We start from the raw sequence: 56,141 nt of genomic DNA, 5'->3' as shown, positions 1-56,141 counted from the left end.
GACTTCTTCATCGCTTGAATCCTCGTTGCTACGGGGGCCCATGCTGCCGAAGTCTCTACTTTACTGTGGCTCAGTTTTCAGGGGGTGGGTCAATTTAGCAAAAAATATCTCACCATAAATTTAGATGGCGGGGAAATTAAATATTATGTTAAATAATTATTTAATTTTATAAAGAAATAATTTCAATAAAATAATAATTTGTCGATGTTGACTTAGTGAATTTAGAGTGCGCAACTCTCATGGTAGAGAGGGAGTCATGCATCTTCGGCCTCCTTGTCCATGGCAGCGGCGCGCTTGCCCGAGCCCTTGCGCTTGGCATAAAAATCGGCCAACCACTGCTCCGGTGTCAGCTGGTCCACGCTGACGCCAAGCTTGTTGGCCTTCCCGGCCAGAACCTGATGCATGATCTCGATGTTGTCGGTCGAGGACGAGATCACCGATAGGGCGTCGTCCATGCCGCGCAGGTTGAGTTGGCACACCGCCGAGCCGTGACCCTGCTTGACCAAGAAGCAGCGCGAGCGCTCGTCCAGCGACACCACCACCTGGTACTCGGCGTCGGTTAGCTTGAGTCCTTCCATATAGTCGTCGCGACTGGCGCTAGGATTGGGCAGCAGAATCATCGTGGCGGTCTGCTCGATCAGTGCTGCGGCAATGTCGCTGGCCAGCGCGTCTTCCGGGCTTTGCGTTGCGAAAATACCCAGGCCGTTCTGCTTACGGATGGTCTTCTGCTTATTCTTGGCGAACTCCTTCAAACCGCCCTTGCCGTCCAGGATCTTCCAGAATTCGTCCATCACATAGATCAGCGGACGGCCGTCGATTAGCGCTTCCAGCCGATGCAACAGGTAGTTGATGACCGGCACGCGCACTTCGGCGTTGTCTATAATGTCTGTGTAGTCGAAGCCGATGATGGACGCGCGCGTCAGGTCGATCGTGTCCACCGGGTTGTCGAACACCCAGCCCAGCGAATTGCCCGCCGTCCAGCGACGCATGCGCGCATACAGTCCGTCGTCGCCCATGTTGGGCAGGCTCTTACGGAAGTTGCTCATGCTGCGTAGGTGCAGCGGTGTGTCCAGCATGCCTTCCACCGCGCGGTAGATGTCTTCTTCCTCGCGCGCGCTGTACTCGAGCTTGCCGGCCAGCACCTTAATCAACTCGGCCAGAAACTGTGTATTGGTTTCATTGCTCTCGCACTGGAATGGATTGAATCCAGTCGGCGCGCCATTTTCCAGCGCCAGATAATTGCCACCGCAAGCACGCACAAAAATTTCCGCGCCGCGATCCTTGTCGAAGAAGAAGATCGTCGGAATCGGATCGAACTTCTGTACTTGGCTTAACAGAAAGTTGATCAGCGCCGTCTTACCGGTACCGGACTTACCGATCACCATCGTGTTGGCGATCGCTTTCTCGCCGAGCGAATTCTCGGCCGGATGCGTGGCATGGAAGTTGAAGTAGTAAGGCTGACCGTTTGTGGTCTGCAGCGTGGTCACGCAATCGCCCCACGGGTTGTTGTGCTGCTTGCCCTGGGCGAAGTTGTGTAGAGGCGACAAGCCGAGGAAATTGAGCGAGCTCAGGTTTGCGATGCGCGTGCGAAAGCGCCAGTTGCCCGGCAGCTGAGCGTAGAACGACGAAGCGATCGCGAGATCTTCCTTGGAAGACACGAATCCGGCATTGGACAGCTCCGCACGGGTAGTCGCGATCTGCCGTGAGAGCTTTTCCTGACTGTCGGCATACACTGCAAGGGTGAAGTGATATTCGCCCAGCACGAAGTTACCCGATGCCACATCGTCCATCGCCAAGTCCAGATCGCGGATCTGGCTGGAAGATTTGTCGCCAGAGGAAATCATCATGCCTTTGGTGCGTTCGAGCACCTTCAGCGCGTCGTGACGACCGACCGGACTGAAGGAATGAGTAATCACATACTCAAAGTCCAGATACTTCAGACCATTCAGGATACCCGGATACGTACCATCGGCATATTCCTTTACGTTAAGAATCGCGCCAAAATGATTGATGCCATCGGGCGTGCGGATGACGAAGTCGCCGGTCTTGTTCGCAAACATATGCTTACTGACAGGCAGATACGCGGAAACCGGCGCCTGCAGCACAGGGACAGGCTCGTCAATCCGATTTAATAAATAACCCAGGAACTCCAACGTCTCGGAAAACACGACGCCATTCTTGGCTTCGTACATGCCCAGTCGATAAGGCGAGTAATCCTTTAGCACCGCCTCGACGTTGGTGGCCAGTTCGATCACCTTGGCGATCGCCTGCTCTTCTTCGACGCGGATCTTATCAGGATCACCCGACTTCTCCATCATTCGACGACCCGTGACCACAGGACGATAGATCATGCTGAAGTACAACTCGTTCTGCATGATCTTTTGTGACGACAACGCAGCGTAATATTCGTCGGACAGTTCCTGGTTGAACGACTGCTTGAAACGGCCGGCATTTCCAATCTTGCGGCGGCGACGGACATCGTGTACCCAAAACGCCACATTGGCGAAGTCTGGAGCACGCAGGGTCTGCACAAGACGATTGAACGTGTTGTGGCGCTGCTCGAGCTCGAACTCGTCACGCCCGACGAAAGGCAAACCAGCCAGATGCCAGATCAATAAGTAGTCACCACCGGTCGTCTTGAGAACGGATGGTGCGACATGGGTTGAAATGGAGACAAATTCGCTGATCGGACTATCGGGACTGAACATGGTCTTACCAGTTTAAGAAGGAGGCATCACACCATTAGGATGGTTTCAAACGCCAACCCCATGCAGCTCGCGCGCATGGGGTTGGTTAAGCAGTTCACGTGCTCACCGAGGTTTTCCTGGGGGACTCTTGCGGTATTCGTTTGGAGTGAAGACCCACATTCCCGAATAGCGCTGGACGTTTCGAGCACGCATTCGGAACAACCATCGCAACCCCAGCAACCTGAAGATCATGTCATCCCCCTTGGCCATCTGTTGCATGACAAAGATGATGACCGGGATCGTTAACAGGTACCAAAGATTGAGGTACATACCCAACAGCAGGCCACCGCCAGCGCCAATGAAGAATGGGATGTAAGGCACTCCCAGGAACATCGCCGGACGAGTACACCCACGGAAGAGGACGTCTTTATGCATAGTTAGCAAACTGCAGCAGCGTGATGACCGATGCGCAATCACCGGTGCCAGCGTCTTTGCCAATTACCATATTGGCAATCTGAGCGGCTGCACCGATCAGGACGCCTCCAATCAGAATCGGAGATACTTCAGAGATACGCTTGTGAGCAAATGCAATCTGATAACCGGCAATAACCACGGCAATTGTCACAACAAGCGCCGAGCCCATATCCAGGAGCCCGTTGACGTTGTTAAGGAAGCCGCACATCTTTTTACCCGTCTCGCCGAGACCACTAGTTTCCTGTGCCATGCTGCCGCCGGCAACTAGGATCAACGAGGTGAACACCAGGGCCTTCAGCGCCTGCTTACCGATCATCTTGGCTTCGGTAGCCATTTTGTTGTCGATTTCAAACTTCATTTTCAATCTCCTTGGGAACATGGGGATCCAGCGGCCATTCCTTGGCAGGTTTTCCATCCTGGTTAAAAAACAAATGCGGTATCTGTTTGCTGCGTTTCAGGCACCTGCCGCACTGGCGGGGCGGCAGGTGCCTGCTTGGTCACTATTGGGGCTTGCTGCGCTCCGGCAGGCACCGCAACCCCACGCCCTTGCCCTGTCGCCTTGACGACATAAAACTGATCGTCAGCCGAAGGGGCCGGAGAGACTGCGGGAGGCAACGGTAAGCTTGCAGGAGACGCAAGCATAGGGCCTTGCTGTGAAGCCTCTGTGCGTCCCAGGTTAGAAAAGTCCTGGATCCGACGCGCGACGATGGCATCGGCCAGCTCTGCTGCGACCTGCCGCATTGGATTTTCGACACGCACCTTGATTGGACGACTGGGAATTACTGCGATCGGCTCTGCGCCAGACGAAGCAACCGACTGTCGAATGGAGGCGTAAATCTTCTGGACATAGCCATGCTTGAAGCCGGTCTCAAAATTGCCCGAGTAGTAGCAGCTGAAAGACTTGCCCCAGTTGGCACCCGACCGCGAATGACATTCGGCCAGGATCCGCGACGCGGCCACCAGATTCGGGCACTTGGCAAACGCCATCTCGTAACTGGTCAGGCCGTACTTTTGCAAGTTGTAGCGATTAACCTGACCAAGCCCGAGCGAGAAATTGTAGCCTTTCTGTTCCAGCATCTTGGCCGTCGCAACCGCCTCTTCCAAACCGCGTGGCTCCCGTACCAGCCGACCGCCAACCACACCGATAGCATAGGGATTTCGCGAGGACTCCACGCGCACGACGTGTTGCATGACCTCACCGGGGACGGCAAGTCCAGTACAGCCCATCAATTCCATGCCAGGAAGCATCGCGGTCTCCTCGAATCTCGATCAACATCAAATCGCAGGCGGCGGGTCAGCCGCCTCGTAGGGTTCTAGCTGGATCAAAATCGATCCCGGTGATAAAGCGGCGCCCGGCGTGCGCCTTTATATGCACCACAATATCGATGGTCATGCGCAACAACCGCTTGATTACCTCGAACTCCAACCCCGAGCCTTCGTTGGACGCTTTTACCATCAAGGCAAGCTGGTCCCAGGTCTGTTCCACGCTACCGGCATGACAGCTCGTAATCGATCCAGGATGGCCAGACGCGCAATTGCGGATGAAGTAGAACGATTCATCGCCGCGCAGCTCAGCCAGGATGATGCGATCCGGCTTCATGCGCAAACACGCCTCCATGCAGCTCTTAGCGGTCACATTACTCGCACTCTGCCCGCCTTTCGAGTACAGCAGATGCACCGAATTGGGCTGACTGATGAATAGCTCGCGGGCGTCCTCGATTGTAACAAGACGCTCCTCGTTCGGAATATGGTTCACCAATGCCTTCATAAAGGTAGTTTTGCCGCTACCGGTCGCACCGGCCACGACCACATTCTTTTTGTAGAGAACCGATTTCTTGAAGAACTCCGAGTACTGCTTGTTGCGGCGCAATTCGAGCAGCTCGCGGTCGTGGTCGCTAACGTCGGAAACCTGCTCGAGTACCTGATCGAAGAACCCATCACTGGTGTACTGCTCCAGTGTCTTGGTGTGCTTGGAAGGCAGACGGATCGTGATCGACACCTTGCCGGCATCGCAAGCGGGCGGAATGACGAACTGCGCACGTTGGCCGGTGGGAAAGGTCAGCGACACCACCGGATCAGCATCGGTAATGCGCTGCCCGGTGTTGCTCTCGTTGACGACGGCCGTACAGAACTGCCTGGCACGATCAAAGGTCAGCGACGGCACCTCCATCCGCTGCCAGCCGTTGATCGTCTCCATATACAGCTCGCCAGGACGATTGATGCAGATTTCCGTCACCTCCGGCGAATTCAGGTAGTCCAGGATTCCCAGCACAGAGTACTGGTAATCGAGGAAATCATTCGAAATCCGCGCAGTTGGGGAATCGTCGATTGTCATGGCAGCGGTCTCGCTCACTTCGGCAGCACCGCCGAGAAGTCGACATCCTTCGCAACGTATACGTTTAGGACCGTTCCTTGACTTATCGTCAGAGTCGCAGGGCGACGGCCGGATTTTTCCACTGCCTGCTGAGCCAGCTGCTGGATACTCTGGGCGGTGTTGCTCTCGAAGGGCTGCTGCGTGACGATCCCGGAACCTAAGCCAACCGTGGTCGTTTCCGGGCCGTACTCGGCTGCCGCGTACTTGAACGCATCGCTCAACAGGCTGATGAACAAGGCCGAAGCGATCTTGTTACCCCAGTGAGCATCGTACTGACCCGGGTGACCGGCACTGCCGAGCGTATCGATACCTGGGCCAACCAACGTCACATCAAGCCCGGTGGGAGTGGTCACCCGATCCCAGACCACCTGCAAACGCCGCGAGGTGGGTTCGCCGGCGCCGTACTGCCCTAGCATTTTGGAGCCCTTCGGCAACAGCAGGTTATGACCGTTGATCGAATAGACCGGCTCGGTGACGATGCAGGACGTGTAGCCGCCGAAATCGGAGATAATCCGCGTCTCCAGGATGCAGCGGATGTAGGTTCCGCGCACGAGCAAGCCATCAGGATTGCTGATCGGTTTGGCTAACGTTACTTGGTCCTCTTCAGCCCCTGGCGGCGCACCGGGCTGCTGGCCTGGCATGCCAGCAGCCCCGCCTGCTGCCGACGACTGCTCGGCTAAAATGCGTCGCTCCAACAATGTGGGACCACGCGGGCGCTCCGGTTCAGGGGCACTCTCGCTGTCATCGTTCAACATAGGCGGCAACGTCGGAATCATCGGCTGTTGCGCCAGAGCAACCGGTGCTGTCTGCACGGGAGCGTTCATGTTTTGCGGCAGCTCTGGTGCCACAACGGTTTCGGCGCGCGGCTTCGGCTTATCCGAGTCGCCCGAGCCCTGCTTGACCAACCAGAAAATTGCCAGGAGCAACAAAATGGCAATCAGTGCGAGGAAGACTAGCGCCTTACGATTCAGCCGTTTCATGTCGCTGGATCGCAGTACGGGTTCGTTCGCATCCAGATCCGGCTCCGCACCTGCCTGCTGGCGTGCGAAGTACGGGTTGTTGCGCTCGTCATACTCGTTGTTTACGCGCCCTTCCCCACGGTCATCCTGGGAGCGCTCATCGGGGCTGTTTGGAATATTCGAATTCACTTTTGCTTGTTCCTTCGCAGACCGACGACATTATCGCCGTGACGAACCACCAGGAAAGGATAGGTTCCATGCACGATCAAGGTATTGCCCTCAACGGTCGTATTCACGAGAAAATCCTCGCTATGCTCTTTCTCACGAGCAAAAACCGCCGGAAAGTTACCCGTGGGAAAGCGCGTCAAATCCATATTAATGTAAGTGAACTTACCATCATCGTAGACACGGCTCGGAACCAGCCAGGATTTCTTGGTGCGAGTCGCATAATCATAATCGTAGTAGTAGCGTCGATCCTTGAGAATCTTCGCGTTCAGTAACGGACCATTCTTGGCCGCCGCCGCGTCTTCTACATTATTGAAACTGGTATCTTTTGGATAACTGAAAACGACCTTGTACTGCACACCAGCTTGCTTGGCCTGCTCCAGACGCTGCCAGTCGGTTGCGACAACCTTGAGCTCCAGAATGTAGGAGTGCGTTGCCGTACGAATCATCATGTTCGTATCGACATCGACATTCTTGGGCTTCAAATAAAAGACGTTCTCCCGACGAGTAAGCTCCCAACCTCCTGTAAAACCAGTGCTGTAATCGAGAATCTTCTCATTCGGACTAAGCTCCACCTGTGTGGTGATGCCTAGACCGGTGCGCACCTGATAAATACGGTCAGGTGCGTACTCATATTCCTGCACGACCTGAGCGGTCGCCGAGGATGCACAAAATGCGAATGGCAGCGCTACAGCCAATGCCGCCCTGTAGGGGTTAAAGGGTTTCATCGACCGCTTGCTCCATTGACATTATTCGGCATCCCTTGGGGTTGAATCGTGGGCTGAGCTTGAGGTTGGCTCGCAGGCTGCGCCTGACCAGGATATCCAGGCTGCATCTGCTGCACAGGCATACCACCTTGAGCTGCAGGCATGCCTTGCTGCATCGGCACAGCCATCTGTGTTGCCGCGCCAGCTGCATTCAGGTCAGGCATACCAGGTGCCGCCTGCTGCTGGTTTGCGCTCGGAAGGACAGTCTGCGGAAGCGCGCCGATTGAGGAAGGCGCAGCAGGCAATGCCGAAGAATCGTTATCGACACGATAGTCGGTTACGCGGAAGCCCAAGGGATTTTCCACCCTGAGGCTATCGCTCATCTGAAGGTTGTCCTGGTAGACGAATCCCATCGTCGCAATTTTGCTATCAAGAAGCGCGGTAGTGGCGGAGCTCTTGTCGTAGACATTCCGTTGAAAGCGCACCGTGGCACCGGTGTATGGGGTACCCCTGCCGCCGATAAGCGTGATACTGAGAATATTGATGCGAATCGAGCGCACGCGCCCATAGATATTGAACGGCCGCATCGGATTGTTGGCGGCATGCAGGGTGCGATACTCGGACAACACATTGGTGGCCGCCATCGCTGCAACGGTATTCCAGTCACGGTCACCGATCGTGGATACATCAAACGACTCACGCGCCAGGATGAACCGCGCGACATTACTGCGCGCCAATGCTTCGCTGGTACTGATGGTTCGCCCGCCGTAATTGGCCTCGAGCTTGGCGATGGTGCTGGTACCGGAGTAAGCATCGGCCATCACCAGGTACGGGACCTTCTCCTTCAGCGGCAGCATGTAGTAGTAGCCCCCGGCCGTCATCACGGTGATGATCATGGAAACGGTCGCCACAATCCACGCACGCTTTTCACTGCGGCGCGCAAGATCAGCGATGCTGACCTCGTAATTAACTGCCTTCTGGACGGCTGCCCCGACTTGGGCAGATCCATCTTTTTCACTGACCTTCTTACGCAACATGTCTAGATCCGTCACCGTGGGGCCTTGTCAGGCCTGAAACTGTTGCCGCGATGAGTTGCGGGCATTTGGGAGGCATAGACGTCCCTGCAAATGTGATGCCACAGGTGCATCGCATCAGTCGACGCTTCCTTAAAGCTTGGATCCGGTTGATACCGCTACGGGCTGTACAAGCAACTTGTTTGCAGAGACTGATACCGACACTCCTTGCGCGGCATACACCGTGCTGAGCTCAGTTGCGGCCTGCTGCACGCTGGTGGTGCTGATATTGGAAACCGGTGCAATCAGGGTGTAGTCCGACGGCAAGTTGTAGGACAACTGCATGTTGGAGTCCGCGGCCCAACGTTCCAGCATCGTCTTCAGCGTGCCATCCATCGGCGTGGCCTGATACGTGTAGGAGGTGTAAAGAGGAATTTCGGTCGGAGCTTCGTCAAAGTGATTGACGTGCTTCCAGCGCCCACCAAAGTCAGGAGCAGGCTTGGTCGCGCAGGCGCCAGCCAACATGGCAGCCGCTAACACCAATGACAGCTTGGACACATACATCGGATTCACTCTGACTTCTCCAACTCAGGAAATTTCGGGCTTAATGATGGACAGCACTGCGGCCCCGCGCACCTAAAGGTGGCGGAGCAGCGAGGGCTTTGAGAAACCGACTGGAAACGCGACGCGCACATGACCTGCCCAAAAGGGCGAAGCAGTGCAGCGCATATGCGCAGACGAAGAAGATGAGTACACCGAAGAACCATCCATAGCTTTACTCCTATACGACCCCGTCCGGCGCCGCCCCCTTAACAAAAAATCAACAATGCAGAAATTCCGGGTAACTTTGCCCTTAACGGACACATGAGTCAAGAATTACCCATCCATCTCTGCAGCCAATGCGTGATGGATATCACACTTTGATGGAAAGCGTTTTCACATCCGTTTTGGGCAGCAGCCGCGCTGTGAAGTACCTATCTTCGTAGTAGCGGATCTTGTCGCACTTCACAGGATGCGGAATACCTTCGTACAGGAAGACCTCCTTCTCGTTGCCCATCGCCTTGAGTTCCTGGGGAAGCATCAATGCCCGCCGCTCTTCCGACACGCTGCGGGTTGTCTCCCTGCCCCGGGTGATGTTTTTCTTCTTGATCGTCGTGTAGCCCAACATCTCCGAGTAGTCGTTCGCGTCCTGTTGCTCGCGCGGCGCGTACAGAATCTGGAGGGCGTGATTGGTGATGATGGTGCGCGACAGGTCCTTGCCATAGGTCGCATCCAGCTGCGCCATGCTCTGGATGATAGGCAACAGGCGGATGTTGTAGCCGGCCATGTAGGCTACTGCCGTTGCGATGATGTCGACTTTGCCGATCGAGGTGAATTCGTCCATGAGCAGCAAGCACTGGTACTTGAGCTCGGGGTTGGACTTGGGCAACTCGCGGGTGTTGAGGTTGATGATCTGACTGAAGAGCAAGTTGATGATCAGACGGCTCTCGGCGAGCTTGTTCGGCTGGATGCCGATGTAGATCGTCATCTTCTTCTTGCGCAGATCCGTCAGCAGGAAGTCGTCGGCGCTGGTGGCCGCATCCAGCACAGGGTTGATCCACGCGTTGAGTGGCTCTTTCAGGGTGCCCATGATGGACGCGAAGGTCTCATCCGCCTGTGACAGCATGTTGGCGAAGGCCGACTTGGCATTGCTGCTGAGGAACCGGCGCTCGGACAGCGACTTCAGGTACTTCTTGAGATCGCTACCGTCGCCCGACGACAGGCGGTAGATTCCGCCCAGCGTGGGAGCGCCTGCCCCGCCCGGAAAGCCGAGCGCAAGCTCTTCGTCCTGGTTCTCGAACAAGTAAAGCGCAAAGGCCAAGAACGCATTGCGCGCCTGGCTGACCCAGAATTTTTGGTCGTCCGATCCATCGGGATACAGCATCGCCGCGATGCTCATCAGGTCCGACACGCGGAAGGCGGGATCGTTCGACACGTAGGTCAGGGGATTCCAGCGATGGGTACGCCGATCTTCCGCAAACGGATTGAAGAGAAACACCTCGTGTCCCTGGCTGGCGCGCCAACCGCTGGTCAGATCGAAGTTTTCCTGCTTGATGTCGAGTACAACGATCGATTCCTGGTACTCAAGCAGGTTCGGGATGACCACACCCACACCTTTGCCTGAGCGCGTTGGCGCGGCGAGGATCACGAATTGCTGCCCGCTCAGACGCACCAGCTTGCCGTTGAACTTACCGACGACGATGCCGTTACCGCTTGGTTTGAAGAGCCCGTGCTTGGCGAGATCGGCAGCCCCGGCAAAGCGCGCATCGCCGTGCAGCGCGGGCGCCTTGGGCTTAAGCACCAGAGCAATACCGATGACCCAAACGAGCGCCGGAAAACCGAAGCCGATGGCACCTGCCATCTTGATCTTGGTCGCATAAGGGGCAACTTGCGGCAACCCCAGCGCGCTGTAGTAGCGGTAATAGGTGTCCCAGCTATACAGGCTCGTCTCGAGCCGCAGCAGTAGCAGGGTCACGTAGCCGGCCAGCAGATATCCGGCGAGCAGTGCCACTGCAGTGGCAATCGCGATTATTTTGGTTTTGGACATGCGCCCTTCTCCCTAGGCTTGCATCTGGACGGCGTTCTAGCGACGGACGACAGGCTTGTGGTCGATCAGGTCCGTCTTGCGACCCCCGCCCTCACTTTCGACGAGCGAGTCGATCCACACCTTGGCTTGATCCAAGGAAAGATCCGGCGTTATTCGCGTTCCCGCCTCGGTTACCACCGCATAGGCCACCACCGCATCGGGTGCATACACTTCGTCGCGCGTAATCGCCACGATGCGATACCCCCCCCTGGTCAGCACGGCGTGCTGATACTCGTCCATCGCCAGCCTTCCTTTCCGTCAGCGCGGAGGCGATGCTAAAGCAAGACGTGTGACGGAGAAAGCGGTTTCGGCTGCTTCCCGTGACTACGCAAGTCGGGCGGCCCTGCCTCAGGACATGAGGTGACGAACTTGGCTCTGCCCTTCCGTCGTGCGACGACAGACAAACACGCGCTGGCTGACAGTTCCACTGCTGCCAGCATTGGCTTCGCTCATCGCAGATGCCGGGCCATTGAGCGGCATCGCGAGCCAACGGCTGCGCAGCGGCATCAGGCGGGCCGCGTGGCAAAAGTCGGGCTGCACTGCCAATAGCCGGTCCGCGCCTGCGACTTTTCGCATGCCACCGCCACCTCGTCGAGCCATGCGGTGCATCTACATGGGGTTGCCGGGGTTCGCCAGATCATTGCGCAGTCGACAAGCCTGGCCGATGGACGGACTTTCGATCAGATGTGCCTGGTCGCGACGAATAAGAAACTGGAGTTGCTCGCCGAGGACTTGATCAGAGACGCGCCAAAGCTGAAGCGGCTTCTGAGCACATCACTCTAAGGTAAGTAGCAGATATACCTGCCGATCACATAACCACTCAAGTCGCCGTGCCATCTGGACTTGGAGTGGTGGGCGGTACAGGGTTCGAACCTGTGACCCCTACCATGTCAAGGTAGTGCTCTACCGCTGAGCTAACCGCCCGAATCCTGCGCCAGCATTGCGCTGTGCAGGGCGCGCATTCTAGCGCAGGGTTTTGCCGACCACAAGCCCTCCCTGTAAGAGGGGCTTCACTCTGACCTACCCCAGGCTTGCGGCCTTCAACTTCTGGATCTGGTCGCGCATCTGCGCCGCTGCCTCGAACTCCAGGTCCTTGGCGTGCTGGTACATCTTCTGCTCCAGACTCTTGAGCTTGCCGGCAATTTCCGCAGGCTTCATCGCACGATAATCGGGCGTCTCTTCGGCGACCTGACGCGACTTTGACCGCCCCTTGCCGGCACGTTTTTCGGCCGCATCCTCGCGCGCGCCCTCCATGATGTCGGAGATCGGGCGTGCTACCGACTTCGGCGTGATGCCGTGTTCGAGGTTGTACTCCACCTGCTTCTCGCGACGACGGTCGGTCTCGTCGATCGCAGCCTTCATCGAGCGCGTCATCTTGTCGGCATACAAAATTGCCTTGCCGCGCAGATTGCGTGCGGCACGACCGATGGTCTGGATCAACGAGCCGGTCGACCGCAGGAAGCCTTCCTTGTCCGCATCCAGAATCGCCACCAACGACACTTCCGGCATGTCCAGACCCTCGCGCAATAGATTGATGCCGACCAGCACATCGAACTTGCCTAAACGCAGGTCGCGAATGATCTCCACGCGCTCGACTGTGTCGATATCCGAGTGTAAGTAGCGCACGCGAATGCCGTGCTCACTCAGGTACTCGGTCAGGTTCTCGGCCATGCGCTTGGTCAGCGTTGTGACCAACACGCGATCGCCGAGCTTGATGCGCTCGTGCACTTCGGACATCAGATCGTCGACCTGCGTGCCAACCGGGCGTATCTCCACGATCGGATCGATCAACCCCGTGGGACGCACCACCAGCTCGGTGATTTCGACGGCAGACTCGCGCAACTCGTAAGGACCAGGCGTCGCGGACACATAGATGCTGCGCGGCGAACGCGCCTCCCACTCTTCGAAGCGTAACGGCCGGTTGTCGAGCGCCGACGGCAGGCGGAAGCCGAATTCCACCAACGTTTCCTTGCGCGAACGGTCACCCTTGTACATCGCACCGATCTGCGGAATGGTCACGTGCGACTCATCGATCACCAGTAGCGCATCCGGTGGAAGGTAGTCGAATAGCGTCGGCGGCGGCTCTCCTGGCGCCTTGCCGGTGAGATGCCGCGAGTAGTTCTCGATGCCGTTGCAGAAGCCCACTTCGGCCATCATTTCCAGATCGAACTGGGTGCGCTGCGCCAGACGCTGCGCTTCGACCAATTTGTTCTGCGAATACAACTGCTCCAGCCGCTCCTTCAGTTCGTCCTTGATCGTGTCGACCGCACTGAGCGTGCGCTCACGCGTGGTGGCGTAATGGGTCTTGGGATACACGGTGTAACGCTGCAGCTTGCGCAGGGTTTCGCCGGTCAAGGGATCGAACAAAGTGAGCTGCTCGATGTCGCCGTCGAACAATTCGATGCGCAAGGCTTCGGTGTCCGACTCCGCCGGGAACACATCCAGCACCTCGCCACGCACACGGAACGCGCCGCGTGTGAGCTCGAATTCGTTGCGGGTGTACTGCAGATCGGTGAGATGGCGGATCAACTGACGTTGATCGATGTGCTCGCCCACCGACAGGATCAGGCGCAGCGACAGATAGTCCTCCGGCGCACCAAGGCCGTAGATCGCCGATACTGTGGCAACCACCAGCGAATCGCGCCGCGACAGCAAGGTCTTCGTCGCCGATAGACGCATCTGCTCGATGTGCTCGTTGATCGAACTGTCCTTCTCGATGAAGGTATCCGACGACGGCACGTAGGCTTCGGGCTGGTAGTAGTCGTAATAGCTGACGAAGTATTCGACGGCATTGTTGGGGAAGAACGACTTGAACTCCCCATACAGCTGCGCCGCCAACGTCTTGTTCGGCGCCATCACCAAGGTGGGTTTTTGCACCTGCTGCACGACATTGGCGATGGTGTAGGTCTTACCCGAGCCGGTCACCCCCAGCAGGGTCTGCTTGGCCAGGCCAGCCTCAAAGTTGGCCACCAGCTTGTCGATGGCCGCCGGCTGGTCGCCGGCTGGGGAGTACGGGGATACGAGCTCAAAACGGTCGGTCATGGAGCGAATCTCGGGGGAAGGCTGCACGAAATAACGGAGGTCAGTGTCAGGAAAAGTCTGACGCCTGCGTGAGTGAAGCAGGCGTTACCTGGCCGCCGGTCAACGTTGAGACTGTTCGCTCGACCCTAAGGAGAGGCGCGATGCGAGCAGTGACTCATTCGAACGCGAGAGGGTACACCGCAGTTCAGTTGCTGATCGTGATGGCGGTCATCGGCATCGGTGCAGCCATAGGGTTACCCAGCGTCAAAAGCCTAATCGAGTGGCAGCGAGCAACCACGCTTGTGCACTTGCTGACGGCGCATCTTGCGATGGCAAGAGGCCTCGCCGTGAGCCAAAGCGCGCCTGTCAGCATTTGCCCGTCTGCAGACGGCACGCGTTGCCACACAGATCGCGACTGGAGCCGCGGATGGATCCTCTTCAAGGATCCAGACCACGGCGGGCAGCCGCTAAGTGCCGCGTCTGTGATCAGAGTGGAGCATACCTCCGCCACCGGCGGCATCAACATCACCAGTACAGCTGGACGATCAATCGTCCGCTTCCTGCCGAATGGCCGCAGCAGCGGGACAAACGTCACCATCAGTCTCTGCAGCAACGCTCGGCGACTCGCCGACGTCGTGGTCAACAACTCTGGAAGAGCCCGCACCGTGCGCTATACCACCCTTGCCAGTTGTGCGGGCCGATAAGCAAGCAAACAAAAAGCCGCGACATGTCGCGGCTTCTTGAACATCTTGGCGCCCGAAGTTGGACTCGAACCAACGACCCCCTGATTAACAGTCAAGTGCTCTAACCGGCTGAGCTATTCGGGCGGGGAGCCGAATTGTACAGAGAACTCACAGTCTATGACAAGTACTTTTTCAAACACCTACTCACACAACTCACCAACAGTCAGCCAAAGTTCCACCACTGGCAGACTTCACGCCAGCTTGATTCAGCGAAAGCGTCCCACATTTGTCTTTCGCCTGATCCCCCTGAGGTGTAGCAGAAAGCGAAAAAGTGGTCGCGGTCGGCGGACTCGCGAGGGAAAGCAGATACCGGGCGCTCCCCCCCTCCTTTGGCGACTGGGTGAAGCCACCGCCAGTGCTGAGCGAAAAGTTGGAAAAAGTGCCATTCGCGGTATGGAACCGTTCCGCTAGATGTGCCAGTTCAACCAGATCAGCTTTGGCTTGGGCACGACGAGATTTCCTAGCATAGTCAACATACGATGGGTAGGCCACCGCTGCCAGTATTGCCACTATCGCCACAGTAACCATCAACTCAATAAGCGAAAAACCATCCGGTCTCCTCCGGCAATCAGATATGCATGAAGAGTTGGTCATTTGACTTGCCTCCAAGATTGGCGCCCACAAGCACGGGCCATGAACAGAGGTTTTGATCCGGAGACCTGAACGACCATCGAGCACTGCCCAGCTAGAGCATTGGCCAAGTCAGTGCTTGAAGCGTCCGATGCAAGTGGGCTGCGTCTGGGGGTAGTCATTACTGCAACGTCCTTCACTGGAGCTGATCCATCGGTTTTGAGAGCGACCGCACCCGTACTGGCCGAATACGAATCTCCTGCAAGAGAGCCAACCCTGACACCGGAAAGTTGTGCTGCACCCGACATTGCATTAAGTCCGTACAACCAGTTAGTGCCACCAGGCAGACAACCGTCCGTCGACCCAGGCTGGAATGTAGGGAAAAAAACTATGCCATTTTCTATTGCGGGGTTACCCACAAATCGCTCACCCTTTCCGGATAAATCAAGGTACCAACCAGAACCTCCCGACGGGATCGCAAGCGTTGTCGTTGTGCGGCTATCAGACGAAGTAGAAACTGTTTTTTGCTGAAGAAGGTCAGATCGTTGAACTGTACTCACAGAACCGCGATCAAGTACCGCGTAAAGCGTCTGTGGGGAAGTATCAGATGCATCGGTACGGAAAGAAAATCCACCGGTACCGAAAAACAGCATGACGCCTCCTCCCGTGCCCGAAGATGCTCGGATACCACCGAGAATCGTCTGCCGAATACCTTGAGCATCTTTAGCGACAAATAAGGGCAAAGTTAGAGTTGCGGCTGTCTCTGGAGTCGCTGGATTGGAGGAAAGGCTTCGCAGGTCGAACTTCCATATCGCGCCAAGCTGATCGGCTGCATAAACGGTGTCGGCGTAGCCATCACGCCCACTAGTCGTAGCCGTAGAGCCCGAGAACCTGTCCAACACCACAACATTACCTAAACCATTAGCCGTGTTAATCCCAGATTCAAGTGCAGGAAGTAGGTTTACGCTGCCACTTAAAATGTCAACCACAAACAACACAGCTCTACCATTAGCACTTCCATAGCCATTCCCAAAAATCGCTTTCCACCTAACAGTGCCGGCAGAGCTTCTTACAGGAACAATAACAGGCTGACCTAAAACATTACCGATATTTTTCGCAATAGATGCATTCGAACTTGAATCACTTATCTCCCATAGCCTGCTCGAAGCTGAAAAAGAGGAAGGATTTGTAACATTGAAAGCAAAAACACTTTTTCCACCCGCTCCAGATGATCCTACGAGCGCGGTAGACCAGCTATCTACGCCAGATGCAACGTCCGAAACGGTGATCGGGCCATCTACATAGTAGCGATGCTGAAAGTACTGATTGTTCTTATCCGCCGCATTATAGGGAAAAAGCAAGTTCCCCATGTGACCAAGTGCCGTTTGTGGGATGTACGCGAATTGCTCAACGCCAGTCTTTGCATTGAAACCGTGCAGCATTCCGTCATTAGCGCCAACATAAACCATGCTGCGACCCGCAGCGACCTTTGATTTTAAATAAGCAGCATAATTATAAGGGTCGAATTTATTAGAGGCAGCGTCGTACATCGAGCGATAGCCGAAATCATCAGTTGAAGCCTCAATCACAGGCGCCGAGTTAACAATGTCTCCCAGCCTAGTCGTGCGCTTACGCAGCGGAGTAGTGCTGGAAGTCTCTAATGCCTGACTTCCACGAAGATAATCTATAGCCTGCGAGATATTCACTTTCAATCGCGTAGTGATCAAAGCGTCCGTGCAAGTAGACATACCCGAAGTCGTATTACTACACAAATCTGCCAACTTCACGTTTGTCGAGTTGAAGGCCACCATCCCGGCAGACGTACCAAAAAAAACGTTCCTCGACGAAAACTGGGGAATCAACGCACTTGCTTCCCAGATGTCGCTATAACCGATGTCTCCCGTCGAATTAGAGGAAGAAACTTGCTGAGCAGTCAGCTTACCGTACCAATCGGTACCATTATTTAACGGCTCATAGAACGGAACAACTGTAAAAGAACCCGCACCTACTCTAGAGCCAGTGAGAGCGATACTACCGGATGGGGTCGCACCTGCCGCAACATTGGAGAGTATTCGACGCATGGCAGCAGTTACTTCATCAGGCGTTTTAGCATTAACAAATTCACCACGTGAATTAATCGTAGCATGCCATAACTCATCGATGACAGTTCCGTCATCCACAAGACTCGGGTCTGGAAGAAGATTCCAGTTCGGCGGAGTTGCATAAGGGTCAGCAGTCGCCGCGGCATTTACTTCATAAATGCGCCCTTGAGCACCTAGAGTAATCCCATAAAAATTCATATGTAGATCCGTCTCACAATCAAGACGCTTCCAGTCTGGGCTGGTAGACGCTAGCGTTGAGCAGGCGTCCGGCGCCTTGACCCTACCAGCAGCGAATACGCCACCAGTGCGTAACGGCACTGCAGAGCCACCGTAATATTTGGCGGCAATATCTGCGATCGTCCCAGAATAGCTATCGGCGAACGGTGCTATACCATCCACTCCGTCCTCATTCCCGACTGCAGAATCATCGCTACTATTTGTGTATCCATCTGTAAATAGCATTCCTGCATTCTTTTGACACGACAGCTGTACCGGCGCGCCAGCATCTGTGCGCCTAAACTGCTCACCTAGGTAGCCTACTGCAGAACGATTAGGGGTCCCCCCCTTTAAAGACAAAGTATTTATCGCGGAGTATAAACTAGGGCGATCGCCAGGCATTTGGTACATAACGACATCCACAGTACGCGGCGCGTTAATAGTAAAGTAGCCGATTCGCATATTATTAACGTTAGCTAAGGACTGCGTCATCGAACCAATCATTGCCAATGTTCGATTTCGATGATACTGAAACCAGTTTGCAAAGTTCTTAATGGCCGCGTTATAATCATCGCCACTCTCGTAATTTTCCAACTTGATTTGATATCGCCTCAAATTACAATTTGGACCACAAGCATTCAGCGCCAAAGGACGATTTATATCGGCTGATTTGTAACCAGTAGGCGCCGGGCTAGCAGCCGGAAGGTAAAAGGTAGCAGGAAAATAATCAAATGAGTAAGCCGCATTTCCTATCGGATTCCCAGACGGATCATTATCTCCATTATTATTGCGGCCACTCGTCCCGTTAAAAGTGCGCGAAACAGTAGTCCACGCACCATTGAACCTGTACCGCACCCCTGTGCCCGTCAAGTTTGGAATAATCGTGTTTCTAGGAATATAAAAACTTTCGGTTGTCGATGCGCGATTAGATGTGAGATCGTATGTCACGCCATAAGGAACTGCCATTTCAGGCCTTGGATCGGCACGAGTTGCAGATGGCACTGCATCATCCCATAGCGTGTTATCTGCCTTACGCCACGGCGAGTAGAGCGTAGCCGGATCGAAATAGGTCTTATTGTAAGAAGGCGACCTTGCAAATCCAAATTGGTCGATCGGAGGCATCGCATCCCCCCCATAAGCCTTATCGAAATCGGCATGCGGAAAAAGATAAATAAGACCACCAAGATTAATGGTACAATTATCGCCACCTGCGTAAAAAACACCCGAGCCAGAAAAAAAACTTCTAGAGCACGAGTTCCAGCGCATATTCAAGTCACCAATACTTGTCAACATTTCAAAGCCCATCGAGTTCGAATCATCGACGGCCATGATGAATGCTGCTTGGGCGGGGCTTTGAGTATTCATAGGCGCTTGCGCGAGCTCACCCTGACCCTGCGCTGAAAAAGCCGCATATATGCCGTAAGTAAAAAGCGCAGCAGTAGCAATTAAAGCGACAAACTTCAGATTATCTTGACGGGCTAGCATATATATATATCTCAAGGACGAAATATTGTATCAACAGCGGCATCAGCAGCATCACTGTCAACCCCATCTGCATTGTAAGCAGTAACTTGATAAACAGGATTAGGGTCCTCATTGACTGCTTCGCCCATACCAAGACTGGAATTACCTGAGATACAAGGACCCAATAACCTGACATTTTTATTAGGGCCAATATTTGGTTTCAACCCCATTGCCCAGCTAGTGGCATCGAATACCTGGTCGCATACTTTGATGTCGCTTATGGCATCACAGCCTCCGACATTAGTCCGGTTGACTAGATTTTCGACTCCGCACTCAGTGGAGCGAGCGAGCCGTTCAGCATTTTGAAATGCGACATTTGTGGAGCGATAATTAAATGCCATACGTTCTTGCAGACTAGTAACTTGCATTCCAGCAATGCCAATTAACGCAAGAAGAATCAGCATTATCAATGCCACATAGAGCACTGCCCCAGACTGCCTGTACTTTAGCTGAGCACTTCGCTTCGAATTTAGCCTATAAATGACCAGCTTAGTTTCCATACAGGCGATTCCTCAATGCAACAGTTGTCTCGTAAACCCCTCTCACCCGACCGTCAAAGGTAGTTGGTGGAGCAAACTGCACACCAAGCACACGTGGTCGGTTCAAGGCTGCTGGCGCACTAGCGGAAGCATTCTCTGGGCTTCTCATAAGCAAACCGACTTGAACACCACCGACTCTCCTCCATTGCGCCGCCGACTCGGCAAGCGTGGCCGCCGTATTTTGGACATCAATATATCCGCTAGGAGGGTTCAAGGTGAGATCGGAAACTCGGTCCTGCCCATATATAAACTGGAGGCTTTCAACGCCCTCTACAAGTTCTTCATTCGTGTATCCAGCGCCATTATATCGGGCCCTGTACAATGAGGGTTCCCCACCAGCGCCCTTGCCTACGTAATAAACCAAAGACTCGGCACGATATAAACTGGTTTGCCCAGTCGGCTGCCCGGTGTAGCGATCAATGGCTTTGGCAACTGTCACCTCTCCGGCGGAGGCAGAAGTAGCGGAAGCCTGGAATACATCGGCATAGCTACAATCTGCAACACCGAAAAGTTGAGGATTAGCAACACCATCTTGTGTAAAAGCAACCCAACGCGCGGCTGGGACTGTAAGCTTGGTGATACTACCGCTAGTTACGATTGTATTTACGGGCGCCCCCTGAGGAGAAAGGAAACGTAGAACGACTATGTCACTTCCTGCCAACGGGGAAAGAGCAGATATAGAACTTGGCAACCCAGGGGACCACCCAGCGGTTGGCGCACCGAGTGTTACTGAATCAGATGGCGCAGTACCATTGGCTTCATACCCTTGAATCGAAACTTTAAAATTTAACGCTTGATCAGCATTACTCGGAAAATTTGACTGAAGTGCATCCGCACTCTGCAAGTGAGATTGATCACTAACACAGCCGAAATGCCCAGCCATGCGTATATCTCGCTGCAGATAATCAATCGCAAAGCGCGCATTCTCTTGCGTGCGAGCAAGTCCCTCCGAGAGACGATAAGCGGATTTAGATGCGGCAAAGACCTGCACAATACCCAGCATAAGAACCAAACCTATGACCAGCGCGATCATTAGTTCGATAAGCGAAACACCACGCATGCGCAAGCCAAATGATAGACGTTCACTCATAACTTAGTACTCACGCTAAACTCCGTCGCATCTCCGCCGCGATCGCTCCAATTTAATTGAACAGTGGCAACACCGTCGCTCAACGTTACCGCTGAAGAAGCGTTATCACCAAGCACTCTCACCACATCGCACTTCCATAAAGCGGTCATTTTCGCTACGTCTACGGTTCCCGTTGCTGGAATGCAGCTCACTGAACTAATTGCACCACTTGAAAAACTAGCTTGACTAGGGAAACTAGCAGCACTTAAGCGATTGACTCGCATTTGATCAAGCAGTTCAGTAGCTAAATTAGTTGCCTGAGTACGAATCGCCGCACTTTTTGACATACGAACGCTGGTTGTCTGCAAGAGGGCAAAGCCGAGTAGTCCAATAGCAAGAATAAGCACCGCAACCAGCACCTCAATGAGGGAAAAGCCTCGCTGGCGCTGCTGCAGAGCGTAATTTCTTGAATAAGAAAATGGTTTACTCATATACAGTTACTCTTAGATGTCCTGACCTGTCCGGTTGGACCGATAGTGAGGGTACGTGCCAGCTCAGCTTCACCAGCCTTACAGGTACTGGGCTGAATAAGCAACACCTGGCTACCTGATAGCGGAACTCCGCCTGCGCCTACGCCCCCAACACGCCCGCGTCTATCCAAGATAAAGCTACCAGGAGGATTTCCTTTGAAAACTACGGCCCCCTTCCCCTGGACATAACGAAGAGCTGCTTCAGAGCCATCCATGGATCCATTTGCATTATCGTCGCGCCAAATAAGCAAACCATTATCCCAAGTACCGCCACAGCTAGTGCCATTAGTTGAAGGACATATGCCCGCTCCACTGTTAGTACGTACAGCCTCGCTACGTCCGAAAGAAAATGCGGCAATTACTTCGTTTGAAGCGGTCGCAATCTGGTTGGACTGGATAACACTCTTAAAATTAGGGAAAGCAATAGCCGCCAGTACGCCAATCACAACGACGGCAACAAGCAACTCAAGCATCGTGAAACCGCGTTGCCGTAGATACATCAATACGCTCCCCAGCGTTGAGTCCACATAGTGTTTCCTTCCGGGAGAAGACACAATCCCCAGGAAGATGAACGGTCCAACTGGGGGGATGAACGCTCCCCACCGCTTCATTCGCCCTAAGTCACCACCCGATAACAAGGTCGGTAGTCCCCCGAGATCTTCATCCGGCGCTGTTCGACGAAGCCGCGCAGCAGCTCGTCCAGGGCCTGCATGATGTCCGGGTCGCCGTGGATCTCGAACGGACCGAACTCTTCGATGCGGCGCATGCCGTCTTCCTTGACGTTGCCGGCGACGATGCCGGAGAAGGCGCGGCGCAGGTCGGCAGCCAGTTCGGGTGCCGGGCGGCCGTGGTGCAGGTCCAGGGCGGCCATGGCTTCGTGGCTGGGGACGAAGGGCTGCTGGTACTCGAGCGGGATGTGCACCGACCAGCTGAAGTAATACGAGTCCTTCTGGTCCTTGCGATGCGCGCGCACCTCGTGGATGCCTTCGGCCATGCGGCGCGCAACGGCGACCGGGTCGCCGACGATGATCTCGTAGCGCGACGCTGCCGCGTCGCCGAGGGTGAGGCGGATGAAGCGGTCGATCTGCTCGAAGTACGGCGCGGCGATGGTCGGCCCGGTCAGGATCAGCGGGAACGGTAGGTCCGCGTTTTCTTCGCGCAGCAGAATGCCGAGCAGATACAGGATCTCTTCGGCAGTGCCGACGCCGCCCGGGAACACCAGAATGCCGTGACCGATCCGGACGAAGGCTTCGAGGCGCTTCTCGATGTCCGGCATGATCACCAGGTGGTTGACGATGGGGTTCGGCGATTCGGCCGCGATGATGCCTGGCTCGGTCACGCCGATATAGCGCGTGTGGTGCTTGCGCTGTTTGGCGTGTGCGATGGTGGCGCCCTTCATCGGGCCCTTCATTGCGCCCGGGCCGCAGCCGGTGCAGATGTCCAGCCCACGCAGGCCTAGCTCATAGCCCACCTGCTTGGTATAGAGGTATTCATCGCGCGAGATGGAATGCCCGCCCCAGCACACGACCAGATTCGGGTCGGACGGCTGCAGGATGCGCGCATTGCGTAGCTGGCCGAACACCGCGTTGGTGATGCCTTCGCTGGTGTCCAGATCGGCGCGCTGCGCTTCCAACTCGATGGCCATGTAGGCCAGATCGCGCACGACGGCAAACAGCAGCTCGGCGACGCCACGGATGATCTCGCCGTCGACGAACGCCATTGCCGGCGCATTGCTCAGGTCGATGCGGATACCGCGATCCTGCTGGTTCACCTGGATGTCGAAATCCGGGTACAGATCGCGCGCGGCGCGCGGATCGTCCGAGGCGCTGCCACTGGTCAGCACCGCCAGCGCGCAACGGCGCAGCAATTCGTGCATGCCGCCGCTGGATGCATCGCGCAACCGGGCCACTTCCGCCTTGGACAACACGTCCAGGCCACCACGCGGGTAGATCCGCGCATCCACCACCGGCAGCGCCCGTGCCGCCGTACTGCTGAGTTCCATAGCTTGCTCCTGTCGTCTCTCAAGGACTTTAACGTACTCACCCGCCCAAAAGAAAACGGCCGGGAAGACCCGGCCGTTTTCGCAACACATGACACGCTAAACGCGATCAGAACTGGTAGCGGAAGCCCAGCTGCAGTGCCCAGCGGGAGATGCCGCGGTCGTCATACACCGTGGACTGGTCCGGCGTATTGAAGCGATATACGTACTTGCCGCTGGCCGCATCGATACCGCCGTATTCCACGACACCACGCATACCCGGGAAGCCATATTCCTCGACACGGCCCCACTTCTTGTTGAGCAGGTTGCCCACGTTCATGACGTCAAGCCAGACAGAGGCCTTGTTGTCCTTGAAGAAGCCCGGAATCTCCTGCTCGACGTGCAGGTCGAACTGGTTGATCCAGGAGTTCCGTGCGCCATTACGTTCTGCAACCTGGCCACGACGGGCGGCCAGATACTCGTTGCCTTCGATGTAGTTCCAGAACGCCTGTTCTTCTTGAGCGGAGCCGAACAGCACATCACCACGGCCGGCCGGAATGTAGAGCAGGTCGTTCAAACGACCATCGCCGTTGGCATCGTTGTCGAAGGTATAGCTGTACGGACGACCGTTGCGCCCCTGGTAGATCAGACCGAGCTTGGTCTCGTAATCGCCAAAGAACGCATGCTTCCAATTCAAGGTGCCCAGGATGCTGTTCTTGACTTCGTACGCAGCGGTCGAGGCAACGTTTTCATTTGCCTGGAAAACGGCGTTGTTGCCCAACTGCGAACCCGAGGTCGAACTGGTCAGGCCACTGACTTCATCTGCATCGGTATACGTGTAGTAGAGACCCCAGGACCAGTCGCCACCATTGAAGGGCTTGTTCAGACCGACTGTAAAGCTCTCGCTGCCACCCTTGTCGGTTGGACGCGCAATGATCGCATCGTTGTAGTTCGGATTGCGCGACCCGCGCGCATCGACCAAGGAGCCGGTGCCACGCACACATGCCGCTGGAGCCCCCGTACCTGTCGGGTTGCGACCATCGGCCATCCAGCAAGCGGGATTCAGACCCTGAGCATTCCAGTAAATATTGCGACCATCCTGGCCCACCCGGGTGGTGTTGCCAAGATTGAGCTGCTGGTAATAAATCGCCTCATTGACCTGAGTGACCACCGCTTCGGCAGACGCCACAATGCCGTACCAGGGCAGTTCGGTATCGAATGCCAGGTTTGCCTTCCACACCGATGGCTGACCCAGTTTGCTGTCGACGAAATCGACGGACTGCGTGGCGCCATTCACCGAGCCATTACCGGTCGGCTGGTTGTTGATGTCAGGCGTGAAGCGGATGCCATTACTGTTCACCAGCGCCTGGCTGGAGAAGTTGTAATCCGTGTAAGCAAGGCCAGTATTGGAGTATGGATTAGACAGCCATACCGTTGCAGCAGCGCCCTGGAACAAACCCACGCCGCCACGCAGCTGAGTGGGGCGATCGCTGTCGAAAGTGTAGTTGAAACCAAAGCGCGGCTCGAACAGGCCATTACCGTCGATGGTCTGGTCATTACGAAAGCCGAAGGCCGTCGACGCAGCTGCGTTGTAGGCAGGGCTGTTCTTAACCATCGGCTCGTCATAACGCACACCGAACGTCAGTGTCAGGTTGTTGTTGACAGCCCACGTGTCCTGCAGGAACACACCGACGTTACGCATGCCCCAGTTCGCCGCGATGTCGTCGATGTTGCCGCTGTTGGAGCGCGAGTAACGATAGTTCAACGGACGATTGGCCGCGTAGTCGGCAATGGAGTTGAACGTGTAAGAACCGAAGACACGCTGACCGAACAGATTGAAGAGATCGTTGTCTTCGTAGTCGAAGCCGAACTTGACGGTGTGATCGTTCAAGAACAGCGTGCCAGCGAAGAAAGCGTTCCAGGTCTCGGTACGCAGTTCGTTGGCCTGGGTGCTCTGCTCGGTACCCAGGTTGACGGTGTTGTTACCGAGGCGTACCGCGATGGCCGGCAGCTGTGACGCAGCCGTACGAACGGCCGAATAATCGCGATAGGACACCTTGGCTTCGGTCGAGAAGGTATCGGTCCAATCACTGAATAACTGCGCCGTGTACGTCTTGAGGCTGAAGTCGCGGACGTAATGGTACGAATTCAGCGACAGCGCCTGATTGCCGAAGCCATTGAGGTTGGCAGTGCTCTGCTCGCTTTCGCCATAACGCAGCGAGGCACGGTGCTTGTCGGAGATATTCCAGTCGAGCTTGAAGCCCTTTTCTTCCGAATCCGAATCCAACGCCGGCAGTGCGAGAGTACCCGGATCGAAGCCATAGACGTTGCGAGAGATGTCGATGATCCGGTCGATGTCCGACTGCGGGATTTGAACGATATTGCTCTCGCCCGAGCCGATCGGACCGTAGCCAGAGGCTCCGGTGAACACGCCCTTGCCCTTGTACTTTTCGTAGTTGGCGAAGAAGAACAGCTTGTCCTTGATGATCGGGCCGCCCAGGGTCAGGCCGTAGGTGGTCTCGTTATCGAACAGCTGCGGGCGGACATCGTTCTGGTTCTTGCCCGACCAATCGTTCTCGCGGTAGGTGCCGTAGACCGAACCGTGAAATTCGTTGGTACCTGATTTGGTGACTGCATTGATCACGCCGCCGGTGGCGCCGGTGATGGTGACGTCGTAGTTGGCCACGTCGACCGAGATTTCATCGATGACGTCCATCGAGAACGGCTGGCGGGGCGTCGGCAGGCCGTTGGACTCGAGACCGAACGCGTCGTTGGTGCTGATACCGTCAACACGAATCAGGTTGAAGCGCGGGTTTTGGCCGCCTACCGAGATTTCGTTACGCGCCTTGTCGGTCTGCGCCACGCGCGGGTCGAGTCGCACATAGTCCTGCAGATTGCGGTTGATCGACGGCAGCGATTCGATCTGCTCACGGGTCACGTTGGTGCCGGTGCCCATCTTGTTGGCACTGAACAGAGCCGAGCCGTAGTCGCCACCAATGGCCTGCACAGCACCCAGCGTGGTGACGTCACCGCCCAGGGAAGCGTCCACGCTATTGACCTGATTGAGGTTGAGGTACACGCCCTCTTCGGTCTTGGTGCCTTCACCGGACCTGGTGATGGTGATCGTGTAAGGCCCACCCACGCGCAGGCCGCGCGCGTTGTAGCGTCCGCTGGCATCGGTGGTGGCGCGGCTGACGGTGCCCGATTCGACGTGGGTGATCGTCACTTCGGCATTCGGCACCGGCTGACCGCCGCTGCTGGTGACCAGGCCAGCGACGCCGGCGGAGGTGCTCTGCGCGAACACGGGGGCGGCGGCGAGTGCGGCAACGAGGCCAAGGGTGAGCTTGGACATGCGGAGACAACGGGGGTGGGTCATTTCGGTAGCCTCGATACAGGTTGGGCAGTGACAAAAAGGCGCAGTCAGCCCAACCGTTCCCGGGGGTGGGCTGCCGATGATCTGGGGTCCCTTGCCGCGCGGCTGGTTGCTGCCGCAACGGTTAACAACAGATTAACACGCTAAGGCCTGATTGTGACGGCGGCGTGACAAAGTTCGCGCACTGCAACATGAACTTCGCATGTGACGGCGCAACAGCCAGAGTGCGCAAGGTCGCAGCGGGAGCGAGACGTGCGTCTAGACAGAGAGTTTCTCAAGCGCGGCAAGCCGGCAGGAATGCCGTTCGCCCACTCTGCGCAAACGCGCGCGCAAGACGCGGCGCGCGGCCCGGGTCGTTCCCGGATATGACAATCGCCTTAGATGGACACCGGCAGCTTGAAGTACGTCCCCAACCCGTCCAGGAACATCTGCACGGAAATCGCGACCAGCAGCATGCCCATCAACCGCTCGATTGCGGTCAGTGCACGGTGGCCGAGCAATTTGTACAGCAATGGCGCCGAGGCCAGAATCGTGGATGCGCCGATCCAGGCAATCATCAGCGCCAGGCTCCAGTCCCAAAGACGCGTGGGTTCGTTGCTGCCCATCAGCATCACCGCTGCCATACCGGACGGGCCGGCCACCAGCGGGATGGCCAACGGCACAATGAAGGGTTCGCCATCGGGGATCTCGCCCATCAGGCCTTCCGGGCGCGGGAAAATCATGCGGATACCGATCAAGAACAGCACGATGCCGCCGGCAATCGCCACCGATTCCTGACGTAGATGCATCAGTTCCAGCGCGTATTTGCCGCCCCACAAGAACGCCATCAGCACACACAGCGCGATCAGCAGCTCGCGCGCCAGCACGAAGCGCTGCCGCTTCGGCGGCAACGGCTTGAGCACGCTGAGAAAGACCGGGATGTTGCCCAGCGGGTCCAGAATCAGGAACAGCAGCAACGCCGCCGACAGAATGGTCATGTGGAAGGGCTCCAGATCGCACCGCGGTGCGGGGCACCTGCCATGGACAACAGGGTGACGCAGGCGGACGCGTAACGGGCAGGATCGGCCGCCTCGCTGTCTTCCTGATGGGTAAAGGCGCGCGCGCGCAACGCAGTACGCATGGGGCCAGGTTGCAAGCCATGGACACGCACCGGACCGGCCGCAGTTTCATGATGCAGGCTGGCGATCACGCCGAGCTGTGCGTGCTGGGCGGCGCCGTATGCGCCCCAGTACGCTTGCCCGACGCGCACGGCATCGTCCACGACGAAGACGACAGCGGCATCATCCTGCTGCCGCATCAATGGCAGGCAGGCCTGAGTCAGCCAGGCGCGTGCGGTGATGTTGACGTGGATGCTGCGTGCGAAATCCGCAGGTGCCGCAAGTTCGGCGGGCGTCAGCCCAACGAACTCTGCCGCGCAATGCAGCAGGCCATGGACACCGCCCAGTTCGGACTGCAGCCGTTGCGCGAGCGCAGCGTAATCGTCGGGTGTCGCACCGGCCAGATCGAGCGGATACAGCAATGGCTCCGGCCCCAGCGTGGCGACGGTATCGTAGACGCGCTCCAACGGACGCAGCTTGCGCCCCAGCAGCACCACGGTCGCCCCCGCGGATCCGCATGCCTGTGCGGCAGCGGTGCCCAGCCCACCGGCCGCGCCGGTGATCAGCACCACCCGCCCGGTCAGTGGCTGCGACAAAACAGGGTCTTGCAACGCGCTCACGGCTGATACGCTTCAGTGACGATGCGCTTGAGCTCGCCGGCTTCGAACAGTTCCAGCGTGATGTCGCAACCGCCGATCAACTCGCCATGGATGAACAATTGCGGGAAGGTCGGCCAATTGGAATAGCGCGGCAGATTGGCGCGGATTTCGGGTTCTTCCAGCACGTTGACCGTACGCAGCTGATCGGCGCCGGCGGCGATCAACGCCTGCACTGCGCGACTGGAAAACCCGCACATCGGAAACTGCGGGGTGCCTTTCATGAACAGCACGATCGGGTGTTGTTCGACTTCGGCCTGGATCCGTTCCATCACCGGCATTGGACTCTCCTGACTGGGAGCGGCAGGCCCGACCGCCGGGTCGGATAGACTTCCGCAAAGGCGCGCATTGTAAGCCTTCAGCGCGACCTGTCGCCGCACTCCCTTCGCTGCCATTGCCATCATGCCGATCGAACACCTTGCACTGCCCTACTCCCGCGCCGCTCTGGAGCCGCATCTCTCGTCCGCAACCCTGGAGGCGCATCACGGCGTCTGTCATCGCGGCGAGGTCGAACGGCTCAATACGCGCATCGAAGGCAGCGAGTTTGCCGAGCTGACGTTGGAAGAGATCATCGCGCAGGCGCAGGGCACGCTGTTCCATCTGGCCGCGCAGGTGTGGAACCACAATTTCTACTGGCAGTGCCTGCGGCCACGCGGGGGCGGCGAGCCGCTCGGCAAGCTGGCCGACGGCATCGGCAGATCGTTCGGCGACTTTGTGCACTTCAAGCAGGAATTCAATCGCGTCGCCTTGAGCAGCTTCGGCTCGGGCTGGGTATGGCTGGTGCAGCGCCCGGATGGCGCATTGGCCGTTGTCGCCACGCCTAATGCGTCCACCCCGCTAACCGGGCCGGACACGCCGCTATTGGCGTGCGACCTCTGGGAACACGCGTATTACCTGGATTACCAGCAGGACCGTGCGCAGTACCTGGAGGCATTCTGGAAGCTGATCAACTGGGATTTTGTGGCCAGCCGGCTGAGCTAACAGGCGCCTCTGAATGCCGATGGATCGCTCACCGGTGCCTCCACCTGAGTACCATCAACCGAAGCGCAAGCGACCAGCAGGGCCACAACCCTCGCGACGCATCGCGACACGCCTCGCTGCTGCGTCGCGATGCCTCGGGATTGACTGACACTCAGCCTTCGCGCAGGCGCGCAATCACCGGTTCAACGTGCGCATTGCGCTGCAGTGCCATGCCGGCTTCGACCAGCGCCTGTGCCAGCATCTGCGGGGTATCGGCGCGCAGCGTTGCGTGGCCCACCTTGCGACCGTCGCGCGATTGCTTGCCGTAGTCGTGCCAATGCCCGCCGGGCACTGCCAGAAATGCCGCAGCGTCCGGCATCGTACCCAACCAGTTGAGCATGCACGCATGACCGCGCATCGCGGTGCTGCCCAATGGCAACCCGAGCACGGCACGCACATGATTTTCGAACTGCGAGGTCTCCGCGCCTTCGATGGTCCAATGGCCGGAGTTGTGCACGCGCGGGGCGATCTCGTTGGCCAGCAGCTCGCCATCGCGTACGAATAGTTCAAGGGCGAACACGCCCACGTAGTCCAGCCTGTCGGCAATCGCGCGTGCATGCGCATCCGCTGTCGCCTGCAATGTCGCGTCCACGCTGGCGGGCGCAAGACTGGCTGCCAGCACACCATCGACATGCCAGTTTTCGGTCAACGGCCATGCACGGAATTCGCCATCGCGTCCACGCACGGCCACCACGCTGACCTCGCGTTGGAATGGTACGAAGGCTTCAAGAATCAGTCCGACCTTGGCGGCCTGCGCGCCGAGCGCAGTCCATGCGGCATCCGCATCGGCAAGCGTCTTGATGCGGAACTGGCCCTTGCCGTCGTAGCCGAAGCGGCGCGTCTTGAGGACGCACGGCGCACCGATGCGCGCCAATGCGGCGTCAAGCCCGGCGCGGTCGTCGATGGCAGCGAACTCCGGCACAGGAATACCGAGCTCGCGGAACAAGGTTTTTTCGCTCAGCCGGTCCTGCGCCACCGCCAAGGCATCCGGGCGCGGAAACACCGGCACCTGCGCGGCAAGTTGCTGCGCGCTGGCTGCGGGCACGTTTTCGAAATCGAAGGTGATCACATCCACCTGCGCGGCGAACGCAGCGAGCGCGGCAGCATCGTCGAACGCGCCCACCTGCAGCGGCGCCATTTGCCCTGCGCAGGCATCGACCGCCGGGTCGAACACTGCAAACCGCAGCCCAAGTGGCGCGCCCGCCAGCACCAGCATGCGCGCCAACTGGCCGCCCCCCAGAATGCCGACGGTGGTCATTGGCGCGGGTCGTCGCTGGCCATCACATCATCGGTCTGCTTGGCACGGAACTGCGCCAGTGCCTGGCCGATCTGCGCCTGCTCCGGTGCCAGCATCGCAGCCGCGAACAACGCCGCATTGGCGGCGCCGGCATTGCCGATCGCAAACGTCGCCACCGGGATGCCGGCCGGCATTTGCACGATCGACAGCAGCGAATCCATGCCGTTGAGCGCCTTGGACTGCACCGGCACACCCAGCACCGGCACCGCCGTCTTGGCCGCCAGCATGCCCGGCAGGTGCGCCGCACCGCCGGCACCGGCAATGATCGCGCGCAACCCACGCGCGCGCGCCTGCTCGGCGTAGGTGAACAGCACATCGGGCGTGCGATGCGCCGACACCACCTTGACTTCGTACGGCACGCCCAGCGCATCGAGCTTCTGAGCTGCGTGTTGCATGGTCTCCCAATCCGAACGGGAGCCCATCACGATGCCGACCAGCGGCGCGGAGTGGTTGGAGGTCATGGCCCTGCCCTGCGGTAAAGACGTATTCTAGCCAATCTCCACGCAAGACAAGACTTCGATGGATCGCAAACTGCTCGACCTGCTGTGCTCGCCCGACACCCGCCAGCCGCTCTCGCTGCTGGACGGCAAAGGCCTGGAAGCACTCAACACCGCCATCGCCGCCGGAAACCTGCAGCGCGCCGACGGTACCGCGCAAAGCCAGCCGCTGCGCGAGGCCTTGATCACCCGCGACCGCAAGCAGATCTTCCGCGTCGACGACGGCATTCCGGTGCTGCTGGCCGAAGAAGCCATCGGCACCGCCCAGATCACCGACTTTCCCGACAAGTGAATTCGTCCGTGCGCACCGTGCCGGAGGCGCCGCCCGCCGCGTTGGTCGACGCCGATGTGGCGCGCGCGCTGGCCGAAGACATCGGCACTGGCGATGTGACTGCCGCGCTGCTGCCGGATCAAGCCGACAGTGCGTATCTGTTGTGCAAGCAGGATGCGGTGATTGCCGGCCGGCCCTGGTTCGATGCCACGCATCGCGCGCTCGACCCACAGGTGCGCATCGACTGGCACGTGCACGAAGGCCAGCACGTCAGCGCCGGCACGGTGCTGGCCATCTTGCAAGGTCGCAGCCGCAGCCTGGTCAGTGCCGAACGTACATCGCTCAACTTTCTGCAGACGCTTTCGGCCACGGCTACCACTACCGCTGCGTATGTGGCCGCAGTCGCCGGCACCGGCGCCCGCATCCTGGACACGCGCAAGACGCTGCCGGGCCTGCGCATGGCGCAGAAATTCGCAGTGCGCTGCGGCGGCGGCGACAATCACCGCATCGGCCTGTTCGACACGGTGATGCTCAAGGAAAATCACATCCGCGCCGCCGGCTCGTTGAGCGCAGCCGTGCAAGCCGCACGTGCCCAGCAACCGCAGCTACCGCTGGTGGTCGAGGTGGAAACGCTGGCGCAGCTGCGCGAGGCACTGCAGGTGGGCTGCACGCGCATCCTCATCGACGACTTTGATCCGGCAATGCGTCGCGATGCCGTGCGTATCGTCGCCGCGTTGCCGGTGGATCAGCGTATCCCGCTGGAAGTCTCCGGCAGCGTCGACCTGGCCGGCATCCGCGCAATTGCGCAGGACGGCGTGGATTGCATTTCCATCGGTGGGCTGACCAAGCATGTGCAGGCGGTGGATCTGTCGCTCAAACTCGGCCCGGCCCCGCGCTGATTTCACGCGTGCGCGCAGTCTGCTCTGTCAGCCTTCTGCGATTGATTTAGTTCAGGATGTTCGATGATCGTAAGACCCTGGCCGTGGATGTGCCTGCTGCTTGCAGGATTGGGAGGCGGCGCTGCGGCTGCGGAAGTGTGCGATATGCCACCGCGCTTCGGCACCAGTCCTGCGGCCATCGCCATCGTGCGCTCGGCCTGCAACGAGCATCGCCTGTGGCAATACCCGTTTATCGATGCCAAAGGGCGCCTTGCCAGCCTGGGCGTGACCGAAGCCGAATCAAGCTATCTTGCCGACGATGGCGTCGTGGCCTGGCAGCGCGTCGCAGGCTATTGGCGCGACAGCGGCACGCTCGCCTCGATGGGCGGACGTCCCGGCGCATCGAGCTGCGCCGCACTGGATGGCACCCGCTACACCGCCAGCGACTGTCGGGCCTTTCTTGTCGACAATCCGTGGTCGGCCGCTTTCATTTCATGGGTGATGACGCAAGCGAGACTGAGCGGATTCCACCGCTCCGCACGCCATCTGGATTACATCCGCAGCGCGTACAACGACGGCGCCACCGGCCCTTATCAGTTCGCCGACCCTGCGCTGGAAAAACCCGCACCCGGCGATCTGCTATGCCTGCTGCGCGGGCGCAGCGTGACGCTCGGCTACGCAGGGTTGAAGGCCGCCCTGGGCGGCAGCGCACCGATGCCATGGCAATCGCACTGCGATGTGGTGGTGGCTGCCAATGTCGGCGGCGATCGCACGCTGTATCTGATCGGCGGCAACGTGTTCAACACCGTGATGATGCGCAAGATGCCGCTGGACCGCGCCGGCCGCGTGGTATTGCCGACGCCGCAGTCCGACAGCGCGCAAGATCAGAATGAAGACAGCCTTGGTGTCGCCAGCGAATGTACGCCGGCACACGAAGAACTGTGCGACTTCAACCGACGCGACTGGGCCGCGCTGCTGAAGCTGCGTCCCGACGCAGCAATGCTGCCGCCACCGCCAACCGAGCCACTGCCTGCGCCCACCGCACCGCCCGCCGAGCAGACGATGCCTCCAGGTTTCCCGCGCGTGGTGCCGCCGCGCCCGGAAACGCAGCCGGCGCCGACCCAGCAGCCCGGGTGAGGAAAGATTCAACGCCCCTCTCCCTGCGGGAGCGGGGTTGGGGTGAGGGTACCGGGCAAAGCCCTGATGTCGTTTCAACTGCAATGATGCTACGCACGTAGCCTCATCCGCCCCTTCGGGGCACCTTCTCCCAAGGGGAGAAGGAACAGACACGTGGCGCCTCGCTCTAGCCCCTCTCTCTGCGGAATAGGGGTTGGAGGAGCGAAGCCATGGTGCTGCCTCAACTGCAACAGGCTGCGCCCGACCCCTCATCCGGCCGTTCGGGGCACCTTCTCCCAAGGGGAGAAGGAACAAGGCATGGATCATTCCGAACCGACAACGAAAAAGCGGGCCGAAGCCCGCTTTTTCGTGACGCATCAACCAGCAGCGATTACTCGGCCGACGGCGGGACGCCCTCGCCTTCTTCCACGGCCTTGATCGACAGACGGATACGGCCCTGCTTGTCCACTTCCAGTACCTTCACGCGGACCAGATCGCCTTCCTTCAGCTTGTCGCCGACCTTCTCCACGCGCTCGCTGGAAATCTGCGAGACGTGCACCAGGCCGTCCTTGCCCGGCAGGATGGTGACGAACGCACCGAAGTCCATGATCTTGGCGACCTTGCCTTCGTAGATGCGGCCCGGCTCCACGTCCGAGGTGATCTGCTCGATGCGCGACTTCGCAGCTTGCGCGGCAATCGCGTTGACCGAGGCGATGATGATCGTGCCGTCGTCCTGGATGTCGATCTGCGTACCGGTTTCCTTGGTGATCGCCTGGATAGTCGAACCACCCTTGCCGATCACTTCGCGGATCTTGTCCGGATGGATCTTGATGGTCAGCAGACGCGGCGCGTAGTCGCTCAGTTCCAGACGCGGGGTGGTCAGTGCGTGCGCCATCTCGCCGAGGATATGCAGACGGCCGGCCTTGGCCTGCTGCAATGCCTGCTTCATGATCTCTTCGGTGATGCCTTCGATCTTGATGTCCATCTGCAACGCGGACACGCCTTCGGCAGTACCGGCCACCTTGAAGTCCATGTCGCCCAGGTGATCTTCGTCGCCCAGGATGTCCGACAGCACCACGAAGCGGTCGTTTTCCTTGACCAGGCCCATGGCGATGCCCGCGACCGGCGCCTTGATCGGCACGCCCGCATCCATCAGCGCCAGCGAGCTGCCGCAGACCGATGCCATCGACGAGGAACCATTGGACTCGGTGATTTCCGAGACCACGCGGATGGTGTACGGGAATTCTTCCAGGCTCGGCATCACGGCGAGCACGCCACGCTTGGCCAGACGGCCATGACCGATTTCGCGACGCTTCGGCGCACCGAACCGACCGCACTCGCCCACCGAATACGGAGGAAAGTTGTAATGGAACAGGAAGTTTTCCTTGTACTCGCCGCTGACCGCATCGATCACCTGGCCATCGCGAGCAGTGCCCAGCGTGGTGACCACGATCGCCTGCGTCTCGCCGCGGGTGAACAGCGCAGAGCCGTGGGTACGCGGCAACACGCCGGCCTGCACCGCGATCGGACGCACGGTATCCAGCGCACGACCATCGATACGCACCTTGGTGTCGAGCACCGAGTCGCGCATGGTGTGGTATTCCAGCTCGCCGAATTCCTTCGACAGCTCAGCGGTGCTCCAGCCCTCGGAGGCGACGCGGCCGGCCAGCGATTCCATCACGTCTTTTTTGATCGCCGAAATGGCGTCGCGACGCTGCAGCTTGTCGCGCACCTGGAAGGCGCTCGCCAGCTGCGTGCCGACGGCTTCCTTCAGCGCGTTGATCAGCGCGGTGTTCTTGGCAGGCGCCACCCAGGTGCTGGGCTTGGTGCCTGCTTCGACGGTCAGCTCGTTGATCGCGTTGATGACTTTCTGCAGTTCGCGATGACCGAAGGTCACTGCGCCCAGCATCACTTCTTCGGACAACAGCTCCGCTTCAGACTCCACCATCAGCACCGCATTGGCGGTACCGGCAACCACCAGCTCCAGCTGCGAATCCTTCAGCTCGGCGATGGTCGGGTTGAGGATGTACTCACCGTTCTTGTAGCCCACCTTGGCGGCGCCGATCGGGCCGTTGAAGGGGGTACCGGCCAGCGACAGTGCAGCCGATGCACCGATCAGCGCGGCGATGTCGCCATCGATGTCCGGGTTCATCGACATCACGGTCGCGATGATCTGTACTTCGTTCTTGTAGTCCTCCGGGAACAGCGGACGGATCGGACGGTCGATCAGGCGCGAGATCAACGTTTCCTTCTCGGTCGCACGTCCTTCGCGCTTGAAGAAGCCGCCCGGGATGCGGCCGCCGGCATAGAACTTCTCCTGATAATCGACCGTCAGGGGGAAGAAGTCCTGCCCTTCGCGCGCGGTTTTTGCGGCGACGGCGGTGACCAGCAGTACGGTGTCGTCCATCTTGACGATGACGGCACCGCTCGCCTGGCGAGCGACTTCGCCCGTCTCCAGGGTGACGGTGTGCTTGCCGTACTGGAAGGTTTTGGTGATTTTTGCCACGGAGGTTTTTTCCTTAGGTGTAACTGTCTTCGTTGGACCGTCGTCGACCCATGCCGAGAACGGGCGGCCGGGAGGCTCCGGCCCATGAACTTGGGACTGCGATGACGCGTTTGCGAACGACCAAAACAAAACCGCGGCGCATCGCTGCGCCGCGGCGGTAGGACTCGATTAGCGGCGCAGGCCGAGCTTCTCGATCAACGACTTATAGCGCTCGTTGTCCTTCTTCTTCAGGTAGTCGAGCAGGCTGCGGCGACGGTTGACCATCTGCAGCAGACCGCGACGGCTGTGGTGATCCTTCTTGTGGGTCTTGAAGTGACCGCTAAGCAGCTCGATGCGTGCGGTCAGCAGAGCGACCTGCACTTCCGGCGAACCGGTGTCCTGGGCGCTGCGCTTGTTGTCTTCAATAACTTTCTGGGTGTCGACAGACATGATGTTTTCTCGATAGATGCGTGGTCGACAGAAACGTGCATGACGCACCGTCTGACTCGCCGTTTGCTAGGGATGCGCGCGCTTGGCGCGGAGGTGCCCCGATCGGGGCCGCGAAATTGTACCGTTGCATGGCGCCGGGAACAAGTTGACTAGACCTTAACAACCCGAAGTCTCGTTCAGTCCATTGAACAAGCGCTGCGGCGACAGCCGACCGTCAGCGTCAACAAGGCCAAGGCCTGACGGGCTTCCATCCGGTCCGAAAACGGCGACGTGACCGGCCGGAAATGCCGGATCGCGCAAGCGTTGCCCCATCCGGAAGCGGGTCGCATGGGCCTGGTCGAGGGTGATCTGCGCAAAATCGGCCAGCCCGGCCTGGATCGGCAGCAGCAGATCTTCCGCCCGCGTGCCGGATTCCAATGCTGCGCTCAACGCTTCCAGGGTCATCATCTGTGGCGATCGGAACGGTTCTACCCAGAGCCGGCGCAGCGAGGCGATATGCGCGCCGCAGCCGAGTGCTTCGCCCAGATCGCGCGCCAGGCTGCGGATGTAGGTGCCGGAGCCACAGGTCACGCGCAATTGCAGACGCGACGCGTGGTAGCCGATCAACTCGATCGCGTGCACCTCGACCTCACGCACCGGCGCCTCGATCACGTCGCCCCGGCGCGCCTTGGCATACAGCGGTTCGCCGCCCTGCTTGAGCGCGGAATAGATCGGAGCCTGCTGCTGGATACGGCCAATCAACGGCGCCAAGGCGGCGCGTAGCGCGTCTTCGGTCAGCGCAGGCACCGCACGCTCGCGCAGCGGTTCACCGTCGGCATCGTCGGTATCGGTGGTGACGCCCAGTACCACCTCGGCGTCGTACGCCTTGGCCGAGCCGAGCAGCAAGCCGGCGATCTTGGTCGCCTCGCCCAGGCACAACGGCAGCAAGCCGGTGGCCAGCGGATCCAAGCTGCCGGTGTGGCCGCCTTTTTCCGCCCGCAACAGACGGCGCGCGGCCTGCAATGCGTTGTTGGAACTGAGCCCAGCCGGCTTATCCAGCAACAGGATGCCGTGCAGCGGGCGATAGACGATGCGGGGTTTCAAAAGATCGGTGCTCGAATCGGGCGCTGTGCGCGTCCGCGGGAATCCAGGGGGCGCGGTCATCTCGCCCAGCCGACACAGCGCTTAGCGCTGCTCGGTGTCTTCGTCGCTGGACGTGGCCTGCGGACCGACATCGTCCAGGTCACGCAGCAGGTTATCGATACGCTCGCCACGGTCGACCGAGTCGTCGTAGTGAAAGTGCAGCTCGGGCACGTGACGCAGCTTCATCGCGCGCGCCAACTGCGTGCGCAGCTGCCCGGCGATTTCCTTGAGTCCCTTGACCGCTTCGGCCGAACGCTCCTGCTGCAGTGCGGTGACGAACACCTTGGCGTGCGCCAGATCGCGGCTGATTTCGACATCGGAAACGCTGACCGACGGCAAGCCGTGGTCGCGCACGGCCGCGTGCACGATCGTGCCGAGGTCGCGACGCACCTGCGCAGAAACGCGATCGGTGCGATGGAATGATTTGGTTGGCATGGTCGTGGACCTGGTTGATTCGGAGGGCCAGATGGCACCGAAGCCAAAAACGAACGCGGGCGGCCATGCCGCCCTCGCCTTGCAGAACTTGCGGACACCATCGCCTGCGTGGAAGACCGGAGCCCGCAGGCCCCGGCAGCCATTACAGCGTGCGGGCAACCTCGATACGCTCGAAGCACTCGATCTGATCGCCAGGCTTGACGTCGTTGTAAGCCTTCACGCCGATACCGCACTCGGTACCGTTGCGCACTTCGTCGACGTTTTCCTTGAAGCGACGCAGCGATTCCAGCTCGCCCTCGAACACCACGACGCTGTCGCGGAGCACGCGGATCGGCTTGCTGCGCTTCACCACGCCTTCGATGATCATGCAGCCTGCAACCGCACCGAACTTCGAGCTGCGGAATACGTCGCGCACCTGCGCAATACCGATGATCTCTTCGCGGATTTCCACGCCGAGCAGACCGGACGCCACCTGCTTCACCTGATCGATCACGTCATAGATGATCGAGAAGTAACGCAGATCGATGCCGTTGGACTCGACGATCTTGCGCGCCGATGCATCCGCACGCACGTTGAAGCCGATCATCGTGGCCTTGGACGCCGCTGCCGAATTCGCATCCGACTCGGTGATGCCGCCCACGCCGGAATGGATCACGTTGATGCGGATGTCGTCGTTGGACAATGCCACCAGCGACTGCTTGAGCGCTTCCACCGAACCCTGCACGTCGGCCTTGATCACCAGGTTCAACACCTGCTGGCCTTCGCCCTTGCCCATCTGGGCCAGGATGTCTTCCATGCGGTTGGTTGCCGAGGCGACCAGACGTGATTCGCGGCGCTTGGTTTCGCGCTGCTGTGCCACGTCCTTGGCCAGACGCTCGTCGTCGACGACCACGAAGTCATCGCCAGCTTCCGGCACGCCGGACAGGCCGAGCACCTGCACCGGAATCGACGGGCCTGCCGACGCCGGCTGATGGCCGGTTTCGTCGAACAGCGCACGCACGCGGCCGTACTGAATACCGCACACCAGGTAGTCGCCACGCTTCAGCGCGCCCTGCTGCACCAGCACCGTCGCGACCGGGCCACGGCCCTTGTCCAGCGAGGATTCGATCACGGTACCGCTGGCGCGGCCATCGGCCACGGCCTTGAGTTCCAGCACTTCGGCCTGCAGCGAAATCGCATCCAGCAGCGTGTCCACACCAGTACCGACCTTGGCCGACACTTCGATGAACTGGGTATCGCCGCCGAAATCTTCGGCAACCACGTTTTCGGCCAGCAATTCGTTCTTGACCCGCAGCGGATCCGCGCCGGCCTTGTCGATCTTGTTGACCGCCACGATCAACGGGACGCCTGCCGCCCTGGCATGCGCAACCGCTTCCTTGGTCTGCGGCATGACGCCGTCGTCGGCCGCAACCACCAGCACCACGATGTCGGTGATCTTGGCGCCGCGCGCACGCATCGAGGTAAACGCGGCATGGCCGGGCGTATCCAGGAAGCTGATGACGCCACGGCCGGTTTCGACGTGGTACGCACCGATGTGCTGAGTGATGCCGCCAGCTTCGCCGGAAGCGATCTTGGTGCGACGGATGTAGTCCAGCAGCGAGGTCTTGCCGTGATCGACGTGACCCATGATGGTCACGACCGGCGGACGCGAAGTGGTCTCGCCCTGCGCGTCTTCGGAATGCGCCAGCAGCGCATCTTCGAAGTCGGCATTGTCCGCACGCACTGCCTTGTGCCCGAGTTCTTCGGTCACCAGTGCAGCGGTGTCGTGATCGATGCTCTGGGTAATGGTCGCCATGACGCCCATCTTGAACAGCGCCTTGACCACGTCGCCGCCCTTGAGCGCAAGCTTCTGCGCCAGATCGGCCACGGTGATGGTCTCGCCGATCGCCACTTCACGCACCACCGGTGCAGTCGGACGCTCGAACCCGTGCGGGCCGCTGTTGCTCTGGTTGCTGCCACGACCACCATCATTGCCACGACGCGACGACGACGAACCCGGACGACCGGTCGGCTTGCCACGCACATTGGAACGACGCGCGCGATCGGCGGCCGACAGATGCAGCTGACCGGCAAAGCGCTTGGTCGCATCGTCGTCTTCGACGCCAGCCACCATGACGTGCGAACCGCGCGTCTTGTGCTTGGCGGCGTTGTTGCGATCATCCGGACGTGCCGGCGTCGCCGGACGCGAGGCAGGCGAGGCGCCAGCCGGACGAGACGGACGCGGTGCCGACGACGGCGAAGATGGTGCACGCGCAGCAGGCGCCGACGACGGCGTCGGCGCAGCGGCAACCGGGGCCGGCGCACTGGCAGCCGCAGCGGCTTCCTCGGCAGCCTTGCGCTCGGCTTCTACACGGTCTTTTGCGGCCTGCTCTTCGTCGCGCTTGCGCTGAATCGCTTCATCGCGCACACGGTCGCTCTCGGCCAGGGCCTGCTGCTCGTCGAGATTGCGCTGACGCGATGCAGCGAGCTTGGCCAGGATGTCGGCGCGCTCTTCGTCCGGCGTCATCGGCGCGGCGCGGCCGCTGCCTTCGTTCTCGGACTTTACGTACGTCCGCTTCTGCCGCACTTCCACGTTGACCGTGGTCTTGGTGCGGCCGGCGCTGACCGTGACTTCTTGCAGCTTGCGCCGATTGAGCGTGATCTTCTTGGCTGCTTCGCTCGCCGCTTCGGCGGGCGTCTCGGCCTTGCCATGCGTGCGACGCAGGAAGCCAAGCAGTTTCATCTTCTCGGTGCTGGTCACGACCTGGTCGGGACCGCTGAACTTCATTCCGGCCTCGGCCAGTTGAACCAGCAGTTTATCGACCGGCGTGTTGACCAGTTCGGCAAGCTTGCGGATGGTGGTTTGCTGCGACATTCGGATCCTATGATCTGGTTGGCGCCCCCTCGCCCAGAGCAAGGGAAACGCTGATTCTAAGCCCTGATGGGGTCAGGGCGCGGTTCATTGCCGGCTCATTCGCCGCGCTCCAAACGGGCGATCTCCTCGGCGCGGGCCGCCAGGATCAGCGCCGCGGCGCGCTCCTGGGTCATGCCCTCGATGCCGAAGTCGACGATCTCGTCCGCTGCCAGGTCGGACAAGTCCTCGCTGGTGCGCACGCCGTGCTCGGCCAGAGCAAAGGCCGTTTCCTCGTCCATCCCCTCCAGCGCCAGCAGGTCCTCGGTGGGCTGAGTTCCTTCCAGGCCTTCTTCCTCGGCCAGCGCGGCGTTGAGCAACGCATCGCGGGCACGGGCACGCAGTTCTTCGACGATGTCTTCGTCGAAACCTTCCACCGCCAGCAGTTCGCCGACCGGGACGTAAGCGATTTCTTCGACCGTGTTGAAGCCTTCGGACACCAGGATGGCGGAGATTTCCTCGTCCACTTCCAGGCGATCCATGAACAGCTGGCGCGCCGCCGCCTGTTCAGCCTCGGACTTGGCGGCCACCTGGTCGGCGGTCATCACGTTGAGCTGCCAGCCGGTCAGACGGCTGGCAAGACGCACGTTCTGGCCGCCCTTGCCGATCGCCTGCGCCAGGCGGTCTTCTGCCACGGCCAGGTCCATCGAATGCTTGTCTTCATCGACGATGATCGACTGCACTTCGGCAGGCGCCATCGCGTTGATCACGAAGTTGGCCGGGTTCTCGTTCCACAACACGATGTCCACGCGCTCGCCATTGAGCTCGTTGGACACCGCCTGCACGCGCGAACCGCGCATGCCGATACAGGCACCGATCGGATCGGTGCGGGTGTCGTGCGCAATCACCGCGATCTTGGCGCGGTCGCCCGGGTCACGTGCGCAGGCCTTGATCTCGACCAGGCCCTGGCCCACTTCCGGCACTTCGAGCTTGAACAGCTCGATCATGAATTCCGGTGCGGCGCGGCTGATGAACAACTGCGGGCCGCGCGGCTCGGAGCGCACTTCGGCCAGATAACCGCGCACGCGGTCGCCCGGGCGCAGCACGTCGCGCGGAATGCCCTTGTCCTTCGGAATGAAGGCTTCGGCATTGCCGCCCAGATCGACAAAGATGTTGCCGCGCTCGGCGCGCTTGACCACACCGGTGATCAGCTCGCCCACGCGGTCCTTCCATGCATCGACCACCTGCTGACGCTCGGCTTCGCGCACACGCTGCACGATTACCTGCTTGGCAGCCTGCGCTGCGATGCGGCCGAAATCCGGGTTTTCGATCTGCTCTTCGATGTAGTCGCCCACATCTACGCCGTCGGCTTCGTCGATGGCGTCCATCAGACGCACCTGGCGATCCGGCGACTCCATCACCACGTCGTCGGCCACCACTTCCCAACGGCGGAAGGTTTCGTAGTTACCGTCCTTGTGGTCGATGGTCACGCGCGTCAACACGTCCTGGTCGGGATAGCGCTTCTTCGCTGCGGAAGCCAGCGCGGCCTCGATCGCATCGAAGATCACTTCGCGCGGCACGCCTTTTTCATTGGCCACCGCATCCACTACCAGCAAAAGTTCCTTGCTCATTTAGTCACTCCGCGCGCGGCTTGCCAGCCGCCGACTCGTTGGATGGTTTCTTCTTGTCGTGCCCGGGTTTTTTCGGGCCGGGCTTATTCGGTTTTTGCGGCGCCAGGCCCAAGGCGACCCAATCCGGCAGGATGCGCGCCTTGTCGATATTGTCGAAGCCGATCTGTACGTCCTTGCCGTCGACCGAAAACACCACGGCGGCAGCTTCCGGCTCGGTGCGCAGGATCTGACCCTGGAAGCGGCGCCGACCATCCTGCGCAAGCTTCAACACGATCTTTGCGGACTCGCCGGCATGGCGCGCGAATTGTTCGAGGGTGAACAAGGGACGGTCCACACCCGGGGAGGACACTTCCAGGGTGTAGTTGCCACTGATCGGGTCTTCGACGTCGAGCTGGGCCGACACTTCGCGGCTCACGCGCTCGCAGTCGTCGACGTTGATCACGCGCTCGGGCTGTTCGGCCAGCGGCACATCGATGTAAAGGCGCAACGTGGCGCCACCTGGCGCGGGAAGATACTCCACGCCCAGCAGTTCCAAGCCCAGGGACTCAACCGTTGGACTCAGCAGATTCGCGATTTCGGTCGCTTTTTCGCTCACAGACTGCCCTGATCAAATGATTGCCAGTAGAACCCCGGCAACCGGCAGCAAACTTTCCGGTTCCGGAAAAAACAAGGGGCCCGATGGGCCCCTTGCATGAAAAAGCCCGACCTCTCAGGGTCGGCGTAAAGACGGGAACATGCGTCCTTACGATCCAAGAAGTTGAATCACTGCGATAAAGCGGTAATTCGAAACTTGGTAGCGGGGGCAGGATTTGAACCTGCGACCTTCGGGTTATGAGCCCGACGAGCTGCCAGACTGCTCCACCCCGCAGCAGAAGCGGAATTATGAAGAACTTGAGCGGCAATTGCAAGCCCTAAGTTTTTCATCTGCTGGACACTTTGGCGAGTGTCCAACGTCGCGGCGAATGATAACCGCAATGCAACAAAAACGAAACACCAATCACGACTTTATTTCAGATCCGCGCCATCCGCATGCAAGCAGGTATCGCGATGAACGCGACACCCGCGCGACACGCTTACACGAGACCAGCAAACGCACGCTGGCACCACACCATGATCGGGCTCCAGGCCAGACCCAGCGCCAGCAACGCGAGTGCGTTGACGCCCAGCACCGTGCCCAGGACGCGATCGTTGTTGGCAGGCAGCGGCTCACCCACCGGCTCGTCGAAGTACATGACCTTGATGACACGCAGGTAGTAGTACGCACCGATCACCGCGCACAGCACACCCACCAGCGCCAGCCACAGCATGTCGCCCTTCACCGCCGCACCCAGCACGGCGAGCTTGGTCCAGAAGCCGAGGAACGGCGGAATGCCCGCGAGCGACGCCATGATGCACAGCACCAGTCCGGCCATCCACGGATTGCGCGCGTTGAGGCCCTTGAAGTCGTCGATGTTCTCGGCTTCGAAGCCATTGCGCGACAACGCGATGATCGCGCCGAACGAGGCGGTCGACATGATGGTGTAGCTCACGGCATAGAACATCGCAGCCGCATAGCCTTCTTCGCCGCCACCGGCCACGCCCATCAGCAGGAAGCCGATGTGCGAGACCGTGGAATACGCAAGCATGCGCTTGAGATTGCTCTGCGCGATGGCCATCAGATTGCCGATGACCAGCGACAGTGCCGACAGGCCGCCAATCAGCAGATGCCACTGCGGCGACAACGGACCCATGCCCACTTCCAGCAGGCGGTAGGTCATGCCGAAGGCAGCCAGCTTCGGTGCCGAGCTGATAAACAACGCGATCGGTGCCGGTGCGCCCTGATAGACATCGGGCAGCCACATATGGAACGGCGCGGCGCCCAGCTTGAATGCCACGCCGGCGATCATGAAGATGGTGCCGGTCAGCAGCAATGTGCGCTCGCCCGAGCCTTCGATCGCCTCATGGATGCCAGCCAGACTCAAGGTACCGGTGGCGCCATAGACCAGCGACATGCCATATAGCAACAGACCCGACGCCAACGAACCCAGCACGAAATACTTCATCGCCGCTTCGGTGGCCAGGCCGTTGTCGCGGTTGGACGCAACCAGCGCGTACGAACACAGCGCCAACAGTTCCAGGCCCAGATAGACCATCAACAGGCTGCCGGCCGACGCCAGCAGCATCATGCCGGCGGTGGCGAACAACACCAGTACCGGGATTTCGCCCTGATAGAGATTGCGCTCGCGCAGGTAGGTCCAACCGTAGACCAGGCTCAACCCGCTGACGAGCACGATCACGGTCTTCATCACGTCCGCCGCGGTATCGCGCACGAACATGCCGTTGAAAATCTCGCCCTGCCCGCCCGTACCGGTCGCCAACAGCGCAAACACCACGGCGAGAACGGCGATGGAGAACAAGTGGGTCCAGACCTTGTTCCGCTGGCTCATGAACAGGTCGAGCATCAGCAGTGCGAAGGCGCCGCCGATCAGCACCAGCTCCGGAACAAGCGGAGCCAGGTCAGCGGTGGTCAACGGCGCGAGCGTTGGCGTGGTCATCATCAAATCCTGAGAATCAAAACGTACGGCAAGCGGTCACAGCTTGCTCGCGGCGATCTGGGTAGCCAGCTTGGCGATCGATGGTTCCATCAGATCGGTCAGTGGCTTCGGATACAGGCCCAGGGCCAGCACGCCAGCAGCGAACACCCCCAGCACGAAAGCCTCGCGGCCATTGATGTCCTTCAGCTCGGCCACATGGGCATTGGCCACCTCGCCGAAGAACACGCGCTTGTAGAGCCACAGTGTGTAGGCGGCCGTGATCACCAAGGTCGTGGCGGCAGCGAAGGCAACCAACGGATGCTTCTGGAAGCTGGCCATGATCACCATGAACTCACCGACGAAACCACTGGTACCCGGCAGACCGGCATTGGCCATGAAAAACAGCATGGCAAAAGTGGCAAACCACGGCATCACGTTGACCACGCCGCCGTAATCGGCGATGCGGCGGGTGTGCATGCGGTCGTACAACACACCGATGCAGGAGAACATTGCGCCTGACACGAAGCCGTGCGAAATCATCTGCACCATTGCGCCCTGCAAACCGAGGCGTGCAGCGTCGGTGCTGCCGTACTCGCGCACCAGGGTGAAGGCGATGAAGGTGCCGAGGGTAACGAAGCCCATGTGCGCGATGGACGAATACGCCACCAGCTTCTTCATGTCGTCCTGCACCAACGCTACCAGGCCGACGTAGATCACTGCGATCAGCGACAGGGTGATCACCAGCCACGCAAACTCATGGCTGGCATCTGGAACGATCGGCAGGTTGAAACGCAGGAAACCGTAACCGCCAATCTTCAGTGCGATCGCCGCCAGGATCACCGAACCGGCGGTCGGTGCTTCGACGTGGGCGTCCGGCAACCAGGTATGCACCGGGAACATCGGCACCTTGACCGCAAAGGCGATCAGGAATGCGAAGAAGATCCAGGTCTGTTCCTTGGCGGTCAGCTGCAGCGCATACAGGTCGGCGAGCTGGAAGCTACCGCCCTTGAGGTACAGGTAGACCAGCCCCACCAGCATCAGCACCGAGCCGAGGAAGGTGTAGAGGAAGAACTTCATCGCCGCATAGATACGCCGCGGACCGCCCCAGACACCGATGATCAGGAACATCGGGATCAGCATGGCTTCGAAGAAGACATAGAACAGCATCGCGTCGGTGGCAGCGAAGATACCGACGGTGACACCTTCCAGAATCAGGAACGCGGCGACGTACTGATTGACGCGCTTGTCGATCGAGCGCCAGGCGCCGATCAGCGCCAGCACCGTCACCAATGTGGTGAGCACGATCAACGCGACCGCGATGCCATCCACGCCCAGGTTGTAGCCGATGTTGTAGGCCGGGATCCAGGCATGCAGTTCGATGAACTGCATCGCGTCATTGGCGGTGTCGTAGCCCAACAGCGGCAGACTCAGCACAAAGGTCGCCACCGCCACCGCCAAGGACGCCCAGCGGGCAGTCTCGGCGTTGCGCAACGCAAGGATCAGGGCGCCACCGATAATCGGCAGCCAGATCAAGATAGACAGTAAAGGCCAGTTCGACACGTTTTCTTATTCCGTACAGGTCAACGCCAGAAATGCATCAGTACCGCCAACAAGGCGATCAAACCGATGATCATTGCGAAGGCGTAGTGATAGAGGAAACCGGATTGCGTGCGACGCAGCAGATTTGCAGCCAGGTCGATCAGTCGGGCAGAACCATTGACGACCACGCCGTCGACCACATGGGTATCGATTGCGCGTGACGCCTTGCCAAGGACAACACCGCCACCGGCGAAGCCATTGATCCACAGCTTGTCGAAGCCGTACTTGTTTTCCAGCAACCACACGATCGGCGCGAACGCCTTGCGGGACTTGGTCGCCAGGTCGGGCTTCCACAGATAGAACAGCGCGGCGAGCAACAGACCGGCGACCGTCAGGAAGAACGGAGCCGCCATCATGCCGTGCAACGCGAACGCGATCGGGCCGTGGAATTCTTCGGCCAGCGCACCGACGGTATCGCGCGCCGGGTCGTAGAAGTCGACGATGCCGGTGAAGAACGACACGGCCTGCCCCTTGAGCGCATGCGCCGCGTGGTGGCCCTGCCAATCGGTACCGAACAACATCGGACCGATGGTGAAGAAACCGATCGCCACCGACGGAATCGCAAGCAGGATCAGCGGCAAGGTCACCACCCACTTGGACTCGTGCGGCTCATGCGCTCCGTGGTGCCCATGACCGTGATCGTCGTGACCATGGCTGTCATGCGCATTCGCATCGTGCGCGTGGCTGTCGTGGGCATGCACCTGTGCTTCGGCATCGGCATGCGCGCTGTCGTGATGTGTATGCGCCTCGTGCGCATGAGCATCGCGAAAACGCTCCTTGCCGTGGAAGGTCAGGAACAGCAGACGGAAGCTGTAGAAGCTGGTGACCAGCACGCCACCGAGCACGGACCAGTAGCCGTAGGTCGCGACCCAGCTATGCGATTCGTGCGCGTGGTGCGCAGCGGCTTCGATGATGGTGTCCTTCGAGTAGAAACCCGAAAAGAACGGCGTACCGACCAGTGCCAGCGTACCGATCACGCTGGTCCAGTAGGTCACCTTCATGTACTTGCGCAGGCCGCCCATCTTGCGCATGTCCTGCTCGTGGTGCATGCCGATGATGACCGAGCCCGCCGCCAGGAACAGCAGCGCCTTGAAGAAGGCATGCGTCATGAGGTGGAACACGGCGGCCGAATAGGCCGACACGCCCAGCGCCACGGTCATGTAACCGAGCTGGGACAGCGTTGAGTACGCGACCACGCGCTTGATGTCGTTCTGCACGATGCCGATCAGGCCGGTGAAGAAGGCCGTGGTCGCACCGATGAACAGGATGAAGTTGAGCGCGGTTTCCGACAGCTCGAACAGCGGCGACATGCGCGCCACCATGAAGATGCCGGCGGTGACCATGGTCGCAGCATGGATCAGTGCCGAGATCGGGGTCGGGCCTTCCATCGAGTCAGGCAGCCACACATGCAGCGGCACCTGCGCCGACTTGCCCATCGCACCGATGAACAGGCAGATGCAGATCAGCGTCATCACGCTCCACTCGTGGCCTGCGAACAGCTGCACCTTGGCACCGGCCATGGTGGTGGCGTTGGCAAACACGGTGGAGTAATCCAGCGAGCCGAACCACAACAACACGCCGGCAATGCCAAGGATGAAGCCGAAGTCGCCCACGCGGTTGACCAGGAACGCCTTCATGTTGGCGAACACGGCAGTCGGGCGCTTGAACCAGAAGCCGATCAGCAGGTACGACACCAGACCCACCGCTTCCCAGCCGAAGAACAGCTGCAGGAAGTTGTTGCTCATCACCAGCGTCAGCATGGAGAAGGTAAACAACGAGATGTAGCTGAAGAAGCGCTGGTAGCCGGGGTCTTCTTCCATGTAGCCGATGGTGTAGATGTGCACCAGCAGCGACACGAAGGTCACTACCACCATCATCATCGCGGTCAGGCGATCGACCATGAAGCCGACATGCGCGGAGTAGTTGCCGACGTCGAAGAAGGTGTACAGGTTCTGGTTGAACGGGCTGGCGCCCTGCTCCACCAATTGATACAGGGTCAGGCACGACAATACGCAGCTGACTGCCACACCGAGGATGGTGACGTACTGCGCACCCTTGCGCCCTACCTGGCGACCGAACAGGCCGGCGATGATGCTGCCGACCAGCGGTGCAAGCACCACCGCAATCAACAGACTCTTGGAGAGAGTGATTTCCATCTACAGGTCAGCCCTTCAACGTGTCGACTTCGGCCACATTGATCGTGCGGCGCGTACGGAACAGAGTCACCAGGATCGCAAGACCGATGGCGGCCTCCGCGGCGGCAACGGTCAGGATGAAGAACACGAACAACTGACCGGCGGTGTCGCCGAGCTCGCGCGAGAACGCGATGAAGTTGACGTTGACCGACAGCAGCATCAACTCGATCGACATCAGCAACACGATGACGTTCTTGCGGTTGAGGAAGATGCCGGCCAGGGAGATGCAGAACAGCACCGCACCCAGTCCAAGCAGGTGGCCCAAGGTAATCAAGACTTCGCCTCCTGTCCGTCGGCCGCATCGACGCGCGGCGCAGCCTGTACTGGCTTTTCGACTGCCATCTTGACCATGCGCAGACGATCGCCCGCCTTCACGCGCGACTGCTCGCTGGCATTCTGAAGTTTGATGCCGGTGCGCTTGCGCAAGGTCAGCATCACTGCGGCCACCACGGCCACGGTCAGAATCACGGCGGCAAATTCGAACGGCAGCAGGAACTCGGTATACAGACTCTTGGCCAGCCAGGTCAGGTTCGAACTGTCGGCTGCCTGCGCGGCGGCATTGTCGACCGGGAACGGTGTGGCAGTGCGCGCCTTGACCCCGATCAAGGTAACCATCTGCGCCAGCATCGCCACCGCAACGATCACGCCCAACGGCATGTATTTGACCCAGCCCTCGCGTAGCCGGCTGGTGTCGATGTCGAGCATCATCACCACGAACAGGAACAGCACCATCACCGCGCCGACGTAGACCAGCACCAGTGTGACGCCGAGGAACTCGGCACCGACCAGCAACCAGATGCAGGCCATCGAAAAGAAGGTGAGGATCAGGCATAACACGGCATACACCGGGTTACGCACGCTGATCACCGCACCGGCGGACACCACCGCGATTGCGGAGAAGGCGTAAAAAGCAATAGAGACCCAGTCCATCATGACCTCAACGGAAGGCGGCATCGGCAGCGCGACGCTCGGCGATCTCGGCTTCTAGCCGGTCTCCGATCGCCAGCAGCTGCGGCTTGTTGACAATATTCTCGCCACGCTTCTCGAAGTGGTACTCGAGGATGTGCGTCTCGACGATCGAGTCCACCGGGCAGCTTTCTTCGCAGAAGCCGCAGAAGATGCACTTGAACAGATCGATGTCGTAACGCGTGGTACGGCGCGAGCCGTCCTCGCGCTTGGCCGAGTCGATGGTGATCGCCAACGCCGGGCACACCGCCTCGCACAGCTTGCAGGCGATGCAACGCTCTTCGCCATTGGGATAGCGACGCAGCGCATGCAAGCCACGGAAACGCGGCGACTGCGGAAACTTCTCCATCGGGTACAGCACGGTGTACTTGGGCTTGAACGTATATTTCAACGTCAGCCACAGGCCTGCGAGCAGTTCGAGCAGGAGCAAGCTCTTGAAGTAATGGGTGATCTTGTTCATCAGTTACACGCCCTTCTGGATCACGCCGTAAAACACCATCAACGCCGTCACTGCGATCCATACGATCGTAAGCGGAATAAACACCTTCCAACCCAGACGCATGATCTGGTCGTAGCGATAGCGCGGGAAGCTGGCACGGAACCAGATGTAGGCGCTGGCGAAGAAGAACACCTTCATCAGCAGCCACGGCCAACCGCCGGTCCACACCCAATTGACCCACGGCGAGATATCCGCTGTGACCCAACCCTGGATCGGGCTCAACCAGCCACCGAGGAAGAAGATCGAGATCAGGAAGCTGACCAGGATCATGTTGGCGTATTCGGCCAGGAAGAACAGTGCGAATGCACCGCCCGAGTATTCCACCATGTGGCCGGCGACGATTTCCGATTCGCCTTCCACCACGTCGAACGGCGCGCGGTTGGTTTCGGCAACGCCGGACACCCAGTACACGATGAACAGCGGGAACAGCGGAATCAGGAACCAGTCGAAGAAGCCCGAATTACCGCCCTGTGCCAACACGATCTGGCTCAGGTTGACGCTGCCGGAAGCGATCATCACGCCGACCAACGCAAAACCCATCGCAATTTCGTAGCTGACGACCTGCGCGGCAGAGCGCATCGCGCCCAGAAACGCGTATTTGGAGTTGGATGCCCAGCCGGCCAGGATGATGCCGTACACGCCCAGCGAGGTCATCGCCAGCAGATACAACAAACCGACATTGGCATTGGACAGCACCAGCTGCGCATCGAACGGCACCACCGACCACGCCGCGAATGCAGGCGCCAGCGTCAGCAGCGGCGCGATGATGAACATCGCCTTGTGCGAGCTGCTGGGCTGCAGGATCTCCTTGAACAGGAGCTTGAACACGTCGGCGAAGGCCTGAAAGATACCCATGCCCACGTACATGGGCCCGTGACGCACGTGCATCCAGCCGATCAGCTTGCGCTCCCAAACCACGTAGAAGGCCACTGAGATAATCACCGGCACGGCAATCAACAGGATCTTCAGCACGGTCCACAGCAGGCTGCCGCCATCGCCCAGCCCGAGAAACCACTGGTGCAGGGGGTCGACCACGTTCAACAGCAATTCGTTCATGCAGCCACCACCGTTACGCGACCGGCACCAAGCGGCGCGGTTGCGCCATGGCCGCATTCAATCCACACCGTCCCCGGTGCAACGCGCTTGTCCAGCACCACCGGCAACGTCGCCTTACCTGCGTCGGTGCCGACCTTGACCATCTGGCCGTCGCCAATCTGCAACTGGGCAGCCTGCTCCGGGTGCATCGCGACACACGGCGCGATGTTGAGCGGATGCGACTGCAGCGCAGCGGCGCGACGCACCACCGCATCGGTGCGGTAGATCGCAGCGGTCGCCGCGACTTCCAGCCCGTCGCTTGCCACCTGCGGCTGAGCCGAGGCCACCGGGCGCACATCGCGATTCTGCATGCCAGCACGCAGGCCGACCAGATCGATGAACTCGAAACCGGCCAGACCCAGCTCGCCACCCAGCGCACGCAGCACACGCCATCCTTCGCGCGCTTCGACCGGCAGGCGGCCTGCGGCACGCGCTGTCTGCACGCGACCGTCGAGATTGGTCAACGAGGCATCGATTTCCGGCAATGCACCGATCGGCAGGATCACATCGGCCACATCGCGCGTTGAAGCGCAGGCGAACTGACTGAAGGCAACGACCTTGGCACCGGCCAGCGCGCTGCGGGCAGCGGCCGCGTCGGCAAAATCCAGGCCGGGCTCGATGCCGTACAAAACATACGCCTGACGCGGCTGCGCCAGCATGCCGGCTACATCACGCGCGGTGGGCAACACACCTTGCGACACCAGACCCACGGCGTTCGCGCCCTGCGGGATACGACACAGCGAGGCGCCCGTTGCGGCAGCAAAGTCGCGTGCAGCAGCACGCAGTGCCGCAGCCTGCGGATGATTCTCAGCCAGTGCACCAACCACGATCACGGCGCGCGTTGCGCCCTTGACCGCGTCGCGTAGCGCGGCGTCGTCAAGTGCGCTTGCCAGCTGCGACGGCGCGACCACGGTGCGGCTGGCCTGGGTAAAGGCGAAATCGAAATCGACCGGGTTGACCGAATGGATCTGCGTGCGGTTCTGGATGTGCGCCTTGCGCAGACGTGCATGCAGCAACGGCAGCTCGTGACGCACGTTGGTGCCGAACAGCACCACCACGTCGGCCTGCTCGATCTCGGCCAGCGGCGTTGCAAAGACTTCGGCAACCGCAGCGTCGGAGAAATCCCGATTGAGCAGACGGTGATCCAGATTGCCGCTGCCGAGGCCTTCGGCCAGACGTGCCAGCAGCGCACCTTCCTCGTTCGAAGTGGACGGATGCACCAGCACGCCAAGCTGATCGCCGGCGTTGTCACGCAGGATCTGGGTCGCAGCGGCCAGACCTTCGGTCCAGCTCACTTCGGTCCACTCGCCGTTGACCTTCTTCAGTGGCTTGCCCGCGCGGTCTTCGGCGTACAGACCCTGATGCGAATAACGGTCGCGATCGGACAGCCAGCATTCGTTGACTGCTTCGTTCTCGCGCGGCACGGTGCGCAGCACTTCGCCACGACGCACATGCAGGAACAGGTTCGAGCCCATCGCATCGTGGTAACCCAGCGATTCGCGCGCCATCAATTCCCACGGACGTGCGCGGAACTGGAACACCTTGTTGGTCAGCGCGCCCACCGGGCAGACGTCGATGACGTTGCCGGAAATTTCGGTGGTCAGCGGCTTGCCGTCGTAGGTGCCGATCTGCAGGTTTTCACCGCGGTACATGCCACCCAGCTCGTAGGTACCGGCGATGTCTGCAGTGAAGCGCACGCAGCGGGTGCACTGGATGCAGCGAGTCATTTCGGTGGCGACCAGCGGACCGATATCCTCGTCCGGCACCACACGCTTGCGCTCGTTGAAGCGGCTCACCGAACGGCCGTAGCCAAGCGAGACGTCCTGCAACTCGCACTCGCCGCCCTGATCGCAGATCGGGCAGTCCAGCGGGTGATTGATCAGCAAAAATTCCATCACGCTACGCTGGTACTTCAGCGCCTTTTCGCTACGCGTGGCGATCTTCATGCCATCCATTACCGGCGTGGCGCAGGCAGGCGACGGCTTGGGCGACTTTTCGACATCCACCAGACACATGCGGCAGTTGGCGGCGATCGGCAGCTTCTCGTGATAGCAGAAGCGCGGGATCGGAATGCCGGCCTTGTCGGCGGCCTGGATGATCATCGAGCCCTTAGGCACGACCAGACTCTGCCCGTCGATTTCGACGGCGACATGATCCGGCGGCACGTTGGGGTTCACTGGTTGGGCGCTCATGCGGCCACTCCGACGTGCGTGTCGACGATCGAACGACCGTTGACGATGTAGTACTCGAACTCGTCCCAGAACTGGCGCAGGAAGCCTTGAATCGGCCATGCCGCCGCTTCACCGAACGCGCAGATGGTGTGTCCTTCGATCTGGCCGGCCACGGTACGCAGCTGGTGCAGGTCTTCCATCGTGGCCTTGCCGGCGACGATGCGCTCGAGCACGCGGTGCATCCAGCCGGTGCCTTCGCGGCAAGGGGTGCACTGGCCGCAGGATTCCTTGTGGAAGAACTGCGAGATGCGGCAGGCAAACCGCACGCAACACACGCTGTCGTCCAGCACCACGATGGCGCCCGACCCCAGACCGGTACCCAGCGCACGCAAGGTGTCGTAATCCATCTGCAGACCAGCGACCTGGTCGGCCTTCAGCACCGGCATCGACACGCCGCCAGGCACCACGCCCTTGAGGGTGCGGCCCGGACGCAGGCCACCGGCCATTTCCAGCAGTTCGTCGAAGGTGGTGCCGAGCGGCACTTCGAAGTTGCCGCCCTTCTGCACGCAGCCGGACACCGAAAAGATCTTCGGGCCGCCGTTCTTGGTTTTGCTCAACCCCAGGAACCACTCCGGGCCGTTGCGAATGATCGCTGGCACCGACGCATAGGTCTCGGTGTTGTTGATGGTGGTCGGCTTGCCGTACAGGCCGAAGTTCGCCGGGAACGGCGGCTTGTAACGCGGCTGGCCCTTCTTGCCTTCCAGCGATTCCATCAATGCGGTCTCTTCGCCGCAGATGTACGCGCCAGCACCCAGCGCACCGTAGATATCGATATCCACGCCGCTGCCGAGAATGTTCTTGCCCAGCCAGCCGTTCGCATACGCATCGGCCAGTGCCAGTTCGAAGTTTTCGAACGGTTCGTGGTGGAACTCGCCACGCAGGTAGTTGTAGCCCACGGTCGAGCCGGTGGCGTAGCAGGCGATCGCCATGCCCTCCACCACCGAATGCGGATTGTAGCGGAGGATGTCGCGGTCCTTGCAGGTTCCCGGCTCGGATTCGTCCGAGTTGCACAGGATGTACTTCTGCATATTCCCCTTGGGCATGAACGACCACTTCAGACCGGTCGGGAAACCCGCGCCGCCGCGGCCGCGCAGGTTCGATGCCTTGACCATCTCGATGACGTCGGCCGGCGCGATCTTCTCTTCGAGGATCTTGCGCAACGCGGCATAGCCACCGGTCTTGAGGTAGCTCTCGTAGGACCACGGCGTGTCGTAATGCAGGGTCGTGTAGACGACCTGATGCGGCAACGGCGCCGGACCGACCGGACCTGTAGGTGCGTGATGATGTGCCATGTCTTACTCCAGCCCGTCCAGCAGCGCGTCGACCTTCTCTTTCGTCAGGTGCTCGTGGTAGTGGCCGTTGATGACCATCATCGGCGCTGCCGAGCAGGCCGCCAGGCACTCTTCTTCGCGCTTGAGGTAGACGCGGCCATCGGCCGTCGATTGCCCCAGCTTGCAACCCAGTTTCTTTTCCGCGTGCGCCAGCAGATCTTCGGCGCCGTTGAGCCAGCAGCTGATGTTGGTGCAGAACGCCACGTTGTGGCGGCCGACCTTCTCGGTCTCGAACATCGAGTAGAAGCTGGCGACCTCGTAGGCCCACACCGGCGGCAGCTCCAGATACTTGGCCACGCCAACGATCAACTCGTCGGTCAGCCAGCCCTGGTTCTGCTCCTGCGCCGCGTGCAAGCCCTGCAGCACCGCCGAACGCTTGCGATCGGGCGGAAACTTGGCCAGCCAATGATCGATGTGCGCGCGCGTCTTGTCGCTCAGCACCACCTGCGGATCGACGTCGCGCGCCGCTTCGAAATTACCCGTCGCCTTCATCGGTCAACCTCACCGAAAACCAAATCGTAAGTACCGATCATCGCCACGACGTCGGCCAGCAAATAACCGCGCACCACCGCATCCATCGACGACAGATGCGCAAAACCGGGCGCGCGCAGATGCAGGCGGAACGGCTTGTTGGCGCCATCGGACATCAGGTAGCAGCCGAACTCGCCCTTGGGCGCTTCGACCGCGCAATAGGTCTCGCCGGCCGGCACGCAATAGCCTTCACTGAACAGCTTGAAGTGATGGATCAGCGCTTCCATGTCGTCCTTCATACCTTCGCGGCTTGGCGGAGCGACCTTGAAATTGGTGACCATGACCGGGCCAGGATTGGCCTTCAGCCACTTCACGCATTGTTTGATGATGCGGTTGGATTCGCGCATCTCGGCCACGCGGACCAGATAGCGGTCGTAGCAGTCGCCGTTGGTGCCGACCGGAATATCGAAATCCACCGCGTCGTACTTGGCATACGGCTGTTTCTTGCGCAAATCCCACTCGATGCCCGAGCCACGCAGCATCGGGCCGGTCATGCCCCAGGCGCGCGCCAGATCCGGGCTGATGATGCCGACGTCGACGGTACGCTGCTTCCAGATGCGGTTATCGGTCAGCAGCGTTTCGTACTCGTCCACGCGCGCCGGGAAGGTGTTGGTGAAATCCTCGAGGAAATCCAACATCGTGCCTTCGCGCGCAGCGTTGCGCTTC

Annotated in this window: 49 protein-coding genes and 3 tRNA genes (1 of these 52 running past the window's edge); 5 read left to right on the top strand and 47 right to left on the bottom strand. The window is 59.6% G+C overall.

The genetic code is table 11. The annotated features are described in order from the left end of the window. Nucleotides 1-254: 254 nt before the first annotated feature. The 14 genes from XdyCFBP7245_RS12570 to uvrB all read right to left on the bottom strand — a co-directional run bounded on the left by XdyCFBP7245_RS12570 (nt 255) and on the right by uvrB (nt 14,107). Entirely contained in the window at nt 255-2,708 is a 2,454-nt protein-coding gene (locus XdyCFBP7245_RS12570; RefSeq protein WP_104615939.1) for a VirB4 family type IV secretion/conjugal transfer ATPase, read from the bottom strand. Between the two features lie 102 nt (nt 2,709-2,810). Beyond that, nucleotides 2,811-3,122 (bottom strand): VirB3 family type IV secretion system protein, encoded by a 312-nt coding sequence (locus tag XdyCFBP7245_RS12565; RefSeq protein ID WP_104615938.1) that lies wholly within the window; start codon nt 3,120-3,122, stop codon nt 2,811-2,813. Further along, nucleotides 3,115-3,519 carry a TrbC/VirB2 family protein gene (locus XdyCFBP7245_RS12560; RefSeq protein ID WP_104615948.1) on the bottom strand — a complete coding sequence of 135 codons (405 nt, stop codon included), beginning with the start codon at nt 3,517-3,519 and terminating at the stop codon, nt 3,115-3,117. The genes XdyCFBP7245_RS12565 and XdyCFBP7245_RS12560 overlap by 8 nt, the downstream gene beginning before the upstream one ends. A gap of 62 nt (nt 3,520-3,581) precedes the next feature. Continuing rightward, entirely contained in the window at nt 3,582-4,397 is an 816-nt protein-coding gene (locus XdyCFBP7245_RS12555; RefSeq protein ID WP_170068632.1) for a lytic transglycosylase domain-containing protein, read from the bottom strand. A gap of 58 nt (nt 4,398-4,455) precedes the next feature. After that, on the bottom strand, nt 4,456-5,496 hold the full coding sequence (virB11, locus tag XdyCFBP7245_RS12550) for a P-type DNA transfer ATPase VirB11 (protein ID WP_170068631.1): 1,041 nt from the start codon (nt 5,494-5,496) through the stop codon (nt 4,456-4,458). Between the two features lie 14 nt (nt 5,497-5,510). Then, nucleotides 5,511-6,683: a TraB/TrbI/VirB10 family type IV secretion system protein gene (locus tag XdyCFBP7245_RS12545; RefSeq protein WP_104615935.1), complete on the bottom strand. Its 1,173-nt coding sequence runs from the start codon at nt 6,681-6,683 to the stop codon at nt 5,511-5,513. Then, on the bottom strand, nt 6,680-7,447 hold the full coding sequence (locus XdyCFBP7245_RS12540) for a TrbG/VirB9 family P-type conjugative transfer protein (protein ID WP_104615934.1): 768 nt from the start codon (nt 7,445-7,447) through the stop codon (nt 6,680-6,682). The genes XdyCFBP7245_RS12545 and XdyCFBP7245_RS12540 overlap by 4 nt, the downstream gene beginning before the upstream one ends. Beyond that, nucleotides 7,444-8,463 (bottom strand): VirB8 family type IV secretion system protein, encoded by a 1,020-nt coding sequence (locus XdyCFBP7245_RS12535; protein WP_170068630.1) that lies wholly within the window; start codon nt 8,461-8,463, stop codon nt 7,444-7,446. Before XdyCFBP7245_RS12535 ends, XdyCFBP7245_RS12540 begins: the two co-directional genes overlap by 4 nt. 129 nt (nt 8,464-8,592) lie before the next feature. Further along, nucleotides 8,593-9,003 (bottom strand): TcpQ domain-containing protein, encoded by a 411-nt coding sequence (locus XdyCFBP7245_RS12530; protein ID WP_104615932.1) that lies wholly within the window; start codon nt 9,001-9,003, stop codon nt 8,593-8,595. A gap of 349 nt (nt 9,004-9,352) precedes the next feature. After that, a complete protein-coding gene (locus XdyCFBP7245_RS12525) occupies nt 9,353-11,026 on the bottom strand; it encodes a type IV secretory system conjugative DNA transfer family protein (protein ID WP_104615931.1) in 1,674 nt (557 codons plus the stop codon). 36 nt (nt 11,027-11,062) lie between these two features. Further along, nucleotides 11,063-11,305: a hypothetical protein gene (locus XdyCFBP7245_RS12520; protein ID WP_104615930.1), complete on the bottom strand. Its 243-nt coding sequence runs from the start codon at nt 11,303-11,305 to the stop codon at nt 11,063-11,065. Nucleotides 11,306-11,413: 108 nt separating this feature from the next. Next, nucleotides 11,414-11,641: a hypothetical protein gene (locus XdyCFBP7245_RS23785; protein WP_146091670.1), complete on the bottom strand. Its 228-nt coding sequence runs from the start codon at nt 11,639-11,641 to the stop codon at nt 11,414-11,416. Nucleotides 11,642-11,914: 273 nt separating this feature from the next. Next, a tRNA-Val gene (locus XdyCFBP7245_RS12510) sits at nt 11,915-11,989 on the bottom strand. Between the two features lie 96 nt (nt 11,990-12,085). Next, entirely contained in the window at nt 12,086-14,107 is a 2,022-nt protein-coding gene (uvrB, locus tag XdyCFBP7245_RS12505; protein ID WP_104615928.1) for an excinuclease ABC subunit UvrB, read from the bottom strand. Nucleotides 14,108-14,247: 140 nt separating this feature from the next. Here uvrB and XdyCFBP7245_RS12500 point away from each other — a divergent pair, with 140 nt between their 5' ends. Then, nucleotides 14,248-14,790: a GspH/FimT family pseudopilin gene (locus tag XdyCFBP7245_RS12500; protein ID WP_104615927.1), complete on the top strand. Its 543-nt coding sequence runs from the start codon at nt 14,248-14,250 to the stop codon at nt 14,788-14,790. A gap of 46 nt (nt 14,791-14,836) precedes the next feature. Here XdyCFBP7245_RS12500 and XdyCFBP7245_RS12495 read toward each other — a convergent pair. The 12 genes from XdyCFBP7245_RS12495 to grxD form a co-directional block, all read right to left on the bottom strand. Then, a tRNA-Asn gene (locus tag XdyCFBP7245_RS12495) sits at nt 14,837-14,913 on the bottom strand. A gap of 69 nt (nt 14,914-14,982) precedes the next feature. Then, the gene (locus XdyCFBP7245_RS12490; RefSeq protein WP_104615947.1) at nt 14,983-15,423 is read right to left on the bottom strand and encodes a type IV pilin protein; all 441 of its coding nucleotides are present in this window, start codon (nt 15,421-15,423) and stop codon (nt 14,983-14,985) included. Beyond that, nucleotides 15,420-19,202: a pilus assembly protein gene (locus XdyCFBP7245_RS12485; RefSeq protein ID WP_104615946.1), complete on the bottom strand. Its 3,783-nt coding sequence runs from the start codon at nt 19,200-19,202 to the stop codon at nt 15,420-15,422. Before XdyCFBP7245_RS12485 ends, XdyCFBP7245_RS12490 begins: the two co-directional genes overlap by 4 nt. 11 nt (nt 19,203-19,213) lie before the next feature. Beyond that, a complete protein-coding gene (locus tag XdyCFBP7245_RS12480; protein ID WP_104615926.1) occupies nt 19,214-19,741 on the bottom strand; it encodes a pilus assembly PilX family protein in 528 nt (175 codons plus the stop codon). Next, on the bottom strand, nt 19,731-20,870 hold the full coding sequence (locus XdyCFBP7245_RS12475; RefSeq protein ID WP_211287689.1) for a PilW family protein: 1,140 nt from the start codon (nt 20,868-20,870) through the stop codon (nt 19,731-19,733). The genes XdyCFBP7245_RS12480 and XdyCFBP7245_RS12475 overlap by 11 nt, the downstream gene beginning before the upstream one ends. Next, nucleotides 20,867-21,340: a type IV pilus modification protein PilV gene (gene pilV / locus XdyCFBP7245_RS12470; RefSeq protein ID WP_104615924.1), complete on the bottom strand. Its 474-nt coding sequence runs from the start codon at nt 21,338-21,340 to the stop codon at nt 20,867-20,869. The genes XdyCFBP7245_RS12475 and pilV overlap by 4 nt, the downstream gene beginning before the upstream one ends. Further along, entirely contained in the window at nt 21,337-21,906 is a 570-nt protein-coding gene (locus XdyCFBP7245_RS12465; protein ID WP_115528387.1) for a GspH/FimT family pseudopilin, read from the bottom strand. The genes pilV and XdyCFBP7245_RS12465 overlap by 4 nt, the downstream gene beginning before the upstream one ends. 89 nt (nt 21,907-21,995) lie before the next feature. Then, entirely contained in the window at nt 21,996-23,381 is a 1,386-nt protein-coding gene (gene ppnN / locus XdyCFBP7245_RS12460) for a nucleotide 5'-monophosphate nucleosidase PpnN (protein ID WP_055850125.1), read from the bottom strand. Between the two features lie 106 nt (nt 23,382-23,487). Continuing rightward, nucleotides 23,488-26,733, bottom strand: coding sequence for a TonB-dependent receptor (locus tag XdyCFBP7245_RS12455; protein WP_104615922.1), 3,246 nt, complete (start codon nt 26,731-26,733; stop codon nt 23,488-23,490). A gap of 374 nt (nt 26,734-27,107) precedes the next feature. Beyond that, nucleotides 27,108-27,707: a YhgN family NAAT transporter gene (locus tag XdyCFBP7245_RS12450; RefSeq protein WP_005996031.1), complete on the bottom strand. Its 600-nt coding sequence runs from the start codon at nt 27,705-27,707 to the stop codon at nt 27,108-27,110. Beyond that, nucleotides 27,704-28,447, bottom strand: a complete 744-nt coding sequence (locus tag XdyCFBP7245_RS12445) for an SDR family NAD(P)-dependent oxidoreductase (RefSeq protein WP_170068629.1) — start codon at nt 28,445-28,447, stop codon at nt 27,704-27,706. The genes XdyCFBP7245_RS12450 and XdyCFBP7245_RS12445 overlap by 4 nt, the downstream gene beginning before the upstream one ends. Next, a complete protein-coding gene (gene grxD, locus XdyCFBP7245_RS12440; protein WP_039420602.1) occupies nt 28,444-28,764 on the bottom strand; it encodes a Grx4 family monothiol glutaredoxin in 321 nt (106 codons plus the stop codon). Before grxD ends, XdyCFBP7245_RS12445 begins: the two co-directional genes overlap by 4 nt. A 121-nt stretch (nt 28,765-28,885) precedes the next feature. Between grxD and XdyCFBP7245_RS12435 the strand changes: the two genes are divergently transcribed. Beyond that, nucleotides 28,886-29,464 carry a superoxide dismutase gene (locus tag XdyCFBP7245_RS12435; RefSeq protein ID WP_104615921.1) on the top strand — a complete coding sequence of 193 codons (579 nt, stop codon included), beginning with the start codon at nt 28,886-28,888 and terminating at the stop codon, nt 29,462-29,464. A 151-nt stretch (nt 29,465-29,615) separates the two neighbouring features. On the opposite strand, the gene XdyCFBP7245_RS12430 is transcribed toward XdyCFBP7245_RS12435, so the two are convergent. Then, nucleotides 29,616-30,761: a 5-(carboxyamino)imidazole ribonucleotide synthase gene (locus XdyCFBP7245_RS12430; protein ID WP_104615920.1), complete on the bottom strand. Its 1,146-nt coding sequence runs from the start codon at nt 30,759-30,761 to the stop codon at nt 29,616-29,618. Continuing rightward, nucleotides 30,758-31,261, bottom strand: coding sequence for a 5-(carboxyamino)imidazole ribonucleotide mutase (gene purE, locus XdyCFBP7245_RS12425; RefSeq protein WP_104615919.1), 504 nt, complete (start codon nt 31,259-31,261; stop codon nt 30,758-30,760). The genes XdyCFBP7245_RS12430 and purE overlap by 4 nt, the downstream gene beginning before the upstream one ends. Before the next feature lie 58 nt (nt 31,262-31,319). On the opposite strand from purE, the gene XdyCFBP7245_RS12420 reads away from it, so the two are divergent. The 3 genes from XdyCFBP7245_RS12420 (at nt 31,320) to XdyCFBP7245_RS12410 (ending at nt 33,583) form a co-directional block, all read left to right on the top strand. Beyond that, nucleotides 31,320-31,589: a Trm112 family protein gene (locus XdyCFBP7245_RS12420; RefSeq protein WP_055850108.1), complete on the top strand. Its 270-nt coding sequence runs from the start codon at nt 31,320-31,322 to the stop codon at nt 31,587-31,589. Next, nucleotides 31,586-32,467, top strand: coding sequence for a carboxylating nicotinate-nucleotide diphosphorylase (gene nadC / locus XdyCFBP7245_RS12415; protein ID WP_104615918.1), 882 nt, complete (start codon nt 31,586-31,588; stop codon nt 32,465-32,467). The genes XdyCFBP7245_RS12420 and nadC overlap by 4 nt, the downstream gene beginning before the upstream one ends. A 63-nt stretch (nt 32,468-32,530) precedes the next feature. Further along, on the top strand, nt 32,531-33,583 hold the full coding sequence (locus tag XdyCFBP7245_RS12410; RefSeq protein ID WP_104615917.1) for a DUF2272 domain-containing protein: 1,053 nt from the start codon (nt 32,531-32,533) through the stop codon (nt 33,581-33,583). A 370-nt stretch (nt 33,584-33,953) separates the two neighbouring features. On the opposite strand, the gene pnp is transcribed toward XdyCFBP7245_RS12410, so the two are convergent. The 19 genes from pnp to XdyCFBP7245_RS12315 form a co-directional block, all read right to left on the bottom strand. Next, complete coding sequence (pnp, locus tag XdyCFBP7245_RS12405; protein WP_104615916.1) at nt 33,954-36,068, bottom strand: polyribonucleotide nucleotidyltransferase; 2,115 nt, start codon at nt 36,066-36,068, stop codon at nt 33,954-33,956. A 168-nt stretch (nt 36,069-36,236) separates the two neighbouring features. After that, entirely contained in the window at nt 36,237-36,497 is a 261-nt protein-coding gene (rpsO, locus tag XdyCFBP7245_RS12400; protein WP_055850100.1) for a 30S ribosomal protein S15, read from the bottom strand. 156 nt (nt 36,498-36,653) lie between these two features. Next, on the bottom strand, nt 36,654-37,580 hold the full coding sequence (gene truB, locus XdyCFBP7245_RS12395; RefSeq protein ID WP_104615915.1) for a tRNA pseudouridine(55) synthase TruB: 927 nt from the start codon (nt 37,578-37,580) through the stop codon (nt 36,654-36,656). An 81-nt stretch (nt 37,581-37,661) separates the two neighbouring features. Then, on the bottom strand, nt 37,662-38,054 hold the full coding sequence (rbfA, locus tag XdyCFBP7245_RS12390) for a 30S ribosome-binding factor RbfA (protein ID WP_104615914.1): 393 nt from the start codon (nt 38,052-38,054) through the stop codon (nt 37,662-37,664). Nucleotides 38,055-38,196: 142 nt separating this feature from the next. After that, nucleotides 38,197-40,908: a translation initiation factor IF-2 gene (infB, locus tag XdyCFBP7245_RS12385; RefSeq protein WP_170068628.1), complete on the bottom strand. Its 2,712-nt coding sequence runs from the start codon at nt 40,906-40,908 to the stop codon at nt 38,197-38,199. A 95-nt stretch (nt 40,909-41,003) separates the two neighbouring features. Beyond that, a complete protein-coding gene (nusA, locus tag XdyCFBP7245_RS12380; protein ID WP_104615912.1) occupies nt 41,004-42,515 on the bottom strand; it encodes a transcription termination factor NusA in 1,512 nt (503 codons plus the stop codon). Between the two features lie 4 nt (nt 42,516-42,519). Further along, a complete protein-coding gene (gene rimP, locus XdyCFBP7245_RS12375; protein ID WP_104615911.1) occupies nt 42,520-43,110 on the bottom strand; it encodes a ribosome maturation factor RimP in 591 nt (196 codons plus the stop codon). Nucleotides 43,111-43,306: 196 nt separating this feature from the next. Beyond that, nucleotides 43,307-43,383: transfer RNA gene (locus XdyCFBP7245_RS12370), tRNA-Met, on the bottom strand. A gap of 205 nt (nt 43,384-43,588) precedes the next feature. Then, nucleotides 43,589-45,049 carry an NADH-quinone oxidoreductase subunit NuoN gene (nuoN, locus tag XdyCFBP7245_RS12365; RefSeq protein ID WP_104615944.1) on the bottom strand — a complete coding sequence of 487 codons (1,461 nt, stop codon included), beginning with the start codon at nt 45,047-45,049 and terminating at the stop codon, nt 43,589-43,591. A 36-nt stretch (nt 45,050-45,085) separates the two neighbouring features. Next, entirely contained in the window at nt 45,086-46,588 is a 1,503-nt protein-coding gene (locus XdyCFBP7245_RS12360) for an NADH-quinone oxidoreductase subunit M (protein WP_104615910.1), read from the bottom strand. Nucleotides 46,589-46,608: 20 nt separating this feature from the next. Continuing rightward, on the bottom strand, nt 46,609-48,783 hold the full coding sequence (gene nuoL, locus XdyCFBP7245_RS12355) for an NADH-quinone oxidoreductase subunit L (protein WP_104615909.1): 2,175 nt from the start codon (nt 48,781-48,783) through the stop codon (nt 46,609-46,611). Nucleotides 48,784-48,790: 7 nt separating this feature from the next. Continuing rightward, the gene (gene nuoK, locus XdyCFBP7245_RS12350) at nt 48,791-49,096 is read right to left on the bottom strand and encodes an NADH-quinone oxidoreductase subunit NuoK (protein ID WP_005914274.1); all 306 of its coding nucleotides are present in this window, start codon (nt 49,094-49,096) and stop codon (nt 48,791-48,793) included. Further along, entirely contained in the window at nt 49,093-49,755 is a 663-nt protein-coding gene (locus XdyCFBP7245_RS12345; protein WP_211287690.1) for an NADH-quinone oxidoreductase subunit J, read from the bottom strand. Before XdyCFBP7245_RS12345 ends, nuoK begins: the two co-directional genes overlap by 4 nt. A gap of 4 nt (nt 49,756-49,759) precedes the next feature. Then, nucleotides 49,760-50,248: an NADH-quinone oxidoreductase subunit NuoI gene (gene nuoI, locus XdyCFBP7245_RS12340; protein ID WP_104615908.1), complete on the bottom strand. Its 489-nt coding sequence runs from the start codon at nt 50,246-50,248 to the stop codon at nt 49,760-49,762. 3 nt (nt 50,249-50,251) lie between these two features. Then, nucleotides 50,252-51,343 (bottom strand): NADH-quinone oxidoreductase subunit NuoH, encoded by a 1,092-nt coding sequence (gene nuoH, locus XdyCFBP7245_RS12335; protein WP_104615907.1) that lies wholly within the window; start codon nt 51,341-51,343, stop codon nt 50,252-50,254. Further along, nucleotides 51,340-53,574, bottom strand: coding sequence for an NADH-quinone oxidoreductase subunit NuoG (nuoG, locus tag XdyCFBP7245_RS12330; protein ID WP_104615906.1), 2,235 nt, complete (start codon nt 53,572-53,574; stop codon nt 51,340-51,342). The genes nuoH and nuoG overlap by 4 nt, the downstream gene beginning before the upstream one ends. Then, entirely contained in the window at nt 53,571-54,905 is a 1,335-nt protein-coding gene (nuoF, locus tag XdyCFBP7245_RS12325) for an NADH-quinone oxidoreductase subunit NuoF (protein WP_104615905.1), read from the bottom strand. The genes nuoG and nuoF overlap by 4 nt, the downstream gene beginning before the upstream one ends. A 3-nt stretch (nt 54,906-54,908) precedes the next feature. Further along, nucleotides 54,909-55,436 (bottom strand): NADH-quinone oxidoreductase subunit NuoE, encoded by a 528-nt coding sequence (nuoE, locus tag XdyCFBP7245_RS12320; protein WP_005991372.1) that lies wholly within the window; start codon nt 55,434-55,436, stop codon nt 54,909-54,911. Continuing rightward, a protein-coding gene (locus XdyCFBP7245_RS12315) for an NADH-quinone oxidoreductase subunit D (RefSeq protein ID WP_104615904.1) crosses the window boundary here: on the bottom strand, nt 55,433-56,141 show its 3' portion. The gene runs 599 nt beyond the window's last position; only the last 709 of its 1,308 coding nucleotides appear in the window; its start codon lies beyond the right edge, outside the window; its stop codon occupies nt 55,433-55,435. Before XdyCFBP7245_RS12315 ends, nuoE begins: the two co-directional genes overlap by 4 nt.

The organism is Xanthomonas dyei, assembly GCF_002939865.1.
Lineage (GTDB): Bacteria > Pseudomonadota > Gammaproteobacteria > Xanthomonadales > Xanthomonadaceae > Xanthomonas > Xanthomonas dyei.
Note: the sequence above shows the minus strand (reverse complement) of the source record. Positions and strands in the feature narration are given on the sequence as shown.

Bases quoted from the DNA above. Each gene is read 5' to 3' on its own strand.
- XdyCFBP7245_RS12570 (WP_104615939.1), bottom strand. From the start codon at position 2,708: ATGTTCAGTCCCGATAGTCCGATCAGCGAATTTGTCTCCATTTCAACC.
- XdyCFBP7245_RS12565 (WP_104615938.1), bottom strand. From the start codon at position 3,122: ATGCATAAAGACGTCCTCTTCCGTGGGTGTACTCGTCCGGCGATGTTC.
- XdyCFBP7245_RS23785 (WP_146091670.1), bottom strand. From the start codon at position 11,641: ATGCGAAAAGTCGCAGGCGCGGACCGGCTATTGGCAGTGCAGCCCGAC.
- uvrB (WP_104615928.1), bottom strand. From the start codon at position 14,107: ATGACCGACCGTTTTGAGCTCGTATCCCCGTACTCCCCAGCCGGCGAC.
- grxD (WP_039420602.1), bottom strand. From the start codon at position 28,764: ATGCCGGTGATGGAACGGATCCAGGCCGAAGTCGAACAACACCCGATC.
- purE (WP_104615919.1), bottom strand. From the start codon at position 31,261: ATGACCTCCAACCACTCCGCGCCGCTGGTCGGCATCGTGATGGGCTCC.
- XdyCFBP7245_RS12435 (WP_104615921.1), top strand. From the start codon at position 28,886: ATGCCGATCGAACACCTTGCACTGCCCTACTCCCGCGCCGCTCTGGAG.
- XdyCFBP7245_RS12485 (WP_104615946.1), bottom strand. From the start codon at position 19,202: ATGCTAGCCCGTCAAGATAATCTGAAGTTTGTCGCTTTAATTGCTACT.
- XdyCFBP7245_RS12475 (WP_211287689.1), bottom strand. From the start codon at position 20,870: ATGAGTGAACGTCTATCATTTGGCTTGCGCATGCGTGGTGTTTCGCTT.
- nuoF (WP_104615905.1), bottom strand. From the start codon at position 54,905: ATGGCACATCATCACGCACCTACAGGTCCGGTCGGTCCGGCGCCGTTG.
- XdyCFBP7245_RS12560 (WP_104615948.1), bottom strand. From the start codon at position 3,519: ATGAAGTTTGAAATCGACAACAAAATGGCTACCGAAGCCAAGATGATC.
- ppnN (WP_055850125.1), bottom strand. From the start codon at position 23,381: ATGGAACTCAGCAGTACGGCGGCACGGGCGCTGCCGGTGGTGGATGCG.
- nuoN (WP_104615944.1), bottom strand. From the start codon at position 45,049: ATGACCACGCCAACGCTCGCGCCGTTGACCACCGCTGACCTGGCTCCG.
- XdyCFBP7245_RS12450 (WP_005996031.1), bottom strand. From the start codon at position 27,707: ATGACCATTCTGTCGGCGGCGTTGCTGCTGTTCCTGATTCTGGACCCG.
- XdyCFBP7245_RS12500 (WP_104615927.1), top strand. From the start codon at position 14,248: ATGCGAGCAGTGACTCATTCGAACGCGAGAGGGTACACCGCAGTTCAG.
- XdyCFBP7245_RS12555 (WP_170068632.1), bottom strand. From the start codon at position 4,397: ATGGAATTGATGGGCTGTACTGGACTTGCCGTCCCCGGTGAGGTCATG.
- rbfA (WP_104615914.1), bottom strand. From the start codon at position 38,054: ATGCCAACCAAATCATTCCATCGCACCGATCGCGTTTCTGCGCAGGTG.
- nuoI (WP_104615908.1), bottom strand. From the start codon at position 50,248: ATGAACAAGATCACCCATTACTTCAAGAGCTTGCTCCTGCTCGAACTG.
- nuoH (WP_104615907.1), bottom strand. From the start codon at position 51,343: ATGAACGAATTGCTGTTGAACGTGGTCGACCCCCTGCACCAGTGGTTT.
- XdyCFBP7245_RS12430 (WP_104615920.1), bottom strand. From the start codon at position 30,761: ATGACCACCGTCGGCATTCTGGGGGGCGGCCAGTTGGCGCGCATGCTG.
- XdyCFBP7245_RS12525 (WP_104615931.1), bottom strand. From the start codon at position 11,026: ATGTCCAAAACCAAAATAATCGCGATTGCCACTGCAGTGGCACTGCTC.
- nuoG (WP_104615906.1), bottom strand. From the start codon at position 53,574: ATGAGCGCCCAACCAGTGAACCCCAACGTGCCGCCGGATCATGTCGCC.
- XdyCFBP7245_RS12530 (WP_104615932.1), bottom strand. From the start codon at position 9,003: ATGTATGTGTCCAAGCTGTCATTGGTGTTAGCGGCTGCCATGTTGGCT.
- XdyCFBP7245_RS12345 (WP_211287690.1), bottom strand. From the start codon at position 49,755: ATGATGGACTGGGTCTCTATTGCTTTTTACGCCTTCTCCGCAATCGCG.
- rpsO (WP_055850100.1), bottom strand. From the start codon at position 36,497: ATGTCTGTCGACACCCAGAAAGTTATTGAAGACAACAAGCGCAGCGCC.
- XdyCFBP7245_RS12490 (WP_104615947.1), bottom strand. From the start codon at position 15,423: ATGACCAACTCTTCATGCATATCTGATTGCCGGAGGAGACCGGATGGT.
- nuoE (WP_005991372.1), bottom strand. From the start codon at position 55,436: ATGAAGGCGACGGGTAATTTCGAAGCGGCGCGCGACGTCGATCCGCAG.
- XdyCFBP7245_RS12410 (WP_104615917.1), top strand. From the start codon at position 32,531: ATGATCGTAAGACCCTGGCCGTGGATGTGCCTGCTGCTTGCAGGATTG.
- pilV (WP_104615924.1), bottom strand. From the start codon at position 21,340: ATGAGTAAACCATTTTCTTATTCAAGAAATTACGCTCTGCAGCAGCGC.
- nuoL (WP_104615909.1), bottom strand. From the start codon at position 48,783: ATGGAAATCACTCTCTCCAAGAGTCTGTTGATTGCGGTGGTGCTTGCA.
- virB11 (WP_170068631.1), bottom strand. From the start codon at position 5,496: ATGACAATCGACGATTCCCCAACTGCGCGGATTTCGAATGATTTCCTC.
- infB (WP_170068628.1), bottom strand. From the start codon at position 40,908: ATGTCGCAGCAAACCACCATCCGCAAGCTTGCCGAACTGGTCAACACG.
- nusA (WP_104615912.1), bottom strand. From the start codon at position 42,515: ATGAGCAAGGAACTTTTGCTGGTAGTGGATGCGGTGGCCAATGAAAAA.
- XdyCFBP7245_RS12455 (WP_104615922.1), bottom strand. From the start codon at position 26,733: ATGACCCACCCCCGTTGTCTCCGCATGTCCAAGCTCACCCTTGGCCTC.
- XdyCFBP7245_RS12540 (WP_104615934.1), bottom strand. From the start codon at position 7,447: ATGAAACCCTTTAACCCCTACAGGGCGGCATTGGCTGTAGCGCTGCCA.
- XdyCFBP7245_RS12520 (WP_104615930.1), bottom strand. From the start codon at position 11,305: ATGGACGAGTATCAGCACGCCGTGCTGACCAGGGGGGGGTATCGCATC.
- XdyCFBP7245_RS12420 (WP_055850108.1), top strand. From the start codon at position 31,320: ATGGATCGCAAACTGCTCGACCTGCTGTGCTCGCCCGACACCCGCCAG.
- XdyCFBP7245_RS12535 (WP_170068630.1), bottom strand. From the start codon at position 8,463: ATGTTGCGTAAGAAGGTCAGTGAAAAAGATGGATCTGCCCAAGTCGGG.
- XdyCFBP7245_RS12480 (WP_104615926.1), bottom strand. From the start codon at position 19,741: ATGGAAACTAAGCTGGTCATTTATAGGCTAAATTCGAAGCGAAGTGCT.